50 protein-coding genes and 1 pseudogene (1 of these 51 only partly in view) are annotated in these 56,213 nt (G+C 64.7%); 24 read left to right on the forward strand and 27 right to left on the reverse strand.

Annotated features, from left to right (window positions below):
* Positions 1–235: 235 nt before the first annotated feature.
* A complete protein-coding gene (locus ACLFKU_RS17570; RefSeq protein WP_410849898.1) occupies positions 236–2,821 on the forward strand; it encodes an adenosylcobalamin-dependent ribonucleoside-diphosphate reductase in 2,586 nt (861 codons plus the stop codon).
* 57 nt (positions 2,822–2,878) lie between these two features.
* Here ACLFKU_RS17570 and ACLFKU_RS17575 read toward each other — a convergent pair whose 3' ends face one another.
* The 7 genes from ACLFKU_RS17575 to ACLFKU_RS17605 form a co-directional block, all read right to left on the reverse strand.
* Positions 2,879–3,835 carry a dimethyl sulfoxide reductase anchor subunit family protein gene (locus ACLFKU_RS17575; protein ID WP_410849899.1) on the reverse strand — a complete coding sequence of 319 codons (957 nt, stop codon included), beginning with the start codon at positions 3,833–3,835 and terminating at the stop codon, positions 2,879–2,881.
* A 19-nt stretch (positions 3,836–3,854) separates the two neighbouring features.
* The gene (locus ACLFKU_RS17580; protein WP_410849900.1) at positions 3,855–4,625 is read right to left on the reverse strand and encodes a 4Fe-4S dicluster domain-containing protein; all 771 of its coding nucleotides are present in this window, start codon (positions 4,623–4,625) and stop codon (positions 3,855–3,857) included.
* Positions 4,626–4,646: 21 nt separating this feature from the next.
* A complete protein-coding gene (locus tag ACLFKU_RS17585; RefSeq protein ID WP_410849901.1) occupies positions 4,647–7,598 on the reverse strand; it encodes a molybdopterin-dependent oxidoreductase in 2,952 nt (983 codons plus the stop codon).
* A 218-nt stretch (positions 7,599–7,816) separates the two neighbouring features.
* On the reverse strand, positions 7,817–8,815 hold the full coding sequence (locus ACLFKU_RS17590; protein ID WP_410849902.1) for an Ldh family oxidoreductase: 999 nt from the start codon (positions 8,813–8,815) through the stop codon (positions 7,817–7,819).
* 118 nt (positions 8,816–8,933) lie between these two features.
* A complete protein-coding gene (gene dctA, locus ACLFKU_RS17595; RefSeq protein ID WP_410849903.1) occupies positions 8,934–10,223 on the reverse strand; it encodes a C4-dicarboxylate transporter DctA in 1,290 nt (429 codons plus the stop codon).
* Positions 10,224–10,394: 171 nt separating this feature from the next.
* A complete protein-coding gene (locus ACLFKU_RS17600; protein WP_410849904.1) occupies positions 10,395–11,570 on the reverse strand; it encodes a UxaA family hydrolase in 1,176 nt (391 codons plus the stop codon).
* Positions 11,571–11,678: 108 nt separating this feature from the next.
* Positions 11,679–12,020 carry a UxaA family hydrolase gene (locus ACLFKU_RS17605; protein WP_410849905.1) on the reverse strand — a complete coding sequence of 114 codons (342 nt, stop codon included), beginning with the start codon at positions 12,018–12,020 and terminating at the stop codon, positions 11,679–11,681.
* A gap of 265 nt (positions 12,021–12,285) precedes the next feature.
* Between ACLFKU_RS17605 and ACLFKU_RS17610 the strand changes: the two genes are divergently transcribed.
* Positions 12,286–13,044: a GntR family transcriptional regulator gene (locus ACLFKU_RS17610; protein ID WP_410849906.1), complete on the forward strand. Its 759-nt coding sequence runs from the start codon at positions 12,286–12,288 to the stop codon at positions 13,042–13,044.
* A gap of 115 nt (positions 13,045–13,159) precedes the next feature.
* Positions 13,160–14,638, forward strand: a complete 1,479-nt coding sequence (locus tag ACLFKU_RS17615) for a diguanylate cyclase domain-containing protein (protein ID WP_410849907.1) — start codon at positions 13,160–13,162, stop codon at positions 14,636–14,638.
* Positions 14,639–14,695: 57 nt separating this feature from the next.
* On the opposite strand, the gene ACLFKU_RS17620 is transcribed toward ACLFKU_RS17615, so the two are convergent.
* The 3 genes from ACLFKU_RS17620 to ACLFKU_RS17630 all read right to left on the reverse strand — a co-directional run bounded on the left by ACLFKU_RS17620 (position 14,696) and on the right by ACLFKU_RS17630 (position 17,171).
* Positions 14,696–14,998, reverse strand: coding sequence for a putative quinol monooxygenase (locus ACLFKU_RS17620; RefSeq protein WP_368585359.1), 303 nt, complete (start codon positions 14,996–14,998; stop codon positions 14,696–14,698).
* Between the two features lie 104 nt (positions 14,999–15,102).
* Positions 15,103–16,503 (reverse strand): heavy metal sensor histidine kinase, encoded by a 1,401-nt coding sequence (locus ACLFKU_RS17625; RefSeq protein ID WP_410849908.1) that lies wholly within the window; start codon positions 16,501–16,503, stop codon positions 15,103–15,105.
* Positions 16,500–17,171, reverse strand: coding sequence for a heavy metal response regulator transcription factor (locus tag ACLFKU_RS17630; RefSeq protein WP_176123114.1), 672 nt, complete (start codon positions 17,169–17,171; stop codon positions 16,500–16,502). The genes ACLFKU_RS17625 and ACLFKU_RS17630 overlap by 4 nt, the downstream gene beginning before the upstream one ends.
* Before the next feature lie 247 nt (positions 17,172–17,418).
* Between ACLFKU_RS17630 and ACLFKU_RS17635 the strand changes: the two genes are divergently transcribed.
* The 3 genes from ACLFKU_RS17635 to ACLFKU_RS17645 are packed head-to-tail and all read left to right on the forward strand — an operon-like array spanning position 17,419 to position 19,545.
* Complete coding sequence (locus ACLFKU_RS17635) at positions 17,419–18,048, forward strand: hypothetical protein (protein WP_410849909.1); 630 nt, start codon at positions 17,419–17,421, stop codon at positions 18,046–18,048.
* 43 nt (positions 18,049–18,091) lie between these two features.
* Entirely contained in the window at positions 18,092–18,742 is a 651-nt protein-coding gene (locus ACLFKU_RS17640; protein WP_368585356.1) for a cytochrome b/b6 domain-containing protein, read from the forward strand.
* Positions 18,739–19,545, forward strand: a complete 807-nt coding sequence (locus ACLFKU_RS17645) for a molybdopterin-dependent oxidoreductase (protein ID WP_410849910.1) — start codon at positions 18,739–18,741, stop codon at positions 19,543–19,545. The genes ACLFKU_RS17640 and ACLFKU_RS17645 overlap by 4 nt, the downstream gene beginning before the upstream one ends.
* Here the strand turns inward: ACLFKU_RS17645 and ACLFKU_RS17650 are convergent.
* Entirely contained in the window at positions 19,542–20,510 is a 969-nt protein-coding gene (locus ACLFKU_RS17650) for an AraC family transcriptional regulator N-terminal domain-containing protein (RefSeq protein ID WP_368585354.1), read from the reverse strand. The genes ACLFKU_RS17645 and ACLFKU_RS17650 overlap by 4 nt on opposite strands.
* Before the next feature lie 337 nt (positions 20,511–20,847).
* On the opposite strand from ACLFKU_RS17650, the gene ACLFKU_RS17655 reads away from it, so the two are divergent.
* Together ACLFKU_RS17655 and ACLFKU_RS17660 are read left to right on the forward strand one after the other, a co-directional pair.
* Positions 20,848–21,900, forward strand: a complete 1,053-nt coding sequence (locus ACLFKU_RS17655; protein WP_368585353.1) for an NAD(P)-dependent alcohol dehydrogenase — start codon at positions 20,848–20,850, stop codon at positions 21,898–21,900.
* Positions 21,901–22,651: 751 nt separating this feature from the next.
* A complete protein-coding gene (locus tag ACLFKU_RS17660) occupies positions 22,652–23,608 on the forward strand; it encodes a LysR family transcriptional regulator (protein ID WP_368585352.1) in 957 nt (318 codons plus the stop codon).
* Positions 23,609–23,641: 33 nt separating this feature from the next.
* Here the strand turns inward: ACLFKU_RS17660 and ACLFKU_RS17665 are convergent, their stop codons facing one another.
* From ACLFKU_RS17665 to ACLFKU_RS17690, 6 genes are all read right to left on the reverse strand, one after another.
* Complete coding sequence (locus tag ACLFKU_RS17665) at positions 23,642–24,787, reverse strand: nucleoside hydrolase (RefSeq protein ID WP_410849911.1); 1,146 nt, start codon at positions 24,785–24,787, stop codon at positions 23,642–23,644.
* Between the two features lie 170 nt (positions 24,788–24,957).
* Complete coding sequence (gene zwf / locus ACLFKU_RS17670) at positions 24,958–26,439, reverse strand: glucose-6-phosphate dehydrogenase (protein WP_368585350.1); 1,482 nt, start codon at positions 26,437–26,439, stop codon at positions 24,958–24,960.
* Positions 26,440–26,673: 234 nt separating this feature from the next.
* Entirely contained in the window at positions 26,674–27,606 is a 933-nt protein-coding gene (gene lhpI, locus ACLFKU_RS17675) for a bifunctional Delta(1)-pyrroline-2-carboxylate/Delta(1)-piperideine-2-carboxylate reductase (RefSeq protein ID WP_410849912.1), read from the reverse strand.
* A gap of 83 nt (positions 27,607–27,689) precedes the next feature.
* Positions 27,690–28,028 (reverse strand): hypothetical protein, encoded by a 339-nt coding sequence (locus tag ACLFKU_RS17680; RefSeq protein WP_410849913.1) that lies wholly within the window; start codon positions 28,026–28,028, stop codon positions 27,690–27,692.
* Positions 28,029–28,117: 89 nt separating this feature from the next.
* Positions 28,118–28,750 (reverse strand): C39 family peptidase, encoded by a 633-nt coding sequence (locus ACLFKU_RS17685; RefSeq protein WP_410849914.1) that lies wholly within the window; start codon positions 28,748–28,750, stop codon positions 28,118–28,120.
* Between the two features lie 47 nt (positions 28,751–28,797).
* On the reverse strand, positions 28,798–30,138 hold the full coding sequence (locus tag ACLFKU_RS17690; protein WP_410849915.1) for an NAD(P)/FAD-dependent oxidoreductase: 1,341 nt from the start codon (positions 30,136–30,138) through the stop codon (positions 28,798–28,800).
* 230 nt (positions 30,139–30,368) lie between these two features.
* On the opposite strand from ACLFKU_RS17690, the gene ACLFKU_RS17695 reads away from it, so the two are divergent.
* The 3 genes from ACLFKU_RS17695 (at position 30,369) to ACLFKU_RS17705 (ending at position 33,132) form a co-directional block, all read left to right on the forward strand.
* Positions 30,369–30,623, forward strand: a complete 255-nt coding sequence (locus ACLFKU_RS17695) for a helix-turn-helix domain-containing protein (protein ID WP_410849916.1) — start codon at positions 30,369–30,371, stop codon at positions 30,621–30,623.
* A gap of 1 nt (position 30,624) precedes the next feature.
* Positions 30,625–31,965 (forward strand): type II toxin-antitoxin system HipA family toxin, encoded by a 1,341-nt coding sequence (locus tag ACLFKU_RS17700; RefSeq protein ID WP_410849917.1) that lies wholly within the window; start codon positions 30,625–30,627, stop codon positions 31,963–31,965.
* 312 nt (positions 31,966–32,277) lie between these two features.
* Complete coding sequence (locus tag ACLFKU_RS17705) at positions 32,278–33,132, forward strand: helix-turn-helix domain-containing protein (protein WP_152853852.1); 855 nt, start codon at positions 32,278–32,280, stop codon at positions 33,130–33,132.
* A gap of 27 nt (positions 33,133–33,159) precedes the next feature.
* Here the strand turns inward: ACLFKU_RS17705 and ACLFKU_RS17710 are convergent, their stop codons facing one another.
* Positions 33,160–35,007, reverse strand: coding sequence for a hybrid sensor histidine kinase/response regulator (locus ACLFKU_RS17710; protein WP_410849918.1), 1,848 nt, complete (start codon positions 35,005–35,007; stop codon positions 33,160–33,162).
* Positions 34,977–35,546 (reverse strand): molybdopterin-dependent oxidoreductase, encoded by a 570-nt coding sequence (locus tag ACLFKU_RS17715; protein ID WP_410849919.1) that lies wholly within the window; start codon positions 35,544–35,546, stop codon positions 34,977–34,979. Before ACLFKU_RS17715 ends, ACLFKU_RS17710 begins: the two co-directional genes overlap by 31 nt.
* A gap of 267 nt (positions 35,547–35,813) precedes the next feature.
* Between ACLFKU_RS17715 and ACLFKU_RS17720 the strand changes: the two genes are divergently transcribed.
* Positions 35,814–36,761 carry a phosphoribosyltransferase family protein gene (locus ACLFKU_RS17720; protein WP_368585341.1) on the forward strand — a complete coding sequence of 316 codons (948 nt, stop codon included), beginning with the start codon at positions 35,814–35,816 and terminating at the stop codon, positions 36,759–36,761.
* Between the two features lie 27 nt (positions 36,762–36,788).
* Here ACLFKU_RS17720 and ACLFKU_RS17725 read toward each other — a convergent pair whose 3' ends face one another.
* Positions 36,789–38,456 (reverse strand): ATP-binding domain-containing protein, encoded by a 1,668-nt coding sequence (locus tag ACLFKU_RS17725; RefSeq protein WP_410849920.1) that lies wholly within the window; start codon positions 38,454–38,456, stop codon positions 36,789–36,791.
* A 239-nt stretch (positions 38,457–38,695) separates the two neighbouring features.
* On the opposite strand from ACLFKU_RS17725, the gene ACLFKU_RS17730 reads away from it, so the two are divergent.
* The gene (locus ACLFKU_RS17730) at positions 38,696–39,322 is read left to right on the forward strand and encodes a glutathione S-transferase family protein (protein WP_410849921.1); all 627 of its coding nucleotides are present in this window, start codon (positions 38,696–38,698) and stop codon (positions 39,320–39,322) included.
* A 105-nt stretch (positions 39,323–39,427) separates the two neighbouring features.
* A complete protein-coding gene (locus ACLFKU_RS17735; RefSeq protein ID WP_410849922.1) occupies positions 39,428–40,009 on the forward strand; it encodes a Fur family transcriptional regulator in 582 nt (193 codons plus the stop codon).
* Between the two features lie 156 nt (positions 40,010–40,165).
* On the opposite strand, the gene ACLFKU_RS17740 is transcribed toward ACLFKU_RS17735, so the two are convergent.
* The gene (locus ACLFKU_RS17740; protein ID WP_410849923.1) at positions 40,166–40,678 is read right to left on the reverse strand and encodes a response regulator; all 513 of its coding nucleotides are present in this window, start codon (positions 40,676–40,678) and stop codon (positions 40,166–40,168) included.
* A gap of 547 nt (positions 40,679–41,225) precedes the next feature.
* Here ACLFKU_RS17740 and ACLFKU_RS17745 point away from each other — a divergent pair.
* Positions 41,226–41,957 (forward strand): ribonuclease activity regulator RraA, encoded by a 732-nt coding sequence (locus tag ACLFKU_RS17745; protein ID WP_410849924.1) that lies wholly within the window; start codon positions 41,226–41,228, stop codon positions 41,955–41,957.
* Positions 41,958–42,005: 48 nt separating this feature from the next.
* Here ACLFKU_RS17745 and ACLFKU_RS17750 read toward each other — a convergent pair whose 3' ends face one another.
* Entirely contained in the window at positions 42,006–42,818 is an 813-nt protein-coding gene (locus ACLFKU_RS17750; RefSeq protein WP_410849925.1) for a TetR/AcrR family transcriptional regulator, read from the reverse strand.
* A 75-nt stretch (positions 42,819–42,893) separates the two neighbouring features.
* On the opposite strand from ACLFKU_RS17750, the gene ACLFKU_RS17755 reads away from it, so the two are divergent.
* From ACLFKU_RS17755 to ACLFKU_RS17765, 3 genes are all read left to right on the forward strand, one after another.
* Positions 42,894–44,441 carry an MDR family MFS transporter gene (locus ACLFKU_RS17755; protein WP_410849926.1) on the forward strand — a complete coding sequence of 516 codons (1,548 nt, stop codon included), beginning with the start codon at positions 42,894–42,896 and terminating at the stop codon, positions 44,439–44,441.
* Between the two features lie 420 nt (positions 44,442–44,861).
* Positions 44,862–46,004 carry a hypothetical protein gene (locus ACLFKU_RS17760; protein ID WP_410849927.1) on the forward strand — a complete coding sequence of 381 codons (1,143 nt, stop codon included), beginning with the start codon at positions 44,862–44,864 and terminating at the stop codon, positions 46,002–46,004.
* A 256-nt stretch (positions 46,005–46,260) separates the two neighbouring features.
* Positions 46,261–47,334 (forward strand): TAXI family TRAP transporter solute-binding subunit, encoded by a 1,074-nt coding sequence (locus ACLFKU_RS17765; RefSeq protein ID WP_176105722.1) that lies wholly within the window; start codon positions 46,261–46,263, stop codon positions 47,332–47,334.
* A gap of 44 nt (positions 47,335–47,378) precedes the next feature.
* Here ACLFKU_RS17765 and ACLFKU_RS17770 read toward each other — a convergent pair whose 3' ends face one another.
* Positions 47,379–48,818, reverse strand: a complete 1,440-nt coding sequence (locus ACLFKU_RS17770) for a PLP-dependent aminotransferase family protein (protein ID WP_410849928.1) — start codon at positions 48,816–48,818, stop codon at positions 47,379–47,381.
* A 110-nt stretch (positions 48,819–48,928) separates the two neighbouring features.
* Between ACLFKU_RS17770 and ACLFKU_RS17775 the strand changes: the two genes are divergently transcribed.
* From ACLFKU_RS17775 to ACLFKU_RS17785, 3 genes are all read left to right on the forward strand, one after another.
* Entirely contained in the window at positions 48,929–49,816 is an 888-nt protein-coding gene (locus ACLFKU_RS17775; protein WP_410849929.1) for a DMT family transporter, read from the forward strand.
* 119 nt (positions 49,817–49,935) lie between these two features.
* Positions 49,936–50,844 carry a sap1 transcriptional regulator SapR gene (gene sapR / locus ACLFKU_RS17780; protein WP_410849930.1) on the forward strand — a complete coding sequence of 303 codons (909 nt, stop codon included), beginning with the start codon at positions 49,936–49,938 and terminating at the stop codon, positions 50,842–50,844.
* A gap of 76 nt (positions 50,845–50,920) precedes the next feature.
* Entirely contained in the window at positions 50,921–51,502 is a 582-nt protein-coding gene (locus tag ACLFKU_RS17785) for a GNAT family N-acetyltransferase (RefSeq protein ID WP_410849931.1), read from the forward strand.
* A gap of 48 nt (positions 51,503–51,550) precedes the next feature.
* Here the strand turns inward: ACLFKU_RS17785 and ACLFKU_RS17790 are convergent, their stop codons facing one another.
* Both ACLFKU_RS17790 and ACLFKU_RS17795 read right to left on the reverse strand, forming a co-directional pair.
* Positions 51,551–52,105 (reverse strand): putative glycolipid-binding domain-containing protein, encoded by a 555-nt coding sequence (locus ACLFKU_RS17790; RefSeq protein ID WP_410849932.1) that lies wholly within the window; start codon positions 52,103–52,105, stop codon positions 51,551–51,553.
* A 90-nt stretch (positions 52,106–52,195) separates the two neighbouring features.
* Positions 52,196–52,408: a hypothetical protein gene (locus ACLFKU_RS17795; protein ID WP_410849975.1), complete on the reverse strand. Its 213-nt coding sequence runs from the start codon at positions 52,406–52,408 to the stop codon at positions 52,196–52,198.
* Here ACLFKU_RS17795 and ACLFKU_RS17800 point away from each other — a divergent pair.
* The 3 genes and pseudogenes from ACLFKU_RS17800 to ACLFKU_RS17810 all read left to right on the forward strand — a co-directional run.
* Positions 52,353–53,016 (forward strand): annotated as a pseudogene (locus ACLFKU_RS17800) (urea transporter); the annotation flags it as partial. The gene ACLFKU_RS17795 and the pseudogene ACLFKU_RS17800 sit on opposite strands and share 56 nt — an antisense overlap.
* A gap of 190 nt (positions 53,017–53,206) precedes the next feature.
* Entirely contained in the window at positions 53,207–53,983 is a 777-nt protein-coding gene (locus ACLFKU_RS17805) for a class II aldolase/adducin family protein (RefSeq protein WP_410849933.1), read from the forward strand.
* A gap of 58 nt (positions 53,984–54,041) precedes the next feature.
* Entirely contained in the window at positions 54,042–54,227 is a 186-nt protein-coding gene (locus ACLFKU_RS17810; protein WP_018433112.1) for a 4-oxalocrotonate tautomerase, read from the forward strand.
* Between the two features lie 164 nt (positions 54,228–54,391).
* On the opposite strand, the gene ACLFKU_RS17815 is transcribed toward ACLFKU_RS17810, so the two are convergent.
* Both ACLFKU_RS17815 and ACLFKU_RS17820 read right to left on the reverse strand, forming a co-directional pair.
* Positions 54,392–55,630, reverse strand: coding sequence for a porin (locus ACLFKU_RS17815; protein ID WP_410849934.1), 1,239 nt, complete (start codon positions 55,628–55,630; stop codon positions 54,392–54,394).
* A 77-nt stretch (positions 55,631–55,707) separates the two neighbouring features.
* Positions 55,708–56,213, reverse strand: the 3' portion of a protein-coding gene (locus tag ACLFKU_RS17820) for a TRAP transporter large permease (RefSeq protein WP_368585324.1). Its footprint extends 847 nt past the window's final position; 506 of the gene's 1,353 nt are visible here — the last part of the coding sequence; its start codon lies off the right edge, out of view; its stop codon occupies positions 55,708–55,710.

Raw genomic sequence — 56,213 nt, forward strand, 5'->3', positions numbered from 1 at the left:
TTGCCCTCGCGGTCGATCTCCCTACTGCCCACGCGCCCTCAACGACAGTGTGCCCGGCCGACGCGGCATCGCATGATGCGCCGCCGCGCCGGCACCGCCCCCGGTTGCCGCCCCGCGCCTCGTGCGTTAAGGTGGATTCGTTGCGCTCGCCCGACCGCCGGCTCGCTATCCGGCGTCGGCTGCGCGCCTTCCACCACCGCGCCGCGCCCGCCGCGACGCCGTTTGAGGGCCGATCATGGCAGAAGACACGCCGCAAACCCGCGCGGCCACCGCCGCTTCCACGCCTCCCGCTTCCTCCGCTGCTCCCGCTTCGCTGATCCCGCCGCCGCAATTCTCGCTCGACGTGCTGCTCGAAAAGTATGCGAAAGGCGATGAGCAATCCGCCGACGACGTGTATCGACGCGTCGCGCGCGGCGTTGCCGAGGCCGAGCCGCCCGAGTTGCGCGCGTCGGTCGAGGAACAGTTCGTCGACAACATGCGCCACGGCGCGCTCGGCGCGGGCCGCATCATGAGCGCGGCGGGCAGCGGCATCGCCGCGACGCTGATCAACTGCTTCGTGCAGCCGGTCGGCGATTCGATCCAGGGCGTCGACGAACAGGGTTTGCCGGGCATCTACGTGGCCCTGCTCCAGGCGGCCGAAACGATGCGCCGCGGCGGCGGCGTCGGCTACAACTTCTCCGCGATCCGGCCGAAGGGCGCGCGGGTTCACACGACCAGCTCGGCCGCCTCGGGTCCGTGCAGCTACATGGACGTGTTCGACGCATCGTGCCGCACCGTCGAAAGCGCGGGCTCGCGACGCGGCGCGCAGATGGCGGTGCTCGACTGCAACCATCCGGACCTGCTCGAATTCATCGAAGCCAAGCATTCGAAGGGACGTTGGAACAACTTCAACGTGTCGGTCGGCGTCACCGACGAATTCATGCGCGCGGTCGAGAACGACGAGCCATGGCAACTGGTCCATCGCGCCGAGCCGTCACCGGCGCTGCGCGCGGCCGGCGACGTGCGGCAGCGCGAAGACGGCCTGTGGGTCTATAGCGAACATCCGGCGCACGCGATCTGGGACCGCATCATGCGCTCGACGTACGACGTCGCCGAACCCGGCATCGTGTTCATCTCGCGGATGAACGAGGACAACAATCTGCGCGCGGTCGAAACGATCCGCGCGACCAATCCGTGCGGCGAGCAGCCGCTGCCCGCCTACGGCTGCTGCAACCTCGGGCCGCTCAATCTGACGCGCTTCGTCGTCGATCCGTTCGCGCAGATGCAGGGGCGCCAGCCGTCGTTCGACTGGGACGGCCTCGCGCGCCGCACCCGCACGCAGGTGCGCTTTCTCGACGACGTGCTCGACGTCACGCTGTGGCCGCTGCCCGAGCAATACGCCGAATCGCGCGCGAAGCGGCGCATCGGCGTCGGCTTCACCGGCCTCGGCGATACGCTGGTGATGATGGGCCTGCGCTACAACTCGCAGGAAGGCCGCGATTTCGCGGTGCGCATCGCGCAGTTGATGCGCGACGAAGCATATCGCGCGTCGGTCGAACTTGCGAAAGAGCGCGGCGCGTTCGAGCTGTTCGACGCCGCGCGCTATCTGGAAGCCGGCACCTTCGCGTCGCGTCTGCCCGACGACATCAAGCAGGCGATCCGCCGCGACGGCATCCGCAACAGCCATCTGCTGTCGATCGCGCCGACCGGCACCGTGAGCCTCGCGTTCGCGGACAACGCGTCGAACGGCATCGAGCCGGCGTTTTCGTGGACTTATACGCGCATGAAGGTGATGGCCGACGGCGGCCGTGAATCGTTCGACGTCGAGGACTACGCGTACCGGCTTTATCGCGAGCTGGGCGGCGATGTGACCAGGCTACCGGACTATTTCGTCAGCGCTCTGCAGATGTCCGCGCGCGACCATCTCGACATGATGGCGGCCGTGCAGCCGTACGTCGACACGTCGATCTCCAAGACCGTCAACGTGCCCGCCGACTATCCGTTCGACGCTTTCGAAAGCCTCTACTTCGATGCATGGAAAAGCGGGCTGAAGGGCCTTGCGACCTATCGCCCGAACGACACGCTCGGCGCGGTGCTGAGCGTGTCGTCCGCACAGGCCGACGACACGCTCGCCGAGATGGATCAGGACCCGCTGCGTATCGCGATCGATCATCGGCCCAGGGGCGAATTGCCGGCGATCATCGAGAAGGTCGAGTATCTGACTCAGGCGGGCAAGAAGTCGCTATATGTCGCGGTGTCGTTCATTGAGGTGACGGGGCGGCTCGGCGGCGAGGACGTCACCATCGAGCGGCCTATCGAGTTCTTCATTCCGGTCGGTCAGCGCGACGAGTCGCAGCAATGGATCACTGCGACGATGCGTTCGCTGTCGCTGGCCGCGCGCGGCGGCTTCGTCGCGCGCAATCTGCAGGACATGCGCAAGGTGTCGTGGGATCGCGGCCAGGTGCGGCTTGGTGACGTGCAGCGGCTCGACGGTCATCGCGCGCCGCGCTGGCACGATTCCGAAGTGGCGGCGCTCGCGTTCGCGATCCAGCAGATCCTGTATCGACGCGGCTTTCTCGACGCCGAGGGCAATCAGGTCGCGTCGCGGATGCTCGCGCGTTTGCCGCGCGGGCAAATGAAAACCGAGCTGGCGCTGTCCGCCGATTTCGGCCTCCGTGCGAATCCCGCGGATAGCGCCGACACGTTGCTGCAGCCTAACGGCACGCAAGGGCTGCACACGATGCTCGGACGCAAATGCGCTTCGTGCGGCGCGAATGCGGTGATTCGCAAGGACGGCTGCGATTTTTGCACCGCATGTGGGGAGGTGGGGGCGTGCGGGTAGTGTGAGGTTGGGAGCGCGGTGGCCTCGCGGCCAGACGCGCTCATCGGGGGCTATGCTTCACCCCACCCTCGCGTAATAAAGATTCTGCGGATGCTTCGCCTCCGCGAAGAAAAACCAGCGCTCCGCCACGAGTCCCGCATACTGCACGAGACAAGCCGCAGCCAGCAAGCCGAACGACGCACCAAGCGAAAGTAGTCCCGCGCCGAGCGCGATCAACACGACCGGCACGATGAACGCACCCGCGAGAAAGCCCCATTTGACGCCACGCAACGTGCGCGCCGATTTGCCGTGAAAGAACTCGCGCAGATTGAACGCGCCGCCCGTGAAGCCCCGTGACACCTGCACGAGCTTCGGATTGCGAATGCCCGTCGCGCTCTGCACCGTCGATTTCGGCCGCAAGCGTGCATTGCGCAGCAGCGACGCCGTGCGGCTCGCGCAGCCGGCGAGCGTCAGCACGCACGCGCAGATCGCCAGTCCCAACGTCAACTCGGGCGCGAACCATGCGCTCAATGCGGTCGCGAGCGTCGAGCCCGATGCGCAGCCGAGCAGCACGAAGTTCACCAGCGTCAGCGGCGTCGCCCACTCCTGGAGAAAACGCAGGCACGCGTAGATCATCGCGGTGCAGACGAACAGCGCGGCGCTAGCGAGCACGCCGAGCCAGCCGAGCGCGAGCGACCATGACGAGCCGAGCCAGTGCGCGACGCCATACAGGAACGCGCACGCGAGAAACGCCGGCAGGCACAAACACTCACGCGACAGCCACGACGTGCGCCACATCGCGATCGCGCGCCACGCGCGTTCCGGATGGCCGAGATGGAAGAACGACGCGATCAGACCAAGACCGCCCAGCAGCACCGCGAGCGCCGCGCCGCTCACATAGAACGCGGTAGCGGCGGCCGGTTGCGCAACGACGCCCAACCATGCCGCACTCTCGACGCCGACGAGCGCGGTCAACAGCCCCTGCGCCGCGCCGCTCAGCGTCGTCAGGAAGACTACGGAAAAAGCCGGATTCATCGTGTGGCCTCGTTGTCGTTCAGATGCGCGTCGCGATCGACGCGAGATGCACTTCGCCACGCGCGAGCTGCGCCTCGAGTCGCGAGTCGGGCGAGCCCGACATGTGCGTCGCATCGTCTGTGGTCGTTCCCGACGATTTGCACGAGCATGCGTCGCTGCCGCAACCCGCGGCGGTGGTCGGCACGCGCGGCAAATAGTGATTGGCGGGACGCGTGCCCCACTCCGGCATCAACTGATAGCCGCCGCGCTCGCGGATCGCCTGCGACACCACCGACTCCGGATCGTGTATGTCGCCGAACAGCCGCGCCGATGTCGGGCACGCGAGCACGCAGGCCGGCTTGCGATCGCGCTCGGACAGATGCTCGTCATGAATGCGATCGACGCACAGCGTGCACTTGCTCATCTCCTTGCGCGCTTCGTCGAGTTCGCGCGCGCCATACGGGCACGCCCACGCGCAATACTTGCAGCCGATACAGCGATCGAAATCGACCAGCACGAGACCGTCTTCCTTGCGCTTGTAGCTCGCGCCGGTCGGACATACCGGCACGCAGGGCGGGTCCTCGCAATGCAGGCACGACTTCGGAAAATGGATCATCTCCGTGTCGGGGAAGCTGCCCGCTTCGAAACTCTGCACGCGGTTGAAGAACGTGCCGGACGGGTCCGCGTCGTACGGATTGAAATCGGCGAGGCTGCCCGATTCTCCCGACGTGTTCCACTCCTTGCAGCTCGTCACGCACGCCTGGCATCCGACGCATACGTTCAGATCGATCACCAGCGCCATCTGGGTCATTGCAGGCTCCTTGCCATGGCTTCAACGATCGTCGCCGTCAGGTTCGGCGCGTCGCAACGTCCCGCGCAGGCGCGCCGCGAATTCGCCGCGTCCCGCGAAATAGGTCTGGACGATGCGCGACACCACACTCTTCTGTGCAACCGCACCGGGCAATCCGGGCATCGCATCGAACTGCGGCAGCGTGTGCCGCGCGTCGGCTTCGGCCGGATAGATGCGTACGCGCACGTCGTACCAGGCGGCCTGGCCCGTCACAGGATCGGAGTTCGACATGCGCGCGGGCGCGTCGTCGCGGCCCGGCAATTCGTCGGTGATCAGGTGATTGAGCAGGAAGCCGCGCTGCGATTCGTTCGCGTCCGGGCCGAGATTCCATGCGCCCGCCGCTTTGCCGATCGCGTTCCACGTCCATACGGTGCCCGGTTCGACGGTCTCGCTGTAGCGCGCCATGCAGCGCACGCGGCCCCATTGCGACTCGACGTAGATCCAGCCGCCATCCGCGATACCGTTTCCGGCCGCCGTGCGCGGATTCACATACAGATAGTTCTCACCATGGATCTGCCGCAGCCACGCGTTCTGCGAATCCCACGAGTGGTACATCGCCATCGGCCGTTGTGTAACAGCGGCGAGCGGGAATTGCGCAAGATCCGTCGCCGCGCTTTCGAGCGGCGCGTACCAGAACGGCAGCGGATCGAAGTACCGGTCGACGCGCGCTCGCAGATGCTCGGGCGGCTGTCGCCCGCTGGTGCGTCCTTGCGCGGCGAGCCTGAACTTCTGCATCACGTCCGAGTAAAGCTGGATCAGGATCGGCTCGCTGAACTTGCGGAAGCCGTTTTTGACCGCCCAGTCGAGATACGGTCCGTTGCAGTTGCGCATGTACTGCAAGGTCTCGGGCAAGCGGTAATGGAACACGCAGTTGTTGTTCGCGTACTGCTCCCACTGCTTCGGATTCGGTTCGCCGACCAGTGCCTTGTCGCCATCCTTGCCGCGCCAGCCGATCAGAAAGCCGACGCCGGAACCGGGCGACGTCGTGTGATTGACGATGAAGTCCGGGTAGTCGCGAAAGCGCCGGCCGCCATCGGTATTGGTGAACGCGGGAAACTTCAGGCGCGACGCCAGTTCGATCAGCACTTCCTGGAACGGCTTGCATTCGCCGGTCGGCGGCACGATCGGCACACGCACGGAATCAACGGGGCCGTCGAACTCGGAGATCGGCCGGTCGAGCATCGACATCGCGTCGTGACGTTCGAGGTAAGTCGTGTCCGGCAGGATCAGATCGGCGAATGCGGTCATCTCCGACTGGAACGCGTCGCATACGACGAGAAACGGAATCTTGTACTCGCCGTTCGCGTGCCTGTCGGCGAGCATCTCGCGCACGTTCATCGTGTTCATCGACGAATTCCACGCCATGTTGGCCATGAAAATCATCAGCGTGTCGATCGGATAAGGATCGCCGCGCCACGCGTTGGTGATCACGCTGTGCATGACGCCATGCACCGCGAGCGGATATTCCCACGAGAACGCCTTGTCGATACGCACGGGGCCGCCGTGTTCGTCGACGAACAGATCCTCCGGCGCGGCAGGCCAGCCGAGCGGGCCCGTCGCGAGCGGTGTATTGGGTTTCACCGCGTCAGGGCTGTTCGGCGGTTTCGCCGATGGCGGTACCGCACGCGGAAACGGCGACTTGTGGCGAAAGCCGCCGGGGCGGTCGATCGTGCCGAGCAGCGACATCAGCACGGCAAGCGCGCGGATCGACTGAAAGCCGTTCGAATGCGCGGCCAGCCCGCGCATCGCGTGAAAGGCGACCGGGTTGCCCGTTACCGTGTCGTGCGTTTCGCCCCACGCGTCGGTCCAGCGGATCGGCAGCGTGATGCGGTGCCGGCGGCCGGTTTCGATCATTTCGCCGGCGAGGCGGCGGATCGTATCGGCGGGGATGCCGGTGATCTCCGCCGCCCATTCGGGCGTGCAAGCGGCGACTCGCTCGCGCAGCAAGGCGAACGACGGCATGACCGGCTTGCCGTTGGCGAGCGTGTAACGGCCGTCGAGCGCGGGCGTCACGCCGCTCGTGTGATGCGGCACCGCGCGCTGGCTGGCCGGGTCCCACCATAGATGATTCTGCGGAAACAGCGGATTGCCTTCGGCCCGTTCGGGATCGCGCACGAACAAACCGAAGTTTTCGGTCGCTTCGTCGATATCGACCAACTCCGCCGCGTTCGTGTAGCGCTGCACGAACTCGTGATCCCACGCGTCGGCGGCGATCAGTTCGTGCAGGAACGCCATGAACAGCGCACCGTCGGTGCCGGGTTTGATCGGCACCCATTCGTCCGCGATCGCCGCGTAGCCGGTGCGGATCGGATTGATCGCGATGAAGCGGCCGCCCGCGCGCTTGAACTTCGAAATCGCGATCTTAAGCGGATTCGAATGATGATCTTCCGCGGTGCCGATCATGAAGAACAGCTTCGCGCTGTCGAGATCCGGTCCGCCGAATTCCCAGAACGAACCGCCGATCGTATAGATCATGCCGGCCGCCATGTTCGACGAGCAGAAGCCGCCGTGCGCCGCATAGTTGGGCGTACCGAACTGCCTCGCGAACAGGCCGGTCAGCGCCTGCATCTGGTCGCGGCCCGTGAACAGCGCGAACTTCTTCGGATCGGTCGAGCGGATCGCGGCGAGACGTTTTTCGAGCACGTCGAACGCGGTGTCCCACGAGACCGGTTCGAACTGCGCGCTGCCGCGCTGCGCGCCGGCCTTGCGCATCAACGGCTGCGTGAGGCGCGCGGGCGAGTACTGCTTCATGATGCCGGACGCACCCTTCGCGCAAATGACGCCCTGATTCAGCGGATGCTCCGGATTGCCGTCGATATAGCGCACCTCGCCGTCGCGCAGATGCACCCGGATGCCGCAGCGGCACGCGCACATGTAGCAGGTGGTGGTCTTGATATCGAGCCGTTCGTTCTGCGTGCGGGCGTGGTGCTCCATGGCCATCTCCATCGCTGCTTCTGGTGGGCCGAAGCGCGGGTCATTCGCGCTGCCCATACGATATCGATCATCGTATTCGCGCCTGCCTCACAAGGGAAATCGCGATTTGCGACTGAAACTATCCGACGCACCGATAGTTTCGGTCTCGCTTTCAGCTATGCGCTTCTTTCTTCCGCGTGTCCAGTTGCATCAGGCCGGTTGGGTACGCCAGGACTTGTTCAAGCGCGGCCCTCCAGTTGCGCGATCAGCGCATCCGGAATGTCGACGCCGTCTTCGTATGCCGCTTGCGCAAGCTGCTCTCTTCGATAACCGGGCAAGCGCACCTCGTCGTCCATCAGCATCATCTCGATCAGCGCCTCGACACGCGACAGATATGCGTCGTCGCCGGCCAATGCGCCCGGGTCGATCGCCCAGAACAGATGGCCGATGCGCGAGCGCTCGCCCTCCTCGGTCAGGAACGAGCCCGCTTCGTAGCCGAAGTTCGCGCCGGTCAGCGCGGCGGCCAGCAACTCGACCACCAGCGCCAGCATCGCGCCTTTCGCGCCGCCGAACGGCAGCATCATGCCGTCGAGCGCGGCGCGCGCATCGGTGGTCGGCAGACCGTCTCGCGTGGTCGCCCAGCCTTCGGGGATCGGCTTGCCGTCGCGCGCGGCCAGCGCGATCTTGCCGCGCGCGATCTGCGACAGCGCGAGGTCGATGACGAGCGGCGCGCCGTTGCGGCGCGGGAACACGGCCGCGATCGGGTTGGTGCCGAAGAGCGCGCGGCGGCCGCCCCAGGCGGGCATCGCGGCTGGCGAATTGCTGAACGCGAGCGCGACCATGCCGGCTTCGCCGAGCGCGGCCAGATGCGCCGCGCCAACGCCGAAATGATGGCTGCGGCAGATGCCAGCGACTGCACTGCCGTACTGCCGGGCGCGTTCGGCGAGCGTCGCGACCGCCAGATCGCAGGCCGGATATGCGAGGCCGTCAGCGCCGTCGATCAACACGGCGGCGCCGCGATCCGCGACGATGAGCGCTTGCGCGGCCGGATCGACGCGGCCGTTGCGCAATTGCGCGCAGTACATCGGCAGACGCGATACGCCGTGCGAAGACAGGCCGCGCACGTCGGCATAGACGAGCGCGCGCGCCGTCGATTCGGCGGCCGCCGGCAACGCATCCGCGCGGCGCAACGCGCGAATCGCAAGCGCAGTGAGCGCGTCGGGAAACAGTCGGGCCATCGGGTATTCCTTTCCTTGGTTCTATTGTGGGCAGCGCATCACTTTGTCATTGCCGCGGTGAAGCATCAAGTCCGGCACTGCTGTCGATGCCGCTGCGACGCGATGCTCACTTCGCGGCCTATTCGTACAACCCCGGCTGCGCCAATGCCTGCGCCTGCACCTCGCGCGGTGCGGCCAGGAATTCGCGTGCGGCGCTTGCATCGAATGCGCGCTCCCAGCGCGCGACCACCAGCGTCGCGACGACGTTGCCGATCATATTGGTCAGCGCGCGGATCTCGTTGAGCACGCGGTCGACGCCGAGAATCAGCGTGATGCCCGCGACCGGAATGATGTTGTGCGTCGACAGCGTCGCGGTCAACGCGACCAGCGCCGCGCCCGCCACGCCCGCTCCGCCCTTCGACGTCAGCATCAGAACCGCCAGCAAGCCGAGCTGCTGCATCAGCGTCAGATGCGTGTTGGTGGCCTGCGCGATGAACAGCGACGTCATCGTCAGATAGATCGCGGCGCCGTCCAGATTGAACGAGTAGCCGGTCGGCAACACGAGCCCGACGATCGCGCGCGGACAACCCAGGCGCTCGAGCTTTTCCATCAGACGCGGCAGGACGGACTCCGTGGTCGAGGTGCCGAGCACGATCAACAGTTCCTCGCGGAAGTACTTCAGCAGCGGCCAGAGGCCCACGCCGGCCCAGCGCGCGGCCGCGCCGAGCACGATCGCAATGAACAGGATGCTCGTGATGTAGAAGCACAGAATCAGCAGCCCGAGTTGCTGCAGCGTGCCGATGCCGTATTTGCCGACCGTGAACGCGATCGCGCCGAACGCGCCGAGCGGCGCGAGCCGCATGATCATTTCGACGATGCGCATCAAGGTGTCGCCGAATTGCTCAATGCCGCGCATCAGCAGCCGGCTGCGCTGCGACATGATCGACAGCGCGATGCCGAACAGCACCGAGAACAGCAGCACCTGCAGCAGATCGCCGCGCGCGAACGCGCCGACCACCGAGTTCGGCACGATCATGTCGATGAAGCTCGACGACACCGAGTGCGCATCGGCGACGTAATGCGTGAGCGCATGAGGATCGAGCGATGCGGGATCGATATTGAGTCCCGCGCCCGGACGCAACAGGTTCGCGACCACGAGTCCGAGCACCAGCGCGATGCTGGTGACGACCTCGAAGTACAGCAGCGTCTTCAAGCCGACGCGGCCCACCTGCTTCAGGCTTTCCATGCGCGCGATGCCCACGGAAACCGTGCAGAAGATCACCAGCGTGATCAGCATCTTGATGAGGCGAATGAAGGTGTCGCCGAGCGGTTTCATCTGCACGCCGAACATGGGCGCGAATTGACCGACGAGAATGCCAGCCGCAAGTCCGATCAGGACCTGCACGTAGAGATGTTTGAGCACGCGCAAGATGGTGTCTCCTCCACTCGCTGCTGCCAGATGTCGAGCCGGCGCCACTGCCGCATGAGCTGCCGGTCACGGGGGCATGCCTGGCCGCTTCTCCGTGCCGGCATGCGCCGGGAAGGTGGGGACCGCGGCGCGCGAGCCGTGCGGCTCGCTGCGGCGGCCGGGCCGCCCGCGTCAGGCGCTTTCGAACAGACGCGTCAACACGAACTCGCGATGACCGAGCGCTTCGGCCGCGGTGAAACGGCCGTTGATCGTGGCCATCATGCACTGGAGCAGTTTGTCGCCGCTCTCGTCGAGGTTCTGCTCGCGCTGCAGAATGCCGGTCACATCCACGTCGATATGCTCGCCCATCGTGCGGACTGTGCGCGGATTCGCGCAGATCTTGATGACCGGTACGATCGGATTGCCGATCACGTTGCCCTGCCCCGTCGGGAAGAAATGCACGACGAAGCCCGATGCCGCGCACAAGGTCACCATCTCGGCCGCGGCCGACGACGAATCCATGAACCACAGTCCCGAATGCGTCGGCTCCTCGGCTTTGTCGAGCACGCCGTCGACCATGCACTTCTTGCCGATCTTCTGGATGTTGCCGAGCGCCTTTTCCTCGATCGTCGTCAGGCCGCCCGCGATATTGCCCTTGGTCGGCTGCGACTCGGACAGGTCGTCGGTTTTCCAGCGGTTGATCATGTCCTGGTAGCGGTCGAACATGAACTGGAAGCGCTCACGCACACCGTCGTTCGCGCAGCGCGCGGCGACGATCTGCTCGCCGCCCGTGAGCTCCGAGGTCTCGCCGAACACCAGCGTGGTGCCGAGGCCGTAGAGTTTGTCGAACGCATTGCCGACGGTCGGGTTCGAGCCGCAGCCCGACGTGGTGTCCGACTCGCCGCACTTGGTCGACACCCATAGCTCCGAGATCGGGCACGCCTCGCGATCGAGCGACGTCGCATACTGCACCATTTCCTTCGCGGCCTTCGACGCGCGCATGATCGTGTCGTGATCGCCATGCAGTTCGATGCCGAAGCCCATCACCGGCTTGCCGGTTTTCGCAATACCGTCGACGACACGCTTGGTCCAGCCCTCCTCGATACCGATCACGACCACCGCCGCGACGTTCGGATTGCTGCCCGCGCCGATCAGCGTGCGGAAATGCAGTTCGAGGTCGGCGCCGAATTGCAGCCGCCCATACGGATGCGGCAGCGCCATGGTCCCCTTGATGTTGTGTTCGACCGCCTGTGCCGCGGCATTGGACAGATCGTCGACCGGCAGGATGATCACGTGGTTGCGTACACCCACGCGGCCGTTGTCGCGACGATAGCCGCGGAAAGTGGTATCCAGGTCAATCACGCTCATGGTGTCTCTCTCGTGTTCGGGTTGATGCCAGTGAGGGCGGCTCGATGCCGCGAAGCGGGATGCCGCCCAGCGGTATGCGTTAAAGCAGGCAGCAATTGCGCGCGTTGCTTACCAGCGCTTCGTCTTGATCTTGTGCACGTGCGCGTGCTCGCCGGCCTTGATCGGCGCGACCACCTTGCCGATATCGACGCCGTACTTGAACACCGTGTCGCCGACGGCCATGTCCTTCAGCGCGACCTTGTGACCGATTGGAATGTCCTGCTTCGCCGGCACGGTGACGATTGCGTCGTCATCCATGATCCATGCGTTGAGCTGCATGCCCGCCTTGATGCCCTCGACCACCGCCACGCCGACCGTGTCTTTCGCCTCGTGCAGCACGATGTGAATCGTTCTACGTGGCGCCGACGCGCCCGCTGCGGTGTCGTTGATGTCTGCCGTGGGATTGCTCATGAGCGTCTCCATTCGTAGTTTGAATGCGGTGAGGGTGCCGCCGGACAGCGCAGCCAGGTGCGCCGCGGTGAATCGATACTAGGCGCCCACTTACTCAATGTCAACTAGGTCATATAGATGTGTTAGAAGACTGGGAGGTGACCGGTCGCTGTCGCGAATCGCCGACAACATACGATTCATCCAGATGTTTCAGATGACCTGGTCGTTTAGAATCAGGGCAGGTCCAACGCAGGCGAGCTACGACTCGCGTATTCCAGAGGTTTTCATGAGCACGCTCGCGATCAATGCGCCCGCCGTGGGCGCCACACGGTACAAGGAGGTCAAGAGCGCGATTCTCGCGGCGCTCGCGGCCGGCGAATGGAAAGGCGGCGAATGCATTCCTTCGGAAAAGCGCCTCGCCGAACGCTTCGGCGTGTCGATCGGCACACTGCGCAAAGCCATCGACGAACTGTGCGTCGAGAACATTCTGATCCGTCATCAGGGGCTCGGCACCTTCGTGGCGATGCATCAGCGCGACCGGCACTTCTTCCGCTTCTTTCGCATCGTGCGGCGCGACGGCGACAAGGCCTACCCGGTCGTCACGCTGATCGGGTTCAAGAAGGCGCGAGCATCGCGCGAGGCGGCCGTCGCGCTTGGTATCGAGACCGGTGCGCGCGTGCTGCAGTTCGTCAACGGGCTCGCGCTGCACGGCAAGACCGTGCTGATCGAACATATCACCGTGCCCGAAGCGCTGTTTCCCGGTTTGACCGAAAGCAAGCTGCGCAACCGGCCGAACACGCTGTACAACTTCTATCAGGACGGTTTCGGCATCAACGTGGTCGAGACCGATGAGCGTGTGAGCGTTGCGCTCGCCAATGAGCTCGAAAGCGCGCAGCTTGGCGTCGATGTCGGCGCGCCGCTGCTCGAGATTCGGCGCATCGCGTACTCGTATCATCGCAGCGCGGTGGAACTGCGCATTTCGCGGCTCAATACCGAGGAATACGAGTACATCGGCACGCGCGCGGCACGCGACGATCAGAAATAGCGGACCACGGTCACTCGCCAGGCACGTCTGCGCAAAAACGACAGGCCAATCGTCTTTCATTTTCGGCCGGCGCCAACCTGTCTAAAATAGCCGCACTTCCGATCCCGAGAACCTCATGCTGGATACCCTCACGAGCGGCTCCGCGCCCATCAACGACGACTCCGGGATGTTCGAACTTGCGCCGGTGTCGCTGTGGCTCGAAGATTTCAGCGGCGTGCGCGCGTTGTTCGACGAATGGCGAGCCGCGGGCGTGACCGATCTGCGCGCCCATTTCGCCGAAGCCCCGCAGCGCGTCGCCGAATGCGCTCACCGCATCCGCGTGATCAAGGTCAATCGCCAGACGCTCGCGCAATTCGAGGCCGCCGATTTCGACACGCTGACGAGCAACCTCGCGTCGGTGTTCCGCGATGACATGCTGAAAACGCACCTCGAAGAGCTGTGCCAGCTCTGGGCCGGACAGTCGAACTTCACGAGCCACACGGTCAACTACACGCTCGGCGGCCGCCGCCTCGACGTGCTGCTCAAGGGCGCGGTGCTGCCCGGTCACGAGGACCGCTGGGACCGCGTGCTGGTGTCGACCGAAGACATCACCGAGCTCGAAGGCGCGCGGCGCCGTGTCGCGGAGGCGGAAGAATACGCGCGCGGGCTCTTCGAACATTCGCCGGTGTCGCTGTGGGTCGAGGATTTCAGCGCGGTCAAACGCCTGCTCGACGGCGCGCGCGCGGCCGGCATCAACGATTTCCGCGTGTTTACCGACGTCCATCCCGAGTTCGTCGAACGCTGCATGGCGGAAATCCATGTGCTCGACGTCAACCACCACACGCTCGGGATGTTCGGCGCGAAGGACAAGAAGACGCTGCTCGCGCGCCTCGCCGACGTGTTCCGCGACGAGATGCGCCCGCATTTCCGCGAACAGTTGATCGACCTGTGGGACAACAAGCTGTTCCAGCAGCGCGAGGTGCTCAACTATTCACTCGACGGCAACGAGGTTCACGTCCACCTGCAATTCTCGGTGCTGCCCGGCCACGAGCGGGACTGGGACCTCGTGCTCGTCGCGCTGACCGACATCACCGCGCGCAAGAAAGCCGAGGCCTACCTCGAATTCCTCGGCAAGCACGACGTGCTGACCAAGCTGCGCAACCGCTCGTTCTATGTGGACGAACTCAACCGGCTGGAACGCAAGGGACCGTGGCCCGTCACGATCATCATGGCCGACCTGAACGGCCTGAAGCGCGTGAACGATCAGCTCGGCCACGCGGCCGGCGACGCGCTGCTGCGGCGTGCCGGCGAAGTGCTCGCGAAGGCGATGGAGTCGCCGTTCCACGCGGCGCGGATCGGCGGCGACGAATTTGCGATCCTGATGCCCGATACCGACGAGCGCGGCGGCGCGGCGATGATCGACGCGATCCGCCAGCTGGTCGAGATGAACAACCAGTTCTATCCGGGCTCGCCGCTGAGCTTCTCGATGGGCGCGGCGACCTGCCAGCGCGGCGACCGGCTGGAAGCGGGCGTGCAGCGCGCCGACCTGCTGATGTACGAGGAAAAGCGCGCGCACTACGACGCGCAGCCGGGCGTGGAGGCGGCGGCGAAGTAACGGCCGAGGGCGTCAGGCGTTCGCCACGCCGGCGCAACGCTCGACGCTCAACCTCGCTCAGCCCGGCAGCTTGGCCGCCAGCACATCCAGCTTGACGATGCCCGGCGGCGACGCGAATAGCTCGCCCGCCTTCTCCATCAACGCGGCCGCGACCTTGCCGTTCAGATGTGCGTTGCGACCGGCTTCGTCGTCGAACGCATCGAAAATGGCGTACGTCGACGGACCGAGCTTCAGACCGAACCACGCGGCGGTGGCCGGTTCCTGCTCGACGAGCGGCAGGCCGCCGAGCAGAAACGCCTCGACTTCCTTTTCCTTGCCGGGCCTGGCTTCCAGACGGACATACAAAGCGAGCTTGACCATGATGCGACTCCTGGTGAGTTCGGCAGCGAACGGTCCTTTCAAAGCGCTTTGAAAAGTATAGGCGGCGTCGGCTGAAGCGACGCCGGGCCTCATGCGCGAGCAAGTCACGCGCCCGGAAAGCGCAGCTCGAAACGCACGACGCCCGGCTGCGGACACACCACGCGCGCGCTGCCGCCATGCAGATGCATGATCGCCTTCACGATCGCGAGCCCGAGTCCGTTCGATTCCGTGAACGCGCTGCGCGCCGCGTCGCCGCGATAGAAGCGATCGAACAGCCGGTCGAGTTGCGCGGCCGGAATCGGCTCGCCCTCGTTTTCGACCGTCACCAGCGCGCCCGCCTGGTCCTGCGCGCCGCGCAGGCGCACGATCGTGTCGCCCGCGCCATAACGCACCGCATTGACGACCAGATTGTTGATCGCGCGGCGGCACAGCATCGGATTGGCCGATGCGATGCCTGCCGCGTCGACTTCGAAACGCATGCCGCGTTCGTCGGCCAGGCCTTCGAAATAGTCGGCGATTCTGACGAGCTCGCCATGCAGATCGACCGGCTGCCGCTCGATCGACAACGCCGCATGATCCGCATGCGCGAGAAACAGAATGTTCTCCGCGATATGGCTCAGGCGATTCAACTCCTCCAGATTCGATTCGAGCAGTTGCTGATACTCGTCGGGTTCGCGCGGCTGCGCGAGCGCCACCTGGGTCTGGCCGACCAGCGCGCCGACCGGCGTGCGGATTTCGTGCGCGAGATCGGCGGAAAACTGCTGCAGACGTTGATAGCCGTCGGCGAGACGATCGAGCATCGCGTTGAACGCATGCGTGAGTTGACGCAGTTCCAGCGGCGCCGCTCGATCGTCGAGCCGCACCGCCAGATTCGTCGGGCTGATTTGCGCGGCGCGGGTGGCGATCTCGCGCACCGGGCGCAGCGCGCGGCGCAGCACGCAGTAAGCGAGCAGCGTCGCGGCCAGCATGCCGGTCAGCGTCGCCAGCACGATGCGGTTGCGGTACTCGGCCAGCATGCGCATTTCATGTGTCATCGGATGGCCGGCGATCACCTCGACTTCGGTGCCATCCTCGCGCGCTGTCGCGGTTGCAATCGCCCAATGCACAGGCACGCCGTCGGGCAGGCGCGTCCGACGCACGTCGGTGGCGCGCGGCGGATCGCCTGCCGGGGCGGCCGGCAGATCAGGCACCGCGAGTCCGCCCGGATTCACGTCGACGAACGGCGCTTCGCCGGGCCGGCGGAAGATCAGCACGTCCTCCTCCGCGCCGAGCATCGTCTCGAACAGCAGCGGACGCTTTTTCAATTCGCTGACCGAGTAAAGGTCGTGCACGATGCGGCTGAAATGCTCGACGCGGCCGCTCAGCACGACATCGGCGCGGCGTTGCAGCGCGACTTCAGCGGAATGATAGAAATACGCGCCGAGCGAACCGATCACCGCGCAGGCGATCAGCGCGAACAGGAACGTGGTGCGCGCGATCAGCGAGCGTTCGGTCCAGAGTCTCATGCGCCGTCGCCGAACGTGTAGCCGATGCTGCGCACCGTGTGAATCAGCTTCTTCTCGAACGGGTGATCGACCTTCGCGCGCAAGCGCTTGATCGCCACGTCGACCACATTGGTGTCGCTATCGAAGTTCATGTCCCACACTTCCGATGCAATCTGCGAACGCGACAGCGCTTCGCCCTCGCGGCGCACCAGCAGATGCAGCAGCATGAACTCCTTGTTGGTCAGCGGAATGTCGACGCCTTCGCGCGTGACCCGGCGGCGCAACACGTCGAGCTTCAAGTCGGCGACTTCGAACACGTCGCTTTCGCGGATCACGCCACGGCGCAATAACGTGCGAATGCGCAGCACCAGCTCGGTAAACGAGAACGGCTTGACCAGATAGTCGTCGGCGCCGAGTTCGAGACCGCGAATGCGGTCGCTGACCTGATCGCGCGCGGTCAGGAAAATCACCCGCAAATCGCGTCGCGCGCGCAACGCCCGCATGATTTCCCAACCGTCGATGCCGGGCAGCATCACGTCGAGCACGACGAGTTCGTAGTCGTGCCCGAGCGCCAGGTGCAGGCCGTCCGTGCCGGTGCGCGCGAGGTCGACCGCGTAGCCGTTCTCGCGCAGGCCCTTCTTCAGATAGTCGCCGGTTTTCGGATCGTCTTCGATGACCAGAATGCTCATGATGCTCGCCGCTCCTGCGCACGATTCGGCCCGCAAGGCCGCGCTCGCGCGCGCAATAAACGCCTGACGGGAGCGCTCGAGAAAACCTGCGGCGCTCCCCCGGCGGCCATTCTACGTGGCCGCCGTCGGCCATTGATGACGTTTTTGTCATCCTCCCGTCACCTTGATGAGCCGATGCGGCGGCTAGTCTGATCGCACCATCAACCACGCTGCATCCCCTTCCTGGAGTTGCCTGATGAAGACCCGCATGAACACTGTCCGCGCACGCACGCTGCGCGCCCTCGCCGTCCCCGCCCTCGCCGCCGCGCTGTTCGCAACGTCGTTCGCGGCTTCGGCCCAGACTGCCGCGCCGACCGGCGTGCGCGGCACGGTCACGTCGCTGTCGGGCGATCTGCTCAAAGTCCATACGCGCGACGGCCAGGACGTCGACGTGAAGCTTGCCGCCGACACGCCGATTCGCGGCGTCACGCTCGCCAACGTCGCCGACATCAAGCCGGACAGCTATGTCGGCACCGCCGCGATTCCGCAGGCCGACGGCACGCTGAAAGCGCTCGAAGTGCATGTGTTCCCGCCGAGCATGCGCGGTTCCGGCGAAGGTCATCGACCGTGGGATCTCGGCGCGAACAGCACGATGACGAACGGCACGGTCGGCTCGCTGGCGGTCAGCAACGGCCGCACGATTACCGTCAAGTACAAGGACGGCGAGAAGAAGATCGTGATTCCGCAGGACGTGCCCATCGTCAGTCTGGAGCCTGGCAGCCGCGCGCTGCTGACGCCCGGCGCGAAGGTCGTGCTGTTTGCGCACAAGGAGGCGGACGGCTCGATGGCGGCGAACTTCATTTCGGCCGGCGAGCATGGCGTGACGCCGCCGATGTAACGCGGCACTTCGTTCGTCTTCCTCACTCTCGTCTTTGAAGCCAATGCCCGACTCGCAAGCATCTCTGATCGTTCATCCTCTCTTCGTTCGCGTGACGCACTGGATCAACGCGTTCGCGATGGTCTGCATGGTGATGAGCGGCTGGGCGATCTATAACGCGTCGCCGATCTTTCCGTTCCGGTTTCCCGTATGGGCGACGGTCGGCGGATGGCTCGGCGGCTCGATCGCATGGCACTTCGCGGCGATGTGGCTGCTCTGCGTGAACGGGCTGCTGTATCTCGCGTACGGCGTCGCGAGCGGCCATTTGCGTCGCAAGCTGCTGCCGGTGCGTGCCCGCGACGTCGCGCGCGATGCGGCGCTTGCGCTGCGCTTCCGACTGCCGCACGAAACCGGCAGGTACAACGCCGTGCAGCGCGCGTTGTATCTGCTGGTGCTGCTGCTCGGCGTGCTGCTCGTCGCATCCGGACTGTCGATCTGGAAGCCGGTGCAATTCTCGTGGCTGACCGCGCTGTTCGGCGGCTTCGATTTTGCGCGGCGCGTGCATTTCGTCGCGATGGCCGGCGTGGTCGGCTTCGTCGTCGTGCATCTGCTGCTGGTGCTGCTGGTGCCGCGCACGTTGCCGCCGATGTTCACCGGACGCGCCCAGCACGGCACGCCTCGCATCGATCAAGCCCCCCAGAGGACTCGCGCATGAGCGCCCCGCAACGAACCGACACGGCGAACGATACGCACGCCAATACAGACGGCGCGCGCCGCTCACGCATCGTGCTTGCCGAGCACCGGCCGCAAATCGAGCAATTGCAGCGCCGTCTATTTCTGCGCTCGTCGCTATCGAACGGCGCGCTCGCGATGCTGTCCGGCTGCAACCTGCAGGACAACGATTCCGTCGATAAGGTGCTGTGGGCGATGTCGCGCTGGAACGACCGCGTGCAGGCGTGGCTGTTCGATCGCAACAAACTCGCGCCGACCTATGCGGCGCGCGATATCACCGATCCGTTTCCGTTCAACGCTTTCTATCCCGAGTTCGATGCGCCCGATATCGACGGCTCGAGCTTTCGGCTCGAAGTGTCCGGGCTCGTCGCGGACAAGCGAAGCTGGAGTCTCGAGCAGCTGCGCAAGTTGCCGCAGGTCTCGCAGATCACGCGCCACGTGTGCATCGAGGGATGGAGCGCGATCGGACAATGGAGCGGCGTACCGTTTCGCACGTTTCTCCAACTGATCGGCGCCGATTTGAGCGCGCGCTACGTGGGCTTCAAATGCGCGGACCGCTATTACTCGAGCCTCGACATGGCGACCGCGCTGCATCCGCAAACACAATTGACGCTCGCTTTCCGCAACGCGCCGCTGCCGGCCAAATACGGTTATCCGCTGAAGCTGCGTGTGCCGACCAAGCTCGGCTTCAAGAACCCGAAGCATATCGCCGCGATCTTCGTGACCAACACGAATCCCGGCGGCTACTGGGAAGATCAGGGCTACAACTGGTTCAGCGGGCTTTAGACCGCGGTCACGTAACGCGGCACCGGCTTGTGCGCGCGCGGCAGCGGCGCATCGTGAGCGGCGCGCATGCGCTTGACCTCGTCGCCGGGACTCAGGCCGAATAGCCGCTTGAACTCGCGGCTGAACTGCGACGCGCTTTCGTAGCCGACACGCGCGGCGGCTGCGCCGGCATTCAAACCATCCTGCACCATCAACAGACGCGCATGATGCAGACGCGTGGTCTTCACGTACTGCATCGGCGACGTCGCGGTGACCGCCTTGAACTGCGCATGAAACACCGCGAGGCTCATGCCGGCCTCGGCCGCGAGCGTATCGACATCGAGCGAGCCGTGGTAGTCCGCATGAATGCGCCGCAGCGCCTTGGCGATGCGGCCAAAGTGATTCTGATGCGTGAGCGCCGCGCGAATCGCGCCGCCCTGCTCGCCGGTCAACACGCGATAACAGATTTCCCGCACGATGCCAGGGGCGAGGATGCGCGCATCGAGCGGCGATGCGAGTGCTTCCATCAGACGCTTCACTGCGCCGCTCAGCGCGGAATCGAGCGGCGTCGAGTAGATGCCGGCCGGTTCGTGCTGCGCGACCCCCTGAGTCTCGTTGAGCGCCATCAGCAACTCGGCGACCATCGTCAGATCGACGCGCACGGAAATGCCGAGAAAAGGCTCCTGTTCGCTTGCTTCGGTCTCGCATTCGAACGGCAACGGCACCGACAGCACCAGGTACTGCTGCGCGTCGTACTGGAACACCTGATCGCCGATAAAGCCGCGCTTGCGTCCCTGGCAGACGATCACGATACTCGGCTCGTACATCACCGGCCTGCGCGCCATCGGCTGATTCGCGCGCAGCAGGTCGACGCCTTCGAGGCTCGAACGCGTGATGCCGGCATTCGGCGCGAGCAGATTGAACAGTTCGAGCACGCGGCGCTGCGCCGCATCGTTCGTAACGGAATCGACAGCTTGAGTGGACATGACGATATGGTGACAGCCAGGAGAATAATGCCTGGAATTTAGCACCAAACAGTGTATCGCGCTGTTCCTCCAGAGTTTTAGGCAAACCTTCAAGACAGTCAGGTATTCCACGACGGGTGTCGGACTCCTAAGATGGGAACCCTGCCGGATCGCCCTTTTTGCCGCGCGCAGCGTGCGCGGTCATTGGCCACCATCAATTTGCTCGACGCGGATGTTGGCCACCGATGCACTCTCCCCGATTCCGGTTCATGCTGCGGTCCGCCGCATCCGCAACCCCCTGTTGCGCATCGCCGGCGCGTCGCATGTTGCGCCATCACCCTCTTTGCTGGAGCTACCCATGAGCACGACGTATGCCTATGCAGCGACCGACGCCACCACGCCGCTCGCCCCGTTTGAATTACAGCGCCGCGCACCGCGCGCCCATGACGTGCAGATGGAAGTGCTGTACTGCGGCGTGTGCCATTCCGACCTGCATCAGGCGCGCAACGAATGGAAGAACACGATCTACCCGGTCGTGCCGGGCCACGAAATCGTCGGCCGCGTGACCGCGGTCGGTCCGAATGTGACGAAGTACAAGGTCGGAGAACTGGTCGCGGTCGGCTGTCTGGTCGATTCGTGCCGCACCTGTTCGAGCTGCGCGGAAGGTCTCGAGCAGTATTGCGAGAACGGCTGGGTGGGCACGTACAACGGTGTCGATCGCGTCGACGGACAGATCACGTACGGTGGCTATTCGACGCAACTGGTCGTCGACGAGGCTTTTACGCTGCGCGTGCCGCAGAATCTCGACCCCGCGGGTGTCGCGCCGCTGCTGTGCGCGGGCATCACCACGTATTCGCCGCTGCGCACGTGGGGCGTGGGCCCGGGCAAGAAGGTCGGAATTGTCGGCCTCGGCGGACTCGGCCATATGGGTGTGAAGCTGGCTCGTGCGATGGGCGCGCATGTCGTGCTGTTTACGACGTCGCCGTCGAAGATCGAGGATGCGAAGCGGCTTGGCGCGCATGAAGTCGTTGTTTCGAAGAATCCGCAGGAGATGGAAGCGCATGTGAATAGCTTCGATTTCATTCTCAATACGGTGGCGGCGCAGCACGATCTGAATCCGTTTTTGAATCTGCTGAAGCGCGATGCGACGATGACCCTGGTCGGTGCGCCGGAGCACGATCATCCGTCGCCGCAGGTGTTCAATCTGATTCTCAAGCGGCGGCGCCTTGCCGGTTCGCTGATTGGCGGTATTGCCGAGACGCAGGAGATGCTCGATTTCTGCGGGGAGCATGGCATTACTTCGGATATTGAAATGATTCCGATGCAGAAGATCAATGAGGCTTATGAGCGGATGCTCAAGAGCGATGTGAAGTATCGGTTTGTGATTGATATGGATTCGTTGCGGAAGTAATAGCTGCTTGTTTGCCGCGCAGCGGGTGGCTTTTTTTGCGCCTGCGGCGCGGGGTTCTGTTTTGTTTTGTTTTGTTGTTGTGTTTTCTTTGCCTTCGCGCTTTTTCTTTGTTCTTAGGGTGTTGGCCTTTCCTTGATTTCTTGTCGGTCTATTAGCGTTGCCCCTGTGCGGGGCGGCACCTACTTTCTTGGCTGCTGCAAAGAAAGTAGGCAAAGAAGACAGCTCAAACCGCCAGCTCATAAGCGGGGCCCTCGGTCCGCGTGAGGTAGTGGTGCATCTGGAATCTGTCATCTCGCGCATTCCGCGTTAGTGACAAGGCAGTCATACCTCCGGCGGCGCTGCGCGCGCCGAAGCACTGTTCTCAAACCATTGGTCGGTTTGGCGTGTCGCCGAGACGCAGCCGATGGCCCCACTAACACAAAAAACACACTGGTTTCCCCTGCATACCGGTCCGCGACGCACGTAGTGCGGAGTGGGATGGATGACGGCTTTGTCACTGCCGTCGAATGTGCGGGGGCACGGATTCCAGATGCACCACTGCCGCTCGTGGGGCACGGTGCCCGCTTAAGAATTAGCGGTTTGAGCTGTCTTCTTTGCCTACTTTCTTTGCAGCAGCAAAGAAAGTAGGTGCCGCCCCGCACAGGGGCAACGCCAATAGACCGACAAGAAATCAAGGAAAGGCCAACACCGCAGGAACAAAGACAAAAGAACCGCCGCAGGCAAAAAAAGAAACCTCATTTGGAGCATCCCAGTGATCGACAGAATAACTGCAATGCGCACATTCATCCGAATCGTGGACACCAACAGCTTCACCCGCGCAGCGGAATCACTGAACATTCCCCGCGCAACCGCGACGACGATCGTCCAGAACCTGGAAGCCCTGCTAGGCACCGCGCTCTTAGTCCGCACGACGCGCCGCCTGAGCATCACCCCAGAAGGCGCCGCCTACTACGAACGCTGCGCGCAAATACTGGCCGACATCGACGAAATGGAAGCCAGCATCCGCAATTCGACCGACAACCTGACCGGCCGCCTGCGCATAGAAATGCCGAGCGCAGTAGCAAGCGCAATCGTGCTCCCATCGCTAGACGAGTTCCACGCCCTCTACCCGAACCTCGATCTCGCGATCGGCGTCAGCAACCGCACCGTCGATATGGTTTCCGAAGCAATCGACTGCAGCATCCAGCTCGGTGAATTGCCCGATTCCAATCTCGTCGCGCGGCAACTCGGCACCCTCGATCAGGTCACCTGCGCGAGTCCAGCCTATCTGGCTCGCCACGGCACGCCCGTCGATCTCGACGAGCTGCGCGCGCATGTCGCGGTCAACTGCGTGTCGCCGCATAGCGGCCGCGAATGCGACTTCGATTTCGAAGTGGACGGCGAAGCGCGCAAGGTCAAGCTCAATGGCTTCGTGCAGGTCAGCGACGAACAGGCGTACCTCACCTGCGGACTGCAAGGCCTCGGCATGATCCAGCCCGCGCGCATCGCCGCGCAGCCTTACCTCGATTCGGGCTTGCTGCATGAAGTGCTGCCGCAATGGAAACCCGTGCCGATGCCGGTCTCGGTCGCGTACGTGAAAAACCGCCGCGTGTCGCCGCGCGTGCGCGCATTCGTCGATTGGCTCGCCGAGCTGTTCGAGAAGGCCGGCCACGTCGAGCAGGATCTGTCGCGCGTGCGTCAGTTGCTGCGCGGCCTGCATCCCGCGTAAAGCGGGTGCGGGCGCGCGGCGCTCGCGCGTTGATTAGTTCATTGGCCGCACCGTCACCGGCCGCGTCAGCAGATCGACATAGAAATTGAAAAACGCCGGATTATCGAATCGCTTGACGACCGTCATCTTCTGCAAACCCGGCGGCGGCGAACTCGTGTAGCCCGTTGCCCTGCCATCGTTGACGCCGAAGCCCGTATCCACATCCACCCACTCCTCGACGGTCTGCGTCGCGAACGACGGATGCATCAGATACGCGAGCGTCAGCGTGTCCCAGATGTTCGTCGTGTAGTTCGGATTGGTCTCGAAGCCGTTCTTGCCGTCGTAGCCGTAACCGTTCAGCGTCTTGAACAGTTGCGTGATGATGGTCTGCTTCGCCGGATCGTGCGCAATGCGATCGTAAAGCGCCTTGTCCATTTGCACGGTATTCGTTGCGTCGAGCGGAATCACCGTCTGTTTGATCGGCAGATGCAGCACTGTTTTCGCCGCTTCGGGATCGAACCACCAGTTGAATTCGGCGGTGGGCGTGGTATTGCCCGGCACGTCGATCGCGCCGCCCATGTAAATGATCTGCTTGATCAGCGGCACGATCTCGGGGTGCTCGCGGGCGGCCAACGCGAGGTTGGTCAGCGGGCCGATTGCGAGAATCGTCACCTCGCCAGGATAGCGCTTCACCGATTCGACGATGAAGTCGATCGCGCTCTGGCTTCGCACCTTCGTGTGCGTCGCGAAGCCGTCTGGCGGCGCGACCAGTTCACTAGCCGATTTCGGCTCCGGCTTGCTCCATGCGCCGATGTAACCGTCGCCGCCCGGGAATTCTTTCAGTTCACGCTGGATCGTCGTGAAGTCGTGCGACAACGCGTAATTGGCGCCCGCATACACGCCGATCTGCTGTTCGACGCCGAGCCGCTCGACCGATTTCAACGCATCGGCAACGCCCTGCTTCAGCCACTGATTGCCGGACACCACGGTAATGCCGAGCACTTTCAGCGAACCCTGCGCCTGCAGTTGCGCTGCCATCACGCCGAGTTGGCCATCGTCGCCGAGCGTGTTGTAGTCGCTGTCGATGATCACCTTCGGCGGATCGCTGCGGGCATTGACACCGTTGCTTGCGTAAGCCGTGAGATTGAGTGTGGTTGCCACGCTTGCCGCCCAGATCAATGCCACGAGAATTCGCCTCATCGATGCCTCGTTTGGAGTGCCGCTGAGTGACGCGGACAAGGAAATCATCATAGGCGCAAGCCCTATGAATGACGAACAATCAACGCGCCAGCGACAGCGCAAGCAAAAGCGGCTCGCGACGCCACTGCAACGTCGCGAGCCGCCTCGTATAGCGTGCTGTCAAAAGCCTGTTACTGCGATTCCTCCGCCCACACGGCGTTCTCCCGCGTCATCAGCGAGGTCGATGCCGCCGGTCCGAACGTGCCCGCCGAATACGAGCGCGGCCGCTCGCCCGACTTCGCCCAGCCGTCGAGAATCGGCTCGGCCCACGCCCATGCCGCTTCGAGTTCGTCGCGGCGCATGAAGTGCGTGAGCCGTCCGCGGATCACATCGATCAGCAGCCGCTCATAGGCTTCCGCGCGACGCTCGGTGAACGCCTGCTGCAGGTCCAGGTTCAGGTTCACCGGCACCATGTGCATGCCGCTGCCGGGTTCTTTCGCGAGCACCTGCAGCTGGATCGACTCTTCCGGTTGCAACTGGATCACCAGACGATTGCCATAGGTGCGTCCATTGCTCGGAATGATCGAGAACGGCAGCTCGGAGAATTCGATGACGATCTCCGACAGCTTCTTCTGCATCCGCTTGCCGGTGCGCAGGAAGAACGGCACGTTGGCCCAGCGCCAGTTGTTGATCCGCGCGCGCAATGCGACGAAGGTTTCGGCGCGGCTGCCCGGCGGCACGTTTTCTTCCTCGAGGTAGCCCTTGACCGCCTCGCCATCGACCGCGCCCGCCGTGTACTGGCCGCGCACCGTGTCGCGCGCGATGTCCTCGGGCGTCATCGGCCGCAGCGAGCGCAGCACCTTCAGCTTTTCGTCGCGCACCGCGTCGGGATCGAGCGACACCGGCGGCTCCATCGCGACGATGCACAGCAGTTGCAGCAGGTGGTTCTGCACCATGTCGCGCAGCGCGCCGGTCTTGTCGTAGAACCCCGCGCGAGTGCCCACGCCGACCGTTTCGGCCACCGTGATCTGCACGCTCTTGATGTACGGCGCCTGCCACAGCGGCCCGAAAATCGGATTGCCGAAGCGCAGCACCATCAGGTTCTGCACGGTTTCCTTGCCGAGGTAGTGGTCGATCCGGTAGATCTGCGATTCTTCGAAATGCTTGCCGACCGCGTTGTTGATTTCCTGTGCGGACGCGAGATCGTGGCCGAGCGGCTTTTCGAGCACCACGCGCGAATGGCTGTCAACGAGCCCGGCCGCCGACAGGTTGTCGCAGATATTGGTGAACAGATCCGGCGACGTCGCCAGATAGAACACACGGTTCACGCCGTCGCGCGACGCTTCCTTCAGGCGCAGGTAGTCCTCGCGCGAATCGACGTCCATCCGCACGTATTCGAAAATCGCGAGAAATTTGTCCCACGCGGATGCATCGAACGCCTTCTTGTCGATGAAGGGCTTGGCCTTCTGCTCCATGAATTCGCTGATGTATTCCTCGCGCGACCAGGGCTTGCGCCCGATCGTCAGAATGCGGGTGTCCGGCGGCAGATTGCAGTGCAGATGCGCCATATACAGCGCGGGCAGCAGCTTGCGGAACGACAGGTCGCCGGTGCCGCCGAAGATGATCATGTCGAGCGGCAGGTCGGGTGTGGCAGGAGCTTGTTGGGTCGTCATGGCACGGTCGCAGCGTCTAGGGGGAAGGCGTCGATCAGGAATCGGCGGCGGGCGGACGGGCTAAAGCTCACGTCCGGTATGGCGCTTTTTCCGGCAAACATCTATGGTGCAACGTTTTGAGATAGTTTGCACGGCAACATCTGCCGCAGGTTAGCGCAAGTTGCCAAGCTTGCGCGCCACATGGTTGTTTTTTCGGGATATTTTGCGTGATTTTGGCGGGTGGACCGCTAACGATCAGCCGCGCGCCAGCGCCTCTCGCGCGACCCGGCACGCGGCCAGATCCCACGCCGCGCAGCCGACGCTCTTGAACACCACGGGTCCCGCCGGCACCGGCTGCGTCTCACCGAGCACCGCGGCGATCGCGCCCACCCGCGCCCAGTCAACGCCGGCCTGAATGAAATCGCCGGCCTCGTGCTTGGCGCCGGCCTCGTCGTCGACGTACAGCGCGCTGCCCGCGATCGTCGTCGCGCCGATCTCGACCATCTGCGGCGTGAAAGCGCCGACGCCGATCACGAGCCGCTCCGCGCGCGCCGTCTCGTCGTAGACCGGCTGTTTGCTGGTGGTCAACGCAATCACGACCTCGACCGAAGCCGGAATCGTCGCGCCGGCTTTCGCGAGCGGCCGCAACTCACGCACCTTGCCGCGCTGCGCCGCGCAGAACGCCTCGTCGCGGGCGGGCGCGCTGCCCTTGACCCACACGAGCGCGTCGGGAAACAGTTCGCCGATCGCTTCCAGATGATTGAGCGCCTGCGTGCCGGTGCCTATCAGCAGGAATTCGCGCGGCGTGCGCGCGGCGAACGTCGCGATGCCGAGCATCGACATCGCCGCGGTCCGGCGGCCCGTCACGGTCGGACCGTCGAGGACGAACAGCGTCTCGCCGGTATCGGCATCGAAGGCCATGACCTGGCCGTGGATCGTCGGCAGATCGCGCGCGCCGTTGGTCGCGCACACGTTGACGAGCTTGTGGATGGCCAGATCGGGCGCGGTGGCGGGCATCGACAGCATGATGCCGCCGGCATTCAGCGGCACGACGAGCCGCTCGGGGCTCACGATGCGTCGTTGCGCGTAGTCGATGCTTGCGCGCCGTAATGCGTCGACAAGCGCTGCAAAAGGCATCAGCCGCGCGGTGGCGGCGGCGTCGAAGATCTGCGTGGTCGGGCGGGTCATGGGCGGGACGGTCCAATGCTGGATCAAGTGGGCATGGCGTCACCGTAACCGAGCGCAGAAAAATTGACTAGTCGTGTGGGCGTCTACTTGCCGCCGTTACCGTCGCGGTTCTGGTCGCGGTTCTGGTCGCGGTTCTGGTCGCGGTTCTGGTCGCGGTTCTGGTCGCGGTTCTGATCGCGGTTCTGATCGCCGTTCTTGCCGTTGCCGTTGCCGAACATCGCCCGACACGCGGGGCTCAGTTCGTCGAGGTGCCGCTTCATGCAGGCGATGATCTTCGCCCGGTGCGGAATCTCCGAAGCGCAAAAATGGAACGCATCGTGACGGCACGCATGGGCCTGTTCTTCGCGGGTCGCGGCATGCGCGGCGCCGGCAGCGTCGAGCACGACGAGGCCGGCAGCAAGCAGACGGAAAGCTCGATTCATGGAAGATCCGATCGGTCGCACGTCGAAGATGCTGCATTAGCAGGAAACAGACCCGAATCGCGAACGCCGCGTCATGCCCGGCGCGCCAGCTAGCTCATGCTGCGGCCGAGCGTCATCCCACGCCCTGCATAGAAACGCGACATCGTCGTGAACGGCAGGTACACGTCGGACTGGTGCGGCGCGACGCCCGACGGGTTATGGAACCAGACGCCGTCGCGATCCCGCCCGTGCAGCAGGACCAGATGACCGCCCCGCTGCCGGTTCGGCCGCTCCGGATAGCGGATCTCGGGGCTCACCGACACGATCGCGAGCGTATCGGCGTCGAGCCGCGCCGCGATCTCCTCGAGCGACGCCTGCGGCAGCACGTCGATGTCGAGGCCGAAGGCCGGGCCCGCCCAGTCGGCGAACGGCCGGTAGATCAGACCGTCGACGCCGCCATCGTCGCGCAGCCGATACACGCCGTGCCGCAGCGCGTCGTCGAGCAATGCGGCGCGCGGCGCGTGATCGATGCCCCAGTAGTCGAGCGCCGATTCGAGGCACGTCAGCCCGCACAGGCGTTGCGCCCAGAAACGATAGCGCTCGGGGTCGGCGAAACCGCTGCGCTGCCAGTGCGGGTCTTCGCACGGATCGCGCTGCCGTTCGACGATGTCGCGCACCCACTCGGGGCTGCCCCATTGCGTGTAGTACGGAACATCGGCGTGGCGGAGAACGGGTTCGGTCATCGGTGGTATCGATCGGGTTGAGTTGGGTTGGGTCGCGTTGCGCGCGGTTACAGCATGCTGCGCGGCCGCTTCATCGTGCCGTCGAAGAAACGCTGCAATCGGAACGCCGACAGATCGAGCGACGCGTTGCCGCCATCGTTGAGTTCAGCGAGCAGCTTGCCGACGATCGGCCCCATCGCGAACCCATGTCCGCAGAAGCCGGTCGCGATCGTCAGGCCTGGGACCTGCGGCGGCGCATCGATGACCGGAATGCCATCGGGCAACACGTCGATCAGCCCGGCCCACGCTTCGACCACCTGGGCGTCGCGCAACGCCGGAAACAGCGCGCGCAGCTTTTTCAGCGCGCGCGGCGCGTGGCTCGGATTCGGCTGCGGATGCGGGTCGCGCGGATAAATCCCACGTTCGGCGTCGGGCACGCCGCCCGGCAGGCGCTCGCGCAGATCGCGCAGACAGGCGCCGTTCAGATGGAAGCTGAACTTCTCGCGCTGGGTCCACAGCTCGGGCAGAAACCATTTGAGCGCGCGGAAATGGCCGAGCGTCATGTCGACGTCGACCTGCATGTCGTCGGCGAGGTTGATCGCGCCGTTCGCGCGCTGCCGGATGCCGAGGCCGTGGCCCCAGAACGTCGACGCCGTGATCGGCGGCAGCGGATTGGTGCGCATGCAGGTACCGCGCACCGCCTGCTGCGGCAGTTCGAGACCGAGCGTCCTGAGGAGCCGCCAGCTGCTCGCGCCGGCCGCGCAGATCAGACGCGAGGTACGAATCGTGCCGCGCTCGGTGAGCACACCGGCGATCGCGCGGCCCGCGCGTTCGACGCCCACCACCCCGCAGCCCTCGAAAAACAGCGCGCCGGCTTCGGCCGCGCGGGCCGCGAACGCCGCGGCGGCACGGCGCGGTTCGGCCTGGCCGTCGCTCGGCGTGTACAGGCCGCCGAGCGCGGGGCCCTGCATGCCGCTGACGACGGCGTCGATCTGCCCGCGGTCGAGCGTGCGGGTGTCGAGGCCATACTGACGCGCGACTTCGAGCCATTGCTGGAACGAAGTCCAGTCTTCGTCATTGGTCGCGACGTACAGGCAACCGCCCTGGCGCCATTCGAGATCGAAATTCAGCTCACGCTCGAGTTCTTTCCACAATGGAATGCTCGCCATCATCAGCGGCACCTCGGCGGCCTCGCGACCCTGCTGACGCACGAAGCCCCATGCGCGCGACGACTGCTGCCCGGCGATCCGCGACTTGTCGAGCACCACCGCCGACAGGCCGCGCCGCGCCAGGTAATAAGCGGCCGCGCAGCCCATGATGCCGGCACCGGCGATCACGACGTCGGCGCGGCTGGGAAACGGTTGGTCGGCGGGCGTGAAGGTCGAGTGCAGTGGGTAAGTCGTGGTCATTGGTTGGGCGGGTTGGAGACGTGGGCGTCATCTTCGCAGTGGCGGCCATTGTCCGCAATGCCGCGTGAGTTCGGCACCGCTGCAGGTCGCAGCCGGGACGGCAGCCGGCTCCTGGCGGAATCCCCAGTTATCCGTCAAACGGATATTGGTCGATTATCTGTCAGGCAAATATTTGACAAATATTCGTGTAACGCATAAATTGCGTTTATTCGTCTCGCAGATAATCCGCCATGCTCCATCTGATCACCACGTCGGACCAGCTCGCGCAGCTGCTAGCGGCCAGCCGCCGCCAAGCCGGCTTCACGCAGACCGAGGCGGCCGCGCGCGTCGGCGTGAGCCAAAGCCGCATTTCCGCGCTCGAAACCGATGCGAGCGGGCTCACGCTCACCCAGCTGCTCGCGCTGTGCGGCGTCTACGGCCTGCAACTGCAGTTGCGCGACAAAAATCAGCCGGGCGCCGAGCCGGCACCGAACGTCGAGTGGTGAGATGGCCCGGCAAACCGCCTCGAAGGCATTGTCGGTGTGGGCCAACGGCGAGCGCGTCGGCGTCTGGCGCCTGCCCGCGCGCGGCCCGATGGAGTTCGCCTACGACGCCGCCTGGATCGCGTCGCCCGCGGGTCGTCCGCTGTCGCTGTCGCTGCCGTTCACACCCGGCAACATGGCGCACAAAGGGCCGCGGGTGCTGAACTACTTCGACAACCTGCTGCCCGACAGCGACGCTATCCGCAAACGCATCGCGCAGCGCTACCGGACCGAAACGCTCGACGCGTTCGACTTGCTGCGGGCCATCGGCCGCGACTGCGTCGGCGCGGTCCAGCTGCTCGGCGAAGACGACGCGCCGGCCGGGGTTCAGCGCATCGAAGGCACGCCGCTTTCCGACGACGACATCGAGGCGCTGCTCGCGCAAACGGTGGGCAAACCGACGCTCGGCGCGCCCGACGAACCCGACGACTTCCGCATCTCGCTCGCCGGCGCGCAGGAGAAAACCGCGCTGCTGTGGCACGACGGCCAGTGGCAGCGGCCGCACGGCGCGACCCCGACCACGCATATCTTCAAGCTGCCGTTGGGGCTGGTCGGCAACCGGCTCGCCGATCTGAGCACGTCGGTCGAAAACGAGTGGCTGTGCATGCGGATTCTGCGCGCGTTCGGCCTGCCGGTCGCGAACACCGAGGTCCTCAGCTTTGGCCGGCAGCGCGTGCTCGCCGTCGAACGCTTCGACCGGCAGATGCATTCGAGCGGCACCTGGCTATTGCGTTTGCCGCAGGAAGACTTCTGCCAGGTGTACGGCGTGCCGTCGCATCGCAAGTACGAGAACGAGGGCGGCCCCGGCGTGCTCGACCTCGCGCGGATTCTGCAGCAGTCGGTCGACGCGCGGCAGGACCTCGAGACCCTGCTCGCGAGCCAGATCCTGTTCTGGATGCTGGCCGCGCCGGACGGCCACGCGAAGAACTTCAGCATCCGTCTGCTCGCGGGCGGCCAGTACCGTCTGACGCCGCTTTACGACGTAATGTCGATCTGGCCGGTCGAAGGCAATGGCCCGAACCAGTGGTCGTGGTACAAGGCACGGCTCGCGATGGGTCTGTGGTCGCGCAGCAAGCACGATGCGTTTCGCGATGTGCAGCGGCGTCATTTCAACGCGATGGCGTTGAAGTGTTCGTATGGCGCCAACGCCGAACCGCTGATCCAGCGTCTGATCGAACAGACGCCCGGCGTGATCGAGCGGGTGTCGGCGGAATTGCCCGAGCGCTTTCCGGGCAAGGTCGCCGAGCGGATTTTTAAAGGACTTCAAAACTCGGCGGCCCGGCTCGACACGATGCCGGCAAGCTGAACGCTTCGCGGCCGGAAGCCGGAACCGTTGGCTTGCGCACAACTCATTCGTGGATTCCCTACGGTTTCGTCATCGTTTCACCGGTAGAATGCTTTTTAATGCTCAATGCATCAAAAGTCACCCGCGCGACGGCTGCGTCGCTTGCATTAGCGGCCTCGGCGACGGTCTGACAAAATCATAAACAGTGAATTTTTTTACGGTACATTTGCTGTCCCCGCGTGGCCGATTCATGCGCATTGCATGCGCAAGGTCGGTTTGCGCCTGTCGACCGCGTACCACTTGTACCTTTTAACTCGCGGATTTTCACGCCGTATGGCCAACGAAACACACTCACCGGACTCCATCGCGGTTGCCGAGCGCGTGCGCGAGTTGATGAGCCGGCATGGAATCGGCAAGCGCCAGCAAACCACGGAGCTATGCCGCATCCTCGATCTGAGTTTTTCTCAGGGGCACCGCAAACTGCGCGGCAATAGCCCATGGACGCTGTCGCAGATCAAGAAAGTCGCCGAGGTATTCGACGAACCCGCGGCGCAGCTGTTCGGCGCGCAGTCGCTCGATCCGGGCGTGGTCGGCGCGATCGCCCAGGAGGCGGTGTTCTGCATCGGCGCGACCGAAATCGCCTGTACCGCGTGGGTCGGCGCCGCGCTGGAACCGGGCAGCCGTCCGGAGTTCGTCGCCTATTCGCGGCTCGGTCAATGGCGTGTCTCGCGTCATGATGGCGCGCTGTATCAGAGCGCCTATGAAGTCCACAAGATCGAGATCTACCCGCGCCGCGCCGAAACCGACAAGCCTGCGATCGCGGTCGTCGACGACGATTGCGCGAGCGCCGATAACCTGCGCGACTATCTGGAGCGCAGCGGCTTCACGGCGGTCGCGATCTATGGGCTCGCCGCCTTCAGCGAGCAGTTGCAAACGCAGGTGTTCGACGGCGTGATCATCGACTGGCTGTTCGGCTCGCAGACCTCGGCGGCCGCGATTCGCGCGGTGCGCGCGTCGGAGAACCCGGACGCGCCGATCTTCGTGCTGACCGGCGAGCTGCTGACCGGCAAGGCCAGCGAATCGGAGATCAGCGAGGTGATCCGCGATTACGACGTCGCGTGCTATGAGAAGCCCGCGCGCATGGCGATCCTCGTCGCCGATCTGTCGAAACGGCTGAACCGCCCCTGAACCGCGCGCGGCCCCCCCCTCGCGCCCTCACGCCTGATGCCGCGCCGCCAGCGCGCGCTGCAGCGCGTGCTTCAGATCCTCGTAATGGACCGGCTTTAAGAGCGCCTCGAACACCCACGGCGCGCCCGTTACGCCACCTTCCTCATCCCGCACGACCTCCGGTGCGTACGCGCTGACCACGATCACCGGCACGCCCGCCGACGGTCCGCCGCGCGCCGCGAAGTCCTCGAGAAACGTGTAGCCGTCGCGCTCCGGCATATGCAGATCGAGCAGCACCACTTCGCAGCGGTGTGTATCGAGCCACGCGAGCGCGTCGTTGGCATTGCCGAGTGCGAGCGAGTCGTAGCCCATATGCGCGACCATCTCGCTGAGTGACTCGCGGATCAGGCGGTTATCGTCGATGATCAGCACGCACGGTTGCGCGCCGTCCGGCTCGGCTTGCGCCGCGACGTCGGCCGGCTCGATGGTGGCGACCGGCACGACCGGAATCGTCACGGTGAAGCGGGTGCCCTCGCCGACCGTGCTCGCGACATCCACGGTGCCGCCGAACAGCTTGACGAGCCCTTGCACGATCGTGAGCCCCATGCCGGCGCCTTCGAAACGGCGCGTGCGCTTCGCGTCGAGCTGAGTGAACTCCTCGAAGATCAATGGGATTTGCTCGGACGGCACGCCCGGTCCCGTATCGCTGACGACGAAAACCAGCAGCGCCGGCTGCTGGCGCAGCTCGATGCGCACCGTGCCGGTCTCGGTGTAGCGGATCGCGTTGGTGACGAGGTTGTTGACGATCTGCCGGATGCGGTGCGGGTCCGACTCGACCAGCCCGCGCGCGCCGCTCGCCTCGCTTTCGAGCTTCAGGCCGCGCGCCTTGGCGGACATCGTGTGTTCATCGACGATCGACGCCAGCAGCTCGCGCGGCTCGAAATGCTGGTGCCGCAGTTCGAGCTTGCCGGCGCCGAGGCGCGCGTAGTCGGTCAGGTCCTTCATCTGCGCTTCGAGATGGCGCGCCGCGGTTTCGAGCCGCTGGATCACCTTGCGGTCGGCCTCCGAGTGATAGTGGAAGCCGAGCAGTTCCACCGACGACACGATCGCATGCAACGGCGTGCGCAGCTCATGGCTGATCATGCCGAGAAACGCATCCTTCGCGAGGCTCGCCTCGCGCGCCGCGCGGCTCGCCTGATGCTCGGCTTCCAGCGCCGCGCGCTGCTGGCGCATGAGCCGCGTGCGGCGCCGGCCGTTGAGCACGAGCAGCAGCGTCGCCGCCGCCGACAGCAACAGCAGCACCAGACCGCCCGCGAACAGGATGCGGCGCTTGTCGATGAAATCGCGATTCATCGCCTCGCGGTCGGCGACATCGGCGAAACGGCGCGACAGCGCCAGATCGTTGACCTCGCTCCAGTGCTGGCGCAGCTGCGCGCCGATCCGCGCGGCATGGGTGCGGTCGCGCGGCAGTACGTCGATCTCGGGCTGGATGTCGTCGAGCATATCCTCGAGCGTCTTGATTTCGTCGATCTGCCGTTGCAACAGAGCGAGCTGCGTGGAGAGCCGCTGCGTCGAACCGGCCATCACGCGCAGCTTCGATTGCAGCAGCTGAAAGCGCAGCAGCAGCCGCTGATAGTCGTCGTCGGCGCCGGACTGATACAGCAGCAGCTGATTCTCGAAGCGGGCGTAGGCGATCTGCAGCTGTGCGGCGTCCCAGTAGAAACCGTCGTAGGTGCCGGTCAACTGCTCGGTCGCGCGCGGGTTCAACAGGTTCGCATACAGCAGATAGCCGATCGCGCCGACGGGCGCGGCGAGCGCCATCAGCCAGATCAGCACGTACATTGCGCGCCGCCATGGACGGCGCGCTATTTGACGATGAGGGCCTTGATCTGCCATACGAATTTCGAGTCGCCGACCGCGCCAGTCAGTTCATCCGGAAAAGCATCGCGCGGATAGATCAGAAACAGCGGCCCGAAGTCGCTGAGTTTCAGGCGCTGGCCGTTCATGCTGTACGCGACGATCACGCCGTAGCGGTCGCAGTCCGCGACCGGCACGGTGTAGGTGTAATCGTCGTAGGTGTGAAGCTCGATTTCGGTGCCGCGCGCGCCGACGGCCTTCAGGATGTCGGCGAGCCTGGGACCGGCGAACGTCGAGCGCGGTGTCCAGGTGGTCGAAGTCGTGATCGTATGCACGGGCAGCGCGAGCAGTTGAGCCTCGTCGAAGTGATAGCTGCGATGCGCGGCGTCGTTGGTGTTGGCGATCTTGCCCTCGACGTCGAGCGCCAGCGCCGGCGACTGCCGCACGCCCGGCTGCGCATGCGCGCCATAGACAGTAAGCCCGACGATCAGTCCCGCGAGCCCCGTCAGCCAGCGCATCCGCCAGCGCACACCAGTTCCGCCGGCTGCATCGCGCAGCGTTGCAATCAGGTTGGCCATTTGCTTTTTTTATCCGTTCTAGTTGATTCGCCGGACCATGGGCGGCGCCACGGTCAGCCGATCTTATGCCACGCGAAGTGTTGCGCGATACCCAGCAGCCAAACGCGTACCACCCCGACACGCGACCTTTGACCCGCATGCATAATATCGCCAAAATGCGCTGACTCAAAAACGGGGACCCGCGATGTCGCGCCAGTGCGTCGGCGAGCAACGCACGCCTCCCCGCGGACCAATGCCTTCCATCGCGCCAACGGCGCCTCGATAGTCATGAACAAGCCGGTCTTGCCTCTGACGTACGAACAGCTCGATCACTGGATCGAATCGCTGCAACCCGCGTTGCTCGCCGAGCGTTTCACGATGGCGCTCGGCATTCTGCGCGGCGGCGCGCCGCTCGCGCTGATGGTGTCGCACGCGGTCGGCGCGTCGGTCGCGTTCCTGCGCTACGACCGCCAGACGCGCGCGGTCGCATGGGATTCGACGCTGCCGATCCCGCCCGCCGGCTCGAAAGTGCTGCTGTGCGAGGACATCGCCGGACGCGGTTTTACGCTCGCCGATTGCATCGCGTTCCTGCAGTCGCACGGGCTCGAAGTCAAAACGCTGACCGCCGCGGTCGATGAACTGAGCCGCGTGCAGCCCGACTACGCGATCGACGCGCGCGGCTACTTCGCCCTCTTTCCATGGGAGCGCCAGGCGTACACCGAGCGCTATCGCGACGACTGGGCGCGCGTCGAAGCCGGCGCGGCGCCGGCGATGGCCAACGACCACGAATACGCGGCGTACGCGATCGACCTCGACGGCATCCTGCTGCCCGACGTACCGCTCGCGCGCTACGACGAAGACCTCGCCGGCGCGCTCGCCGAGCGCGACGCGCTGCTGCCTTTCGAGGTGCTGCCGGGCATCGACCTGCAGCACGTGCGCACGATCATCACGGGTCGACCGGAGATGGATCGCGCGCGCACCGAAGCGTGGCTCGCGCGACACGGCTTCGCTCACATGCAACTGGTGATGCGCGCGACCGGCCTGCACGACGACAGCCCGTCCGGGGCGGCCGCGCACAAGGCGAGCGCGGCGCTGCGCGCGGGTGTCACGCACTTCGTCGAAAGCGATCCGGTGCAGGCGCTGCTGATCGCGCAGCAAGCGCCTTTGTTGCGCGTGATCTGGTGGGATGCGCTGACGCGCACGGGGATGCTGGTGAGCGCAAGGGCGTGGAGCTGAGTTGAGTTGATCTGAGCTCAGCGTTCTCTACTTGTCCTTCCCCTCGCGCAACTGCAAATGCCTTGCGGCCCGCTGCGACGCGACGACGATCAGCTTCATCGTCGCGCGCGTCGCGCCGACGAACAGCTTGCGCGCGACGCGTTCGTCGAACGCGTCGAAGTCGATCTCGGTGAAGATCACGCACGGCGCCGCCTGCCCCTTGAAGCGGTAGATCGACTCGAACAGCACGTCGCCGTCGCGATACTCCGGGTTGCCGAACAGATCAAATTTGCCGGTGAAGCTGCGCAGCCGATGCGGTCCGAGATGATCGAGCGCGCTCATCGCCGAACCGTCCCTGCCGCGGAACGACAGCACCACGATGTCCTGCTTGCGAAAGCCGAGCCCGAGCGCGTGGGTGATCGCGCGCTTGGTCGCGTCGATGCTGCTTTCGGCGGCCTGCGCTTCGTCGTAGACCGACACCGAAACGTCGGAGCCGTCGAACGGACTGCCCGACGCGAGCGCCGCGGCAAGCGGCACCGACGAGCCGATCACGTCGCGCAGATAGTCGAGGATGTCACGCGGACTGCGGTAATTGGTGGTCTCCTTCAGCGTGGCCCAGCCGGGTAACGACACCGGCTCGCGCATGTACAGATTCTGCAGCGGGTCTTCGAGCCACCACCATGCGCCGCCCGGCCGCAGCAGCCGCTCGAGCGAGGTAATCCACGACTGCTGGAAATCCTGCCCTTCATCGACGATCAGCACGTCGAACTGCCAGCGCGGTTCGATCGGCGTGTCGGCGAATCCGGCCTCCAGCTGATCGAACACCTGCGCGGATTCGAAATCGGGCGCGCGGCCCGCGTCGCGCATGATCCAGTCGCACAGCTGGTGATAGTTCGCGACCTTCGCCTCCGGCGGCGCAACCCGCGCGATGTGATCGGCGAGCGGCCGGTTGAAGCACACGTACAACGGCCGCTCGCCGCGCGCGACCGCGTCCTTCATCACCTGCACCGCGAGTTGCGTCTTGCCGGAGCCCGCCGTGCCGACCACGCGCAAACGGAACGGCGCGAATTCGAGCCGCCGGGCCCACGTGGCGAGTCCGCCCGACAGGCGCGTGACGAGCGTGCCCGCCTGGCCGACGAGCGCGCTCGTGTCGGGTGCCAGCGCGAGTTCGTCGGCAAGAAAGTGATGGATTTTCGATGCACTGGGAAGCCGCGGCTCATCGGCCGGCAGCGCTTCGCGGATGATCGCCGCGAGCCGTTCGCGCCGCGTCGCGTCGACGATGCGCGCGGGATTCACGCCGGCGATCGCCGCATCCTTGACGATGTGATCGGGACAGTACAGCAGTTCCTCGATGAAATAGGTGCCGGCGCCGAACGCCGCGGTAAAACGCCGGTGCAGACTTTCGATCGTATGCGCGAGCGCAATCGCGACGTTGCGCTCGGTCTGCAGATACACCTTGACGAGCCCCTTCGGGGTTTCGCGCAGAAAGCCGGTCTTCTGCTCGATGATCATCAGACGCCCGGCGGGACTCACGATCACGAAGTCGGCTTCGCCGAATACCGAGAAGTTCTGGTTCAGGCGAGTCCAATGCACACCGTGATAGACGGTGTAATCGTCGGGCAGTGCGTGTTCGAGCAGCGCGAGCGTTTCGCGTTCGCGCGCCGCCGCGCCGGTCGCTTCGAGGCTCTTCCAGTCGTCGGGAACAATGCGGGCCATGCGGTGCCTTATTGGGTACGGATGCGTGAGTCCACGCGTGTCGGCTCAGTGCGCAATTCGGGGTGCGGTCATTGTACGCAACGCGGTGGCGGGCGTCGCATCCGCGAGGCTGCGTGCCGCCTCGCGCGGAGGGGCGCCTTTCGGATGCCGCGCAAAGCTTCGCGCATCGTGTATCGTAACTGGCTGAACGCCGCGCGCGAGGCGCGGCTTGCCAACCGTAACAGAAAAGGATTTACCGGATGATTACGATCTGGGGACGTACCAATTCAGTCAACGTCCAGAAAGTTTTGTGGTGCTGCGACGAACTCGTACTGCCATTCGACCGCATCGACGCGGGCCTGCAATTCGGCCGCAACAACGAACCCGACTATCTCGCGATGAATCCGACCGGCAAGATCCCGACGCTGGTCGACGACGACTTCGTGCTGTGGGAATCCAACTCGATCCTGCGCTATCTGGCGATGCAATACGGCGAATCGAGCCTGCTGTATCCGGCCGAGCCGAAACTGCGCGCGCGCATCGACCGCTGGCTGGACTGGTCGCTGTCGACGCTGCAGCCGGTGGAACGTCCGGTGTTCTGGTCGCTCGTGCGCACGCCGGAGGCCGAGCGCGACACCGCCAAACTCGCGGCCGACGTGCAGGCGGTCACCGTGCTGTGGCGCCTGCTCGACACGCATCTGCAGGGCCGCTTCTTTCTCGAAGGCGACAAGTTCACGCTCGCCGATATCGTGATCGGCGCGTACGCGAAGCGCTGGTTCGGCCTCGACGGTTTGCAGCGGCCGCCGCTGCCGAGTCTGGAGCGCTGGTATTCGCGTCTAACCACGCGCACCGGGTTCAAGAAGTACGTGGATTTTCCGTTGACCTGAACGGCCGGTTCATCGGCGACTTCGTGATCGCCGCCCGCGCGCCTGTGCCCCGCCCATCTCGCGACCGACGCGGCGGCCCACCGCGCATGCCTCTATAATCGACGCATGAAAACCGCCAAGCCCGCCGCAACCGGCCATCCGGTCACTCCCGCGCCTGCCGCCACCGCCGCCGATGCGCACGATCATCATGTGCATCACGACGTGCATCAGCCGTCGCAGGAAGCGGCTCTCGCACTGGCCGAGGAATATTGCCGCGAGCGCGGCGAAAAACTCACGCCGATCCGGCGCAAGGTACTCGAACTCCTGCTGAACTCGGGACGCGCGACCAAGGCCTATTCGCTGCTCGACGAAATGCGCCAGATTCACCCGGGCTCGGCGCCGCCAACCGTCTATCGCGCGTTGGATTTTTTGCTGTCGGCGGGACTCGTGCATCGGATCGAGTCGATCAATGCGTTCACCGTCTGCCATGATCTGACGCAATGCCAGCACGGCATTCTCGTCGTATGCCAGCAATGCGGCAGCGTCACCGAGCTGCATCAACCCAAGCTGCGCCAGGCGCTCATCGCGCAGATCGAAGACGCGGGCTATCGGCTCGCGAGCGACGAAATCGAGTTGAAGGGTCTCTGTGCGGCCTGTCAGGCGGCCGCAATGGCTGGCGAAGCCGCGCCGGTGGCCGCGGCCAAATAGCGGCGCGCTACGCGTCGGGTGCGCAACGCGGTGTGATGCGCCGCGAAGCGTCGATGGCCGTGCGCTGCTCCGCGAAACGACGTCTTCCCGCCGCGCGCCGGCCTGCTACTATTCACTTCCACGAAAGCCCGTTGCGAGCCCGTTGCGAAGCGGCGATCACCCCGCCGCGCGGGCGTCGATCGCGTCGCGCAGCAACGTCACGAGCGCTTCGGGTAACGCGGGTTTGGTCATGAAATGCTGGAAGCCTTCGCCGATGCTGCGCAGGCGGTAGGCGTCGTCGGTGTGGCCGGTCAGCGCCACCGCCACCGCGGGCGAATGGCCGCCGCAAATCTCGTGGTCGCGAAGCCGCTGGATCAGATAGAAGCCATCCATGGTCGGCAAGTCGAGGTCGCAGACGACCGCGTCGGGAAGCAACTCCATCGCCGCCACGACACCCTCTTCCGCATCGGCGACCGCGCATACCTTCGCGCCTTCCGCCTCGAGTAGCAAGGTCAACGATTCCCGGCTGTCGGGGTCGTCCTCTACAAGCACGATCGTGGTCTGATCGAGCCTCATTGCTGCATTCATCGTATGTTGTTGCTCTGGAAAACCGGTTAGGCCATCGGAAGTGGCCAATGTTTCACTCTGCTGATTGCCGCCGATTTGCGCGGCCGAGGTGTTGCTGTCCATGGTTCCGACTCGATTTCGCACGCCGAGTTGCAGACAGGTCCGCGATTGTAAAACATTGCTGAGCACCTTCCCGAGTACAACGCGTGCGCACGGTAACGCGCCAAAATTGCACGTCGATGAAAAAACGGCGCTCGACGCATGCCGCGATTTAGCTGCTGAGTGTCCGCAGTTTTTCCGCGGCTCGCCGATTGCCGGCACCCGATGTTCCGGCGCGGTTCGCACGAACCCCGTTCGTGCGGCCTTCTCCGCCCGGTATCGATTCTGTCCTTCGTATTGTTTGCGCGACGCGGCGCTGTCGTTCGTGTTGCGCCGCTCGCACCCGACGACTCTGCAAGCATGTCGCGTGCCTCGCTGCAGCGGTTCGCGTCACGTGAAGAGGGGCCGGTCGCGCGTGCCGATGACACAAAGATGTATTGGCGCTTACCCGCTAACCGTTGGCGCCGCGGCGCTATCATCGTGGGCGCGCATGCGCGGCATGCTGCGGTTCGCGGCTGCCCGCACGCATCTATTGATGTCTCTTCATCTCAACCCGAGGTCACCCGACACCATGTCCGCCACATCGCCCGCGCTTTGCACCGCGACGCTCGAGATCCTTCGTCACGTCAGCACCGCCACGCTGACCACGCAGTTGTTCAAGCGCGGTCTGCGCAATACCTTCATGCAGGGCGTCGCACCGCTCGCTCCGCGCCGCGGCGCGAATCTGGTTGGGCCGGCGTTCACGCTGCGCAATATCCCATCGCGCGAAGACATCGACGTGCTGGAGCTATTCGCGGACCCTGACTACGCGCAACGCAAATGCGTCGAGACCATTCCGCCGGGCCATGTGCTCGTGCAGGATTGCCGCGGCGAGCGCGGCAGCGCGTCGTTCGGATCGATTCTGTCGCTGCGTTTGCAGGTGCGCGGCGTGGCCGGCATGGTGTCCGACGGCCCGGTGCGCGACAGCGCGACGATCGCCGCGCTCGACATGCCGGTGTTTTGCGCCGGCGCGAGCGCGCCGCCCAATCTGATCCGCCATCACGCGATCGACATCAACGTGCCGATCGGCTGTGGCGGCGTCGCGGTGTTTCCAGGTGACGTGATCGTCGGCGATGGGGACGGGGTCGTCGTGATTCCGCTGAAGATGGCCGACGAGGTCGCGCAGGCCGCGGCCGAGCAGGAACGGCTCGAAGCGTTTCTGACCGAAAGGATTCGCGCCGGCGCCGTGCTGCCCGGCACCTATCCGCCGAACGACGAGACGAAGGCGGCGTTCGACGAGTGGAAGAAAAACCGCAAAATCTAGGGTCTTTTGAACGGACACGGCGACCGATGTGTCACACCGGCCGCCGGTTCAAGCGCCCTTGCCGGGCCCGATGCCCTGCACCAGCAACGCCACCGCGTGCCGTGCGATCTCCGCGCCGCCGATATTGCGGCGCAATGGATCATTACGCCACAGCTTCGACGTGGCGAGCGGCAGAATCGTCATGCCGAGCAGCGTGACGAACACGAGCGCGGGTTCGAGCGATGCATTCAGACGGCCCTCCTTCTGCCAGCGCGCGATCGCCAGCAGCGACTCCTTCTGATGCGCGAAACCGAAACGCTCATGCATGCGCTGGCGCAGCAGTCCGCCGTCGCTGATCACTTCGCGAATCCATAGCGATGCGAACCACGGGTTATCGCTCGCGATCTGCACGAGCCGCTCGGTCAGTTGCGTGATCGCCGCGACAGGATCGTCGGGATGTTCCTGGAACGGCAGACCGAGGCTCGCGCGCAACGGCGCGAAACACTCGTCGATCAGTACGTCGAGCAGTTGATCGCGTGTCTTGAAGTAGTAGTGCACCATCGCGGGCGTGAAGCCGGCCTCGCGGGCGATCTCACCGAGCGATGTCTCGACGATGCCCTGCCTTGCAAACAGCGTCAGCGCAGCGTCGAGCAAGCGCGCGCGCTGCTCGGGGCCGCGCGCGGCGCCCGTCGGCCGGCCGGGGCGGCGGGCGGGCGTCCCGCTTGGCGCGACACTTGCGGGATTCGCGGTTTGCGTATCCGCTTGTGTCCCCTCGAGTTTGGACTTCGACGCGCCCCGCTCTTTCGCGGCAATCCGCGCGGATGGCCCCGCATCTGTCACGGCGTGGTCCGCCGCGGCGTCATCAGATGAGATCCTTGTCATTGCATTGAATTTGACGTGAGAGGCGATGTCGCATATATTAATCTTTCGGTTAATTAATTTCAACGCGTTGCCACCATGGAACAACCTGCTACGACCCTGTCCGCCGACTCCGCGCCCGAGGAATCCCGCCCAGCCGCAGCCTCGGCCGCAGGCGCAGCCGATCATCCGCCGATCCGGCTGCTGTTTCCGGCGCTGCTGCTGGTCATGCTGCTCGCCGCGCTCGACCAGACGATCGTGTCGACCGCGCTGCCCACCATCGTCGGCGATCTGGGCGGGCTCAATAACCTGTCCTGGGTCGTGACCGCCTACCTGCTCAGCTCGACGATCGTCGTGCCGCTGTACGGCAAGTTCGGCGACCTGTTCGGCCGCAAGATCGTTCTACAGACGGCGATCGTCATCTTTCTCGTTGGCTCGGCGCTGTGCGGCATCGCGCAAAACATGAGCCAACTGATCGTGCTGCGCGCGCTGCAAGGCCTTGGCGGCGGCGGCCTGCTCGTCGTGACGATGGCGGCGATCGCGGACGTGATTCCGCCCGCTGAGCGTGGCCGCTATCAGGGCGTGTTCGGCGGCATCTTCGGTCTCGCGACCGTCATCGGTCCGCTGCTCGGCGGTTTTCTGGTCGAGCATCTGACCTGGCGCTGGATCTTCTACATCAACCTGCCGCTCGGCATCCTGTCGCTGATCGTGATCGGCGCGGTGTTCAAGCCGCACGTGCGCCACGTCAAGCACACGATCGACTACATGGGCGCCGCGTTTCTCGCCGGCGCGCTGACCTGCATCATCCTGTTCACGAGCCAGGGCGGCACGATTCTGCCGTGGACCTCGCCGCAACTATGGTTCACGCTCGGCATGGGCCTCGTAGCGATCTGGGGCTTCATTCACGAAGAGCGCAGCGCGGTCGAACCGATCATGCCGCTCGGACTGTTCAAGCAACGCACGTTTCTGATCAGCAGCCTCGTGAGCTTCATCATCGGCGTATCGCTGTTCGGCTCCGTGACGTTCATTCCGCTCTATCTGCAGGTGGTGAAGGGCTCCACGCCGTCGCAAGCCGGCATGCAGATGCTGCCGATGATGGGCGGCCTGTTCATCCTGTCGATGGTGACGGGCCGCCTGATCAGCAAGATCGGCAAGTATCGGCTGTTCCCGATCATGGGCACGTTCCTCGTCTCGGTGGCGATGCTGCTGCTCGCGCGTCTGCAGATCGATACGCCGATTCATGTGATGTATCTGTACATGGGTCTGCTCGGCTGCGGCCTCGGCATGGTGATGCAGGTGCTGGTCCTCGCGGTCCAGAACACCGTCGAGTTCAAGCATATGGGGGTGGCGACGTCCGGCGTCACGCTGTTTCGCTCGATCGGCGGCTCGATCGGCGTGGCCGGTTTCGGCGCGGTGTTTTCGAACGGACTCGCCGCACGCCTCGAAAAGTTGATCCCGTCCGATACCGAACTTCCGCAGGCCCTGGGTCCCGCCGCGATTCATCAGCTACCCGAAGCATTGCGCAACGACTATCTGCATGCGTTCGCTGGCGCGTTGCATACCGTGTATCTGTCGGCCGCCTGCGTCGTGGTGCTCGCGTTCGCGCTGGCGTGGCTGCTGAAGGATCATCCGTTGCGCAAGCACTGAGCGTTCTTCTACGCCTGGTCCGGATGCTGATGCAAACGCTTACCGGCAAGTATCCAATAGCCGGGTGATCACGAGGCCGCACGCGCAACGCGTCGGCCTCGTTGTTTTTTTGTCGCGCTCACTACTTGTGGCGCGCAGCGTGCATTTGTCGTGAAACAACAGACACATATATGCGTTTCGAGCGTATCGCCGAAGTTTCTTCATACCTCCGAATGAGCGGTAGCGCACACAATCCAGGGGCCTACCGCGTTGACGTCCCCCGTGAAACATCACATATTGGAAACCGTGGAAACGCAGGCGCGGCCTACGTCTCCGCGACCTCCGGCGCATGTGGATCGTGATTCCGCGGACAAGGCTCCTGCCTCAACACGATCCGGAGCATGCCTTTACGGCATCGTTTTCCAAAGGTGGGTCCACGGCATGTCCACCCAGACAGCAACCGGCCAAAGTTTCCCCACGCCCTGCAAACGCTGCGGTGGCGCACTGTACCGACAAGTCGACGCCTGCCCCTACTGTGGCGCTGCGCATCCGTTCGAGCAGGACGATCCGCACATCCGCACCGGTATTCCAGGCAGCCGCGCGAGCGCCACGCACAAGCCGCTGCCTCGCTTCGACGACGAGCTCGGCACACGGGATGAGCCCGTCATCGCCTCTGCCGCGATGGCGTCCGAATCTCTGTTGCAGAGCGAGCCGATCATGCACACGGCGCTCGTGTCGACCGACACCGCTATCCCGCCTTACGAAGATCCGATGTACGCGCCAAGCAACACCGCGCAGACGATCTGGCGCGTGCTATATGTGATCGGCGCGGTCATCGCGATCGGCCTGGCGTATATCGCTTATACGTTATTCAGCGACGGTGGCGAGTCGGAAGATAAAGGCGTCGAGCAGATTACTCAGGATGCCCGCACAACGACGACCGGCATGATCGCGCCACTTGCGTCCGCACCGGTGATTGCTCAAGCGCAGACCGCGCACGCGCCGGCCGCGACCAGGCCTGCGCCACCGCCCGTGACCGAACTGGCGGCGAAGCCCGCGCCCGTCGTGCCCGCGGTTCCCGTCATTCCAGCGACACCGGCTGCGCCGCCTGTCACGCCGCCGCTGGCCGCGACGCCCGTGCGGCCCGCGACGCAATTGCACGACGCCGCTCAGGCGCTGCAGATCGCGAGGACCGCGTTCCGCGCCAACGACCTGTCCGCCGCGCAGGCCGCTCTCACTGCCGCGCAAACGTTTCAACCGGGAAACAGCGACGCGCAGGTTCTGGCCGATCAGATGCGGCCGCTGGTCCAGCGTCGCGATACTGCGCTGCAGGCCGCGCAGGTCTGCGTCGCGCAGCAGTCGTGGCCGTGCGCACGTCAGCACGCGAACGAGGCGCTCGCGATCGACAGCAGCAACGACGCGGCGAAAGTGATCCTCGAGCGCGTGATCCGCGAGACCGGCTGGGCGCCGCTGACTCCGCCGCATGCGGCGACGGACGCCGCGCCGGGCGCGCCGCTCGCGCAGGCACAACTGCAGGTACCGCTGCCCGCCGGCATGCTGCAGGCGACGTCGCGGAGCAACTAGTGCTCACGCGCGACGCGACCCTCCGCTCAGGGTCGCGGAGACGCAAGCGACTGCGCCGTCGCGCGAAAGCATTGCTTCGCATACCAGATCAGATGGTCGCCGTCTGTGCCGTTTCGCACATAATCGTGCGCTCTCTGAGCGGCAACAGACGGAGCGGCCCTGGCAGCAGTTTGAACATGACATGGCAACCGGATCACTGGTGCTTCCACGCGCCACGCGTGAAGCGGGATCAACCTGACCGATAGGTAGAAAGACCATGCTGAAGAGACTTCTCGCAGGCTGGCTGGGGCTGGTGGTACTGGTCGTATGTTCGCTGGCCGGCGCCGAACCCGCGCACTACAAAATCGTCACCGGACCGGAGCGCGGCACCTATATCCAGATCGGCAACGACCTGTCGAAATGGGTGGCCCAGCCGGTCGGTATCGACCTCGAAGTGGTGGCGTCGAAAGGCTCGGCCGAAAACGTGCAGCGCATGCGTTTCGAGCCCGGCGTGAAGCTCGCGCTCGTGCAGTCCGACGTGTACCAGGCGTTCATCGATATGGCCAACACGGGCAACCCCGATGCGGGCACGACGATCCGGCCGCTGCGACTGATCATGCCGCTCTACGACGAGGAAATTAATGTCGTCGTGCGGGCGGATTCGCCGCTGAAGACGCTCGCCGACATCAAGGACAAGACCATCAGCGTCGGTCTGCTAGGCAGCGGCACCGCGCAGTCGGCGACGACGCTCTACCGCCTGATGTTCGGCCAGCCGATTCCCGAGCAGAACGTCGTGCATCTGAGCAACGAGGACGCGCTCGCCGCGCTGATCGTGAAGAAGATCGACGTCGCGATCATCGTGGTCGGGCAGCCGGCAAATCTGTTCACCAGCATGAAGCCCGACCTGCTGTCGCAACTGCGTCTGTTGCCCGCCGATCCCAACGCGCCGGAGACGAACCGCGCAAAACAAACCTACTTTCCGACGACGATCCGCCAGAGCAGCTACCCAGGCTGGTTGAAGGAAGACGTGCCGGGCCTCACGGTCAAAGCGTTTCTGGTCACCTACGACTATGGCTTGCGCGACACCGTCAGCAATCTGAATCATTTCGCCGACTCGTTGTGCGCGAACTTCGACAATCTGCAGGAGCACGGCCATCCGAAATGGAAACAGGTGAAGCTCGAATTGCCGACGCTCGTACGCGGATGGAAGTATTACGGTCCGGTCGAGAAGCACCTGCGCGCGTGTCTCGCGAACCGCACCGCGGCGATGAGCGCGGCGGCCGCGCAACCCGCGCCGAAACCGCACACGCCCTGCTCGGAACAGGAGCGGATGCTTCTGCTGTGCAAATAACGCCGTAGCAAGGACCGCGCGCGCCTGATTCGATTCAGTTCGTTTCAGACGCGCTCGCGCCCCGCGTCGGCCGACAGCGCGCACGCATCCATCGCCCGTTGCAATGCCTCGTACACCTTCGGTCGATTGCATTGCGACACGTTGAAACGCAGAAAACCCGCCGCCGCTTGCGACGCGCTGAACACATTGCCCGGCGCGAGCACGACGCCCGCCGTCAACGCATGACGGGCGATGTCGGCGGCATCGAGCGCCCCGGGCAAGCGCGCCCACACGAACAGGCCCGCACGCGGCCGTGTCCAGATATCGAGGCCCGCATAGCCGAGACGCCTGATGGTCTCTCCCATCGCATCGGCCAGCTTCGCGCGCATTGCCTCGAGGTGACGCCGATAGGTACCGTCGACCAGCATCCGATGCACAACGCTCGCCGCGAGCTGACCATTGCCGAACGATGTCGCGAGCTTCAGATCGATCAGCGGTTCGACCCATTCGGCCCGCGCGGCGATATAGCCGCAGCGCACCGCCGCCGATAGCGTCTTCGAAAAGCTGCCGATCGACACGACGCGCGAGAGCCCGTCGAACGCGGCGAGGCGCGGCGCAGGTTCGTCTTCGAAGTCCGCGAAGATGTCGTCCTCGACGATCAGCAGATCGTGCTCGCCCGCGAGCTTCAGCAGCCGATGCGCGACGGCCGGCGCGAGCGTCGCGCCGGTCGGATTGTGGATCGCCGAGTTCGTCACGTAAAGCCGCGGACGCTGCTCGATCAGAACGCGCTCGAACGCCGCGAGATCCGGCCCCTGCGGCGTGTACGGCACGCTCGCGATCCGCACGCGATGCGCGCGCAGCAACGCCTGAAAATTGAAGTAGCACGGATCGTCGATCAACACCGTGTCGCCGGGTTCGAGCAGGAAGCGGCACACGAGATCGAGCGCATGAGTGCCGCCGTCGGTCAGCAGGATCTGCTCGGGCGGCGCATCGACGCCGTGCGCAGACAGCCGCCACGCAAGCTGCTGACGCAGCGCGGGCAAGCCGGCCGGGCTCGCGTAGTCGGCGAGCAGTGACTGCGGATCACGGGCGACCGCACGCAGCGCGCGCCGCACGCCATCTTCCGGCAGCCACGAAGCCGGCATCCAGCCGCAGCCTGGCTTCAGCGCTTTCGAGCCGGTTTCCAGCGACTGCCGCGTGAGCCACAGCGGATCGACCTCGCGATCGAGTCGCGGTCCGAGATCGGCGAGCGCGAGCGGCGGCGCATGGCCCGACACGAAGAAGCCGGAGCCGCGCCGCGCGACGATCACGCCTTCCGCGACGAGACGGTCGTAGGCTTCCACCACGGTCGACTTCGACACGCCGAGCGTGTCGGTCATCGCGCGAATCGACGGCACGCGCGCGCCCGGCATCAGCGAGCGGCTCGCGATGCGCTCGCGCAGATTGTCCATCACGAGGCCGACGCGCGTGCCCGGCACCGTCTCGTTGTTGTCGCTTTGCGCCATCTGTACTGCTCCATGTTCAGTACAGTTCGTGCAAACTGTACTGATCTGTAGCTTAACGTTTACGGCCGCGGCGCGCATCATGTGACTTTTTCAGCGCAGGGATGTTCGCAATGGACAAGACCACCAACGGCTGGCTCAGCGGTTTCACGGGCGTGCTGATTTTCAGCGGCTCGCTGCCGGCCACGCGGCTGGCCGTGCAGGGACTCGATCCGGTCTTTCTGACCGTGGCGCGCGCGACGATCGCGGGCGTTCTCGGTCTTCTACTGTTGCTAGTGTTCCGCGAGACGCGGCCGCAGCGCCGCGATCTGCTGCCGCTCGTGGTGGTCGCGCTCGGCGTCGTGGTCGGCTTTCCGTTGCTGACCGCGCTGGCGCTGCGGCATGTGAGCGCCGCGCATGCGGTCGTGTTCATCGGTTTGCTGCCGCTCGCCACCGCGATCTTCGGCGTGCTGCGCGGCGGCGAGCGGCCGCAGCCCGCGTTCTGGCTGTTCTCGGCGCTCGGCAGCGCGGCGGTGGCCGCGTTCGCGCTGCGGCACGGCATCGACGCGTCGCCGTTCGGCGACGCGCTGATGCTCGCGGCGATCATCGTGTGCGGGCTCGGTTACGCGGAAGGCGCGCGGCTGTCGCGTCACCTCGGCGGCTGGCAGGTGATTTCGTGGGCGCTCGTGCTGTCGCTGCCATTGATGCTGCCGCTCGCCTGGTGGACGCGGCCCGTGTCGTTCGACGGTGTCGGCGCCGCCGCGCTGTGGGGACTCGCGTACGTGTCGCTATTCAGCATGCTGATCGGCTTCGTGTTCTGGTATCGAGGACTCGCGCTCGGCGGGATCGCGGCGGTCGGACAACTGCAGTTGCTGCAGCCGTTTTTCGGGCTGCTGCTCGCCGGCGTGCTGCTGCACGAACAGGTCCCGCCGTCGATGATCATCGTCACCGTGATCGTGGTCGCCTGCGTGGCCGGCGCTCGGCATTTTTCGCGCGCGGCGCCGGCGCGGCGGGCGGTCTGACGCGGCTCGACCAGCGCACGGCAAACCGTCTTTTTTCAGGATCGAATGACGCGAGTCGTGGGTCGATATGTCATCATTTCGCAGATTGGCACAACCAGCGCCTTGCGCCGCGACTGACGATGACGACCGCTTTTGCCCAAACCGTCGAAGCCCGTTTTTCCGAACTCACGCCGACGTCTAAACGCGTCGCCAGCTATATGCTCGCGAATCTCGACCGGCTCGGCCTCGAGACCGCCGACCAGATCGCGCAGCAGGCCGGCACCAGCGGCATTTCGGTCGGCCGCTTCCTGCGCAGCGTCGGTTATCGCAATCTCGACGATCTGAAACGCGAGCTGCGCGGCACGCAGCAGCGCCCCTGGCTGATCACGGACCGGCTCGACGCGTTCCGCCGTGGCCCGAGCGACAGCACCCAAACCCGTGAGCCGCATGAACCGGGCGTCGCTAACGGCGCCTCGCCGGGCGACGCGGCGCTCGCCCAATCGCTCGAACTCGAAATCGGTGCGATCCAGCATGTATACGAGCTCGCGCGCTCGCCGGCCTTTGCGCGCGTCGCCGAGCGCATCGCGAACGCCGATGCGGTCTACATCCTCGGCATCCAGTCGACGCGCGGTATCAGCAACGCGTTCTACAGCTACCTCGAATACATCCGCCCGCGCGTGTTCTATTCGGATGGCATGTCGGGTTCCTACGTCGATTCGCTGAACTCGGAATTCAACACACCGTATCTGATCGTCACCGACACGCGCGCCTATTCGACCATCGCACGACGCTATTGCCAGGCGGCCTCGCGACGCGGGCTGCCGTTCGCGCTCGTCACCGATATCTACTGTCCGTGGGCGCGCGATTTCGACGGCGACCTGCTGCAGGTGAAGACCGACGTCGGTCAGTTCTGGGATTCGCTCGCGCCGCTGACGTCCCTGTTCAATCTGCTGATCTCGGCGGTCGTCGAACGGCGCGGACCGGCTATCGACGAACGCGTGGCGCGCAATCGCGAGTTGCAAAGCGAGTTCGATCAATTCGATTTTTGACCCGCTTCAAATCCGCACCGGCGACAGGCATAGTCAAAGCTTCCGTCAAACTGAGCCGGCCACGACCGGACCACGCATGAGTTCAACCCGCCCTGCGCTTGACGTCCCGCTGATCCGCGACGCCACCGAAGCCGACCTTCCCGCGATTCAGGCGATCTATGCGCACCATGTGCTGACCGGTGTCGCGTCGTTCGAAGAAACCCCGCCGTCTGTCGACGACCTGCGCGCGCGGCTCGCAAGCGTGCGCAGCCACGGACTGCCGTATATCGTCGCAGAGATCGACGGCGACGTCGCCGGCTATTGCTATGCGACGCCGTATCGCCCGCGCGCCGCCTATCGCAACACGATCGAAGACTCGATCTACGTGAACGACGCATATCGCGGACGCGGCATCGGACGCTTGCTGCTGCAGGAGCTGATCGATCGTTGCGAGACCGGACCGTGGCGTCAGATGATCGCGGTGATCGCCGATGGCGGCAGCGGCGGCTCATTGTCGTTACATACGCAGCTCGGCTTCGAGCTGACCGGCACGTTGAAGGCGGTGGGCTACAAGCACGGCCGCTGGCTCGACACGACGCTGATGCAACGCACGCTCGGCCGCGGAGCGTCGACCGGGCCCGACGACGTTTCAAACGCCGCAGGCGGCACGCACGGGTAGGCCGCCGCGCGCACGACGCGGCGTGAGCGCGACAGCGAAAGGCTAAACCTAACGCGCGCGCGGCAAACGCGCGAACAAGGTCGGATAGTCGATCACGAGGCCATCGCTATCCACGCGCATATTGGCGGTGAACTCGCGAAAAATGCCTTCATAGCGGTACTCGCCATTCAACTCGATGCACGTGTATGCCTGCTCGGCGCGCGTAACCTGCAAGTCGGGCGTCGAGATGTACGCGACTTCGATCGGTTGACGTTCGCCCTCGGCCAGTTGCAGCCGGCGGATCGGCAACGTATTCGTGTACGGCGTCGCGGCGATATCGATATCGATACAGCCCTCGATCGCACTCAGCGCGAGGCCGTGCCCGTCGTGCCAATGGCCTTCGCCATCGCCATGCAATTCCAGCTCGCCGCCGCCAACGATCTTCAGGTGCGCGTAGCGCGTGCGCCAGCGCGCGTCGCAGCGCACCGAGTAATGCAGCCCGTAGGTTTTGCCGTAGCGCTGCCCTATCACGACGCTTTCCACGGCGAAGCCGTCGTCGCGCGCATCGAATACCAGATGTTCGATGCCGTCGCCCTCTTCCGAGGCCCATCGTAATTCACGCATCGGTGTCTCCTCGCGAAACGGCGCAGTGGGCGCGCCGGCCTTTCATCGTAGCGCGAAAGTCCGCGCGCGAGTCAATCCCGACCCAGGCGCTTACGGCCGGCAAATAGCCAGTATCAACGCGCGAGATGCCTGAGTGTTGGCCGCTCGACTATGCTCGCGGTTTGTCGTGACTCCGAACCCGCCGCCGATGCACGCCGCCGCGACCGATGCGCCCTCTTCCTCGCTCAGCGCCCCGCTGCGCACGCTGCTGCGCAGCTTCGGCCAGATCGTGCTGCAATCGAACGCCGCGACCGGCGCGTGCATGCTCGGCGCGTGGCTGGTGAGCGAGCCGCGTCTCGTGCGCCGCGCTGCTCGGCGCGATCGCGGCCAACGTCAGCGCGGTGCTCGCCGGTTCGGCCGACGCCGACCTGCGCGCTGGCCTGCTCGGCTTCAACGGCGCGCTGGCGAGCCTCGCCGCGTTCAGCTTCATCGGCGATCCGGCGCGCGCGTCGGCCGTCGCGATTCTTGCGGCGACGGCCACCGCGTGGCTGCTGCGACCGTGGTGGCATTGTTTGCGCGTGCGTCGGTTCGGCTATCTGTCGAGTCCGTGCCTGATCGTCACGTGGCTATGGTTGCCGCTGATCGCGAGCCGTTCCTTGTCAGCGGGTCCCCATGCCGCTCATCCGCTCGACGTGATGCGGTTCGTCAGCGGCGTGCTCGCGGGCGTTGCGCAGACCGGCTTCGCGGCGGACGCGCCAGCGGGTGTGCTGGTGCTGCTCGGGATTGCCGCCGCCTCGCGAAGACACGCGCTGTATGCGCTGGGCGGCGCGACCTTGGCCAGTGCTGCGCATCTGTTGCTCGGCGCGAGCGTTGCCTCATTCGACGCCGGCCTGTCAGGATTCAACGGCGCGCTGACCGCGCTCGCGCTAGCTGGGGCGCCGCGCCGCGTAGCGCAAGGATGGGTCGTGCGCTGTCGCCAACGGCGCGGGATTGTGCGGTAGCATCCTACGCCGGTTCGCGCATCGCGCTGCCTCGCATTCAGCAACCTTCATGCCTTGGCGATCCATCGCATGACGCCGAAGTCGGTGCTGAAACACTCACTCCAGCCGACAGGAGACAGATATGTCGTTCGCCCACTCACCCGCCGGCCGCATCGCCGAGACCGGTCCGCAGTCGCAAGCGGAACAGCAAACCCGCATCGATCTGGCCGCCGCTTATCGACTCGCCGCGCTCAACGGCTGGGACGATCTGATCTACACACACATTTCCGCGATCGTGCCCGGCGAACCGGGCCACTTCCTGATCAATCCGTTCGGCCTCGCGTTCGATGAGGTATGCGCGTCGAATCTCGTGAAAATCGACATCGCGGGCAATATCGTCGGCGCCAGCGAACATCCGGTGAATGCCACCGGCTTCGCGCTGCACGCGGCCGTGCATGCCGCGCGCGACGACGCGTTCTGCGTGATGCATCTGCATAACACCGCGGGCGTGGCCGTGTCCGCGCAGCCGCAAGGATTGCTGCCGGCGTCGCAGCACGCGCTGCGCTTTTACGGCCAGCTTGCATATCACGACTACGAAGGCCTCGCGTTCACGCCGGCCGAAGGCGAGCGCCTCGTCGCGCACCTCGCCGATCACCACGCGATGCTGTTGCGCAATCACGGCACGCTGACGCTCGGACGCACGGTTGCCGAAGCTTATGTGCTGATGGCGACGCTGCTGAAAGCCTGTGAAATCCAGATCCAGGCGCAAACCTGCGGCGCGCCGCTGGTCGTGCCGAGCGACGCGGTCGCCGCGCGCACGGCGGAGCAGCTCTACGATGGCGGCGCGATCGAAGGCGCGCTCGAATGGCCCGCGCTGCTGCGCAAACTCGATCGACTCGATCGAGGTTATCGCGCCTGAACACCCGAGCCGGTCCGCTTCATTTCAGTCCCAACTCTCAACCCTATGGAGCAACGTCATGCCCACGTTTCATATCGAACTCTTCGAAGGCCGTACGCTGGAACAGAAACGCCAGTTCGTCGAAGCGATCACGAAAGCCACCTGCGAGTCGCTCGGCGTCGAGCCGAACTCGGTCGATATCATCCTGACCGACGTTAAACGCGAAAACTGGGCAACGGGTGGGCGTTTATGGTCGGAGGCCTGATCGACCCGAAAAGCGCCGGCGAGACCAGCGCTTCGATGCATAAAAAAGAGGCATCGAAAAAAAAGCTGCGCACGTGAGGTGCGCAGCTTTCGAGGCTTACAACGCGAAAAAAATCGCGTCGATGTGGCGGCAAAACAACGTGCCGCCACGTGTTCAGTAACTGTTTAGAACTTGTGGATGATACCAACGCCGACAGCGACCTGGCTGCGCGACGATGCCGGCGCGCTGTTCTGGCCGTCACCAATGCTTGCTTGTGCGTTGATGATCGTCTTGCCGTCGCCTGCCAGCGTCTTGCCGTTAGCACGCTGATAGGCTTCCAGCGCGTACAGACCGGTGCGCTTGGACAGGGTGTAGTACTGCGACAGGTTGAACTGGTTGTAGCTGGCTGTGTCCGAAATGCCGTTCGACGACGTTGCACGGGTGTAGCTATAGCCAGCGGCCAGGTCCAGCACCGAGATCGGCTTCCAGTGCAGCACTGCGCCACCCGTGTTCCAGATTTGGGTGCCGTGGAACAACGAGCCCGAACCTGCAGCGTACTGAACGTTCGAGTATGCGAACGAAACGTCCAACGCCGAGCTGAACGCGTAGCCGCCCGTCACTGCGACGCGCTGCTGCTTCGCTGCGGTCTGGAAGCCGTTGTTGATTGCCGAGACCGCCGGCTGTGCGCCGTTATTCGACATCGCGGAATTCCAGTTCGTGCTGGCCGCGGCCGTCGCGGTGGCGGGGGTGAAGATGCCCGCATTGTCGATACGCTGGATACCTGCTGCGATGCCAACCGGGCCGTTCAGGTACTGTGCTGCGACGCTCCAGACCTGTCCAGCGGCGAAGCTGCCTGCGTTGCCGCCCAGCGAGTACGAACCGCTGACCGTCAGGCCGCCAAAGCTCGGCGACGTGTAGACCAGCGAGTTGTTCGAGCGGTACAGCGTATCCAGCGAGTCGATATCACCCGGGTGCGCGCCGTAAAAACCGGTCAGCCACGTGGTCGGGCTATACGGCGACAGCAGCGTGTAGTACGAGGTGTACTGGCGGCCAGCCGTCAGCGTACCGAATTGGCCGTTCGTCATACCCACCCATGCCTGGCGGTTGAACGCCAGACCCGACACGCCTTGCGCGCCGGTTGCGCTATTAAAGCCTTGTTCCAACTGGAAAATCGCCTTCGTGCCGCCACCCAGATCTTCCGAGCCCTTCAGGCCGAAACGGCTACCAGCCCACACGCCGTTGATCATTTGGACTTTCGAAGCACCACCGGCCGAGGGCTTCGACGATCCCAATGCGCTCAACGACGTCGAGCTGTTCTGCCAGCCCAACCCAGCATCGACAATACCGTAGAGCGTCACGCTGCTTTGCGCGTGCGCGCCCAGCGCGACCAACGCCACTGCCGAAGCCACGAGAGTCTTTTTCATTTCTACTCCTCTGTTAAAAACTTTTTGAAGCAGCCCATGCAAGCGCCGCAGAGTGTGGGTAAGACGTCTTATTTGAATCAGAACACCGGATGACCGTTGATGACGCTCGGCAACCACGTCGAGAACCACGGTACGTAGGTGACAATATTGATGGCCGAGAAGATAGCGAGGTAATACGGCCACGCCACCTTAGTAGTTTCACCTATCGACACATTGCCAATTGCGCAACCAATGAACTGCACCGAGCCAATCGGCGGATGCACGAGACCCAATGCGCAGTTCAGCAGGATCATGATGCCGAACTGAACCGGACCCACGCCGTTGTGCATCGCCATCGGCAGGAACAGCGGGGTCGTGATCAGGATGTGCGCCGCCATATCGACGAAGGTCCCGAGAAACACCTGAATCACGTTGATGTACAGCAACATCAGCCACGGCAGCGAGGTCGCGCCGTCGAGCATGCGTTCGATCGCGTCCGGAATCTCCAGATAGGCCATCTGGAAGCGCAGCATGTTCGACACACCGATCAGCAGCAGCACCACACCGGTCGTCTTCGCGGCCTTGCCGAGCGCATGGCCGAGCT

The organism is Paraburkholderia sp. EG304 (genome assembly GCF_046543485.1).
Taxonomy (GTDB): Bacteria; Pseudomonadota; Gammaproteobacteria; order Burkholderiales; family Burkholderiaceae; genus Paraburkholderia; species Paraburkholderia youngii.

Excerpts from the sequence above, each read along its gene's own strand:
- ACLFKU_RS17570 (WP_410849898.1), top strand. The coding sequence starts at position 236 with ATGGCAGAAGACACGCCGCAAACCCGCGCGGCCACCGCCGCTTCCACG.
- ACLFKU_RS17575 (WP_410849899.1), bottom strand. The coding sequence starts at position 3,835 with ATGAATCCGGCTTTTTCCGTAGTCTTCCTGACGACGCTGAGCGGCGCG.
- ACLFKU_RS17580 (WP_410849900.1), bottom strand. The coding sequence starts at position 4,625 with ATGACCCAGATGGCGCTGGTGATCGATCTGAACGTATGCGTCGGATGC.
- ACLFKU_RS17585 (WP_410849901.1), bottom strand. The coding sequence starts at position 7,598 with ATGGAGCACCACGCCCGCACGCAGAACGAACGGCTCGATATCAAGACC.
- ACLFKU_RS17590 (WP_410849902.1), bottom strand. The coding sequence starts at position 8,815 with ATGGCCCGACTGTTTCCCGACGCGCTCACTGCGCTTGCGATTCGCGCG.
- ACLFKU_RS17600 (WP_410849904.1), bottom strand. The coding sequence starts at position 11,570 with ATGAGCGTGATTGACCTGGATACCACTTTCCGCGGCTATCGTCGCGAC.
- ACLFKU_RS17605 (WP_410849905.1), bottom strand. The coding sequence starts at position 12,020 with ATGAGCAATCCCACGGCAGACATCAACGACACCGCAGCGGGCGCGTCG.
- ACLFKU_RS17610 (WP_410849906.1), top strand. The coding sequence starts at position 12,286 with ATGAGCACGCTCGCGATCAATGCGCCCGCCGTGGGCGCCACACGGTAC.
- ACLFKU_RS17615 (WP_410849907.1), top strand. The coding sequence starts at position 13,160 with ATGCTGGATACCCTCACGAGCGGCTCCGCGCCCATCAACGACGACTCC.
- ACLFKU_RS17620 (WP_368585359.1), bottom strand. The coding sequence starts at position 14,998 with ATGGTCAAGCTCGCTTTGTATGTCCGTCTGGAAGCCAGGCCCGGCAAG.
- ACLFKU_RS17625 (WP_410849908.1), bottom strand. The coding sequence starts at position 16,503 with ATGAGACTCTGGACCGAACGCTCGCTGATCGCGCGCACCACGTTCCTG.
- ACLFKU_RS17630 (WP_176123114.1), bottom strand. The coding sequence starts at position 17,171 with ATGAGCATTCTGGTCATCGAAGACGATCCGAAAACCGGCGACTATCTG.
- ACLFKU_RS17635 (WP_410849909.1), top strand. The coding sequence starts at position 17,419 with ATGAACACTGTCCGCGCACGCACGCTGCGCGCCCTCGCCGTCCCCGCC.
- ACLFKU_RS17640 (WP_368585356.1), top strand. The coding sequence starts at position 18,092 with ATGCCCGACTCGCAAGCATCTCTGATCGTTCATCCTCTCTTCGTTCGC.
- ACLFKU_RS17645 (WP_410849910.1), top strand. The coding sequence starts at position 18,739 with ATGAGCGCCCCGCAACGAACCGACACGGCGAACGATACGCACGCCAAT.
- ACLFKU_RS17650 (WP_368585354.1), bottom strand. The coding sequence starts at position 20,510 with ATGTCCACTCAAGCTGTCGATTCCGTTACGAACGATGCGGCGCAGCGC.
- ACLFKU_RS17655 (WP_368585353.1), top strand. The coding sequence starts at position 20,848 with ATGAGCACGACGTATGCCTATGCAGCGACCGACGCCACCACGCCGCTC.
- ACLFKU_RS17665 (WP_410849911.1), bottom strand. The coding sequence starts at position 24,787 with ATGAGGCGAATTCTCGTGGCATTGATCTGGGCGGCAAGCGTGGCAACC.
- zwf (WP_368585350.1), bottom strand. The coding sequence starts at position 26,439 with ATGACGACCCAACAAGCTCCTGCCACACCCGACCTGCCGCTCGACATG.
- lhpI (WP_410849912.1), bottom strand. The coding sequence starts at position 27,606 with ATGACCCGCCCGACCACGCAGATCTTCGACGCCGCCGCCACCGCGCGG.
- ACLFKU_RS17680 (WP_410849913.1), bottom strand. The coding sequence starts at position 28,028 with ATGAATCGAGCTTTCCGTCTGCTTGCTGCCGGCCTCGTCGTGCTCGAC.
- ACLFKU_RS17685 (WP_410849914.1), bottom strand. The coding sequence starts at position 28,750 with ATGACCGAACCCGTTCTCCGCCACGCCGATGTTCCGTACTACACGCAA.
- ACLFKU_RS17690 (WP_410849915.1), bottom strand. The coding sequence starts at position 30,138 with ATGACCACGACTTACCCACTGCACTCGACCTTCACGCCCGCCGACCAA.
- ACLFKU_RS17695 (WP_410849916.1), top strand. The coding sequence starts at position 30,369 with ATGCTCCATCTGATCACCACGTCGGACCAGCTCGCGCAGCTGCTAGCG.
- ACLFKU_RS17700 (WP_410849917.1), top strand. The coding sequence starts at position 30,625 with ATGGCCCGGCAAACCGCCTCGAAGGCATTGTCGGTGTGGGCCAACGGC.
- ACLFKU_RS17705 (WP_152853852.1), top strand. The coding sequence starts at position 32,278 with ATGGCCAACGAAACACACTCACCGGACTCCATCGCGGTTGCCGAGCGC.
- ACLFKU_RS17710 (WP_410849918.1), bottom strand. The coding sequence starts at position 35,007 with ATGGCAGATCAAGGCCCTCATCGTCAAATAGCGCGCCGTCCATGGCGG.
- ACLFKU_RS17715 (WP_410849919.1), bottom strand. The coding sequence starts at position 35,546 with ATGGCCAACCTGATTGCAACGCTGCGCGATGCAGCCGGCGGAACTGGT.
- ACLFKU_RS17720 (WP_368585341.1), top strand. The coding sequence starts at position 35,814 with ATGAACAAGCCGGTCTTGCCTCTGACGTACGAACAGCTCGATCACTGG.
- ACLFKU_RS17725 (WP_410849920.1), bottom strand. The coding sequence starts at position 38,456 with ATGGCCCGCATTGTTCCCGACGACTGGAAGAGCCTCGAAGCGACCGGC.
- ACLFKU_RS17730 (WP_410849921.1), top strand. The coding sequence starts at position 38,696 with ATGATTACGATCTGGGGACGTACCAATTCAGTCAACGTCCAGAAAGTT.
- ACLFKU_RS17735 (WP_410849922.1), top strand. The coding sequence starts at position 39,428 with ATGAAAACCGCCAAGCCCGCCGCAACCGGCCATCCGGTCACTCCCGCG.
- ACLFKU_RS17740 (WP_410849923.1), bottom strand. The coding sequence starts at position 40,678 with ATGGACAGCAACACCTCGGCCGCGCAAATCGGCGGCAATCAGCAGAGT.
- ACLFKU_RS17745 (WP_410849924.1), top strand. The coding sequence starts at position 41,226 with ATGTCCGCCACATCGCCCGCGCTTTGCACCGCGACGCTCGAGATCCTT.
- ACLFKU_RS17750 (WP_410849925.1), bottom strand. The coding sequence starts at position 42,818 with ATGACAAGGATCTCATCTGATGACGCCGCGGCGGACCACGCCGTGACA.
- ACLFKU_RS17755 (WP_410849926.1), top strand. The coding sequence starts at position 42,894 with ATGGAACAACCTGCTACGACCCTGTCCGCCGACTCCGCGCCCGAGGAA.
- ACLFKU_RS17760 (WP_410849927.1), top strand. The coding sequence starts at position 44,862 with ATGTCCACCCAGACAGCAACCGGCCAAAGTTTCCCCACGCCCTGCAAA.
- ACLFKU_RS17765 (WP_176105722.1), top strand. The coding sequence starts at position 46,261 with ATGCTGAAGAGACTTCTCGCAGGCTGGCTGGGGCTGGTGGTACTGGTC.
- ACLFKU_RS17770 (WP_410849928.1), bottom strand. The coding sequence starts at position 48,818 with ATGGCGCAAAGCGACAACAACGAGACGGTGCCGGGCACGCGCGTCGGC.
- ACLFKU_RS17775 (WP_410849929.1), top strand. The coding sequence starts at position 48,929 with ATGGACAAGACCACCAACGGCTGGCTCAGCGGTTTCACGGGCGTGCTG.
- sapR (WP_410849930.1), top strand. The coding sequence starts at position 49,936 with ATGACGACCGCTTTTGCCCAAACCGTCGAAGCCCGTTTTTCCGAACTC.
- ACLFKU_RS17785 (WP_410849931.1), top strand. The coding sequence starts at position 50,921 with ATGAGTTCAACCCGCCCTGCGCTTGACGTCCCGCTGATCCGCGACGCC.
- ACLFKU_RS17790 (WP_410849932.1), bottom strand. The coding sequence starts at position 52,105 with ATGCGTGAATTACGATGGGCCTCGGAAGAGGGCGACGGCATCGAACAT.
- ACLFKU_RS17795 (WP_410849975.1), bottom strand. The coding sequence starts at position 52,408 with ATGCACGCGCCGGTCGCGGCGTTCGATTGCAGCACGATCTGGCCGAAG.
- ACLFKU_RS17805 (WP_410849933.1), top strand. The coding sequence starts at position 53,207 with ATGTCGTTCGCCCACTCACCCGCCGGCCGCATCGCCGAGACCGGTCCG.
- ACLFKU_RS17810 (WP_018433112.1), top strand. The coding sequence starts at position 54,042 with ATGCCCACGTTTCATATCGAACTCTTCGAAGGCCGTACGCTGGAACAG.
- ACLFKU_RS17815 (WP_410849934.1), bottom strand. The coding sequence starts at position 55,630 with ATGAAAAAGACTCTCGTGGCTTCGGCAGTGGCGTTGGTCGCGCTGGGC.